General features: G+C 35.3%; 50 protein-coding genes and 1 tRNA gene (2 of these 51 running past the window's edge). 29 read left to right on the top strand and 22 right to left on the bottom strand.

Annotated elements, in window-relative coordinates; all coding sequences use genetic code 11:
• The 6 genes from ACMA47_RS01055 to ACMA47_RS01080 form a co-directional block, all read left to right on the top strand.
• Positions 1 to 734, top strand: the 3' portion of a protein-coding gene (locus ACMA47_RS01055) for a thiolase family protein (protein WP_121487666.1). The gene continues 445 nt to the left of window position 1, outside the view; 734 of the gene's 1,179 nt are visible here — the last part of the coding sequence; its start codon lies off the left edge, out of view; it ends in the stop codon at positions 732 to 734.
• 120 nt (positions 735 to 854) lie between these two features.
• Entirely contained in the window at positions 855 to 2,630 is a 1,776-nt protein-coding gene (locus ACMA47_RS01060) for an acyl-CoA dehydrogenase family protein (protein ID WP_034694302.1), read from the top strand.
• A 145-nt stretch (positions 2,631 to 2,775) separates the two neighbouring features.
• Entirely contained in the window at positions 2,776 to 3,090 is a 315-nt protein-coding gene (locus ACMA47_RS01065) for a hypothetical protein (protein ID WP_413928298.1), read from the top strand.
• 26 nt (positions 3,091 to 3,116) lie between these two features.
• Complete coding sequence (locus tag ACMA47_RS01070) at positions 3,117 to 3,452, top strand: YegP family protein (protein WP_413928299.1); 336 nt, start codon at positions 3,117 to 3,119, stop codon at positions 3,450 to 3,452.
• Between the two features lie 79 nt (positions 3,453 to 3,531).
• Positions 3,532 to 3,978, top strand: coding sequence for a phosphohydrolase (locus ACMA47_RS01075; protein WP_034694511.1), 447 nt, complete (start codon positions 3,532 to 3,534; stop codon positions 3,976 to 3,978).
• Between the two features lie 25 nt (positions 3,979 to 4,003).
• Complete coding sequence (locus ACMA47_RS01080) at positions 4,004 to 6,052, top strand: M48 family metallopeptidase (protein ID WP_413928300.1); 2,049 nt, start codon at positions 4,004 to 4,006, stop codon at positions 6,050 to 6,052.
• Here the strand turns inward: ACMA47_RS01080 and ACMA47_RS01085 are convergent.
• Positions 6,049 to 6,765: a DUF2490 domain-containing protein gene (locus ACMA47_RS01085; RefSeq protein WP_413928301.1), complete on the bottom strand. Its 717-nt coding sequence runs from the start codon at positions 6,763 to 6,765 to the stop codon at positions 6,049 to 6,051. The two genes, ACMA47_RS01080 and ACMA47_RS01085, sit on opposite strands and share 4 nt — an antisense overlap.
• Before the next feature lie 72 nt (positions 6,766 to 6,837).
• Positions 6,838 to 8,649: a TonB-dependent receptor plug domain-containing protein gene (locus tag ACMA47_RS01090; RefSeq protein WP_413928302.1), complete on the bottom strand. Its 1,812-nt coding sequence runs from the start codon at positions 8,647 to 8,649 to the stop codon at positions 6,838 to 6,840.
• Between the two features lie 640 nt (positions 8,650 to 9,289).
• Between ACMA47_RS01090 and uvrA the strand changes: the two genes are divergently transcribed.
• Complete coding sequence (gene uvrA / locus ACMA47_RS01095; RefSeq protein ID WP_034694509.1) at positions 9,290 to 12,082, top strand: excinuclease ABC subunit UvrA; 2,793 nt, start codon at positions 9,290 to 9,292, stop codon at positions 12,080 to 12,082.
• An 88-nt stretch (positions 12,083 to 12,170) separates the two neighbouring features.
• Positions 12,171 to 12,938 (top strand): methyltransferase domain-containing protein, encoded by a 768-nt coding sequence (locus ACMA47_RS01100; protein WP_413928303.1) that lies wholly within the window; start codon positions 12,171 to 12,173, stop codon positions 12,936 to 12,938.
• Between the two features lie 147 nt (positions 12,939 to 13,085).
• On the opposite strand, the gene ACMA47_RS01105 is transcribed toward ACMA47_RS01100, so the two are convergent.
• Complete coding sequence (locus ACMA47_RS01105; RefSeq protein ID WP_413928304.1) at positions 13,086 to 13,727, bottom strand: NAD(P)-dependent oxidoreductase; 642 nt, start codon at positions 13,725 to 13,727, stop codon at positions 13,086 to 13,088.
• A gap of 347 nt (positions 13,728 to 14,074) precedes the next feature.
• Here ACMA47_RS01105 and ACMA47_RS01110 point away from each other — a divergent pair, with 347 nt between their 5' ends.
• The 3 genes from ACMA47_RS01110 (at position 14,075) to ACMA47_RS01120 (ending at position 16,739) form a co-directional block, all read left to right on the top strand.
• A complete protein-coding gene (locus ACMA47_RS01110) occupies positions 14,075 to 15,184 on the top strand; it encodes an epoxide hydrolase family protein (protein WP_413928305.1) in 1,110 nt (369 codons plus the stop codon).
• 9 nt (positions 15,185 to 15,193) lie between these two features.
• The gene (locus tag ACMA47_RS01115) at positions 15,194 to 15,964 is read left to right on the top strand and encodes an alpha/beta fold hydrolase (RefSeq protein WP_413928306.1); all 771 of its coding nucleotides are present in this window, start codon (positions 15,194 to 15,196) and stop codon (positions 15,962 to 15,964) included.
• A gap of 487 nt (positions 15,965 to 16,451) precedes the next feature.
• Entirely contained in the window at positions 16,452 to 16,739 is a 288-nt protein-coding gene (locus tag ACMA47_RS01120; RefSeq protein ID WP_413928307.1) for a hypothetical protein, read from the top strand.
• 50 nt (positions 16,740 to 16,789) lie between these two features.
• Here the strand turns inward: ACMA47_RS01120 and ACMA47_RS01125 are convergent, their stop codons facing one another.
• Genes ACMA47_RS01125 through ACMA47_RS01150 form a run of 6 tightly spaced genes read right to left on the bottom strand, consistent with a single transcriptional unit; the run spans position 16,790 to position 24,062 of the window.
• Complete coding sequence (locus ACMA47_RS01125; protein WP_034694282.1) at positions 16,790 to 17,161, bottom strand: response regulator; 372 nt, start codon at positions 17,159 to 17,161, stop codon at positions 16,790 to 16,792.
• Between the two features lie 18 nt (positions 17,162 to 17,179).
• Positions 17,180 to 17,749 carry a chemotaxis protein CheB gene (locus tag ACMA47_RS01130; RefSeq protein ID WP_413928308.1) on the bottom strand — a complete coding sequence of 190 codons (570 nt, stop codon included), beginning with the start codon at positions 17,747 to 17,749 and terminating at the stop codon, positions 17,180 to 17,182.
• Between the two features lie 11 nt (positions 17,750 to 17,760).
• Positions 17,761 to 18,591 (bottom strand): CheR family methyltransferase, encoded by an 831-nt coding sequence (locus ACMA47_RS01135; protein WP_413928309.1) that lies wholly within the window; start codon positions 18,589 to 18,591, stop codon positions 17,761 to 17,763.
• Entirely contained in the window at positions 18,592 to 18,957 is a 366-nt protein-coding gene (locus ACMA47_RS01140) for a response regulator (RefSeq protein ID WP_413928310.1), read from the bottom strand.
• 15 nt (positions 18,958 to 18,972) lie between these two features.
• Positions 18,973 to 22,581, bottom strand: coding sequence for a response regulator (locus tag ACMA47_RS01145; protein ID WP_413928311.1), 3,609 nt, complete (start codon positions 22,579 to 22,581; stop codon positions 18,973 to 18,975).
• 5 nt (positions 22,582 to 22,586) lie between these two features.
• On the bottom strand, positions 22,587 to 24,062 hold the full coding sequence (locus ACMA47_RS01150) for a response regulator (protein WP_413928312.1): 1,476 nt from the start codon (positions 24,060 to 24,062) through the stop codon (positions 22,587 to 22,589).
• Between the two features lie 298 nt (positions 24,063 to 24,360).
• Between ACMA47_RS01150 and ACMA47_RS01155 the strand changes: the two genes are divergently transcribed.
• Positions 24,361 to 24,432: transfer RNA gene (locus ACMA47_RS01155), tRNA-Arg, on the top strand.
• 226 nt (positions 24,433 to 24,658) lie between these two features.
• Here the strand turns inward: ACMA47_RS01155 and ACMA47_RS01160 are convergent.
• Positions 24,659 to 27,622, bottom strand: a complete 2,964-nt coding sequence (locus ACMA47_RS01160) for a response regulator (protein ID WP_413928313.1) — start codon at positions 27,620 to 27,622, stop codon at positions 24,659 to 24,661.
• Positions 27,623 to 28,121: 499 nt separating this feature from the next.
• On the opposite strand from ACMA47_RS01160, the gene ACMA47_RS01165 reads away from it, so the two are divergent.
• Together ACMA47_RS01165 and ACMA47_RS01170 are read left to right on the top strand one after the other, a co-directional pair.
• A complete protein-coding gene (locus tag ACMA47_RS01165) occupies positions 28,122 to 29,147 on the top strand; it encodes an NAD(P)-dependent alcohol dehydrogenase (protein WP_413928314.1) in 1,026 nt (341 codons plus the stop codon).
• Between the two features lie 230 nt (positions 29,148 to 29,377).
• Entirely contained in the window at positions 29,378 to 30,406 is a 1,029-nt protein-coding gene (locus ACMA47_RS01170) for a LacI family DNA-binding transcriptional regulator (protein WP_413928315.1), read from the top strand.
• 211 nt (positions 30,407 to 30,617) lie between these two features.
• On the opposite strand, the gene ACMA47_RS01175 is transcribed toward ACMA47_RS01170, so the two are convergent.
• From ACMA47_RS01175 to ACMA47_RS01190, 4 genes are all read right to left on the bottom strand, one after another.
• Positions 30,618 to 31,349 (bottom strand): hypothetical protein, encoded by a 732-nt coding sequence (locus ACMA47_RS01175; protein ID WP_413928316.1) that lies wholly within the window; start codon positions 31,347 to 31,349, stop codon positions 30,618 to 30,620.
• A 134-nt stretch (positions 31,350 to 31,483) separates the two neighbouring features.
• On the bottom strand, positions 31,484 to 33,097 hold the full coding sequence (locus ACMA47_RS01180; protein ID WP_413928317.1) for a UxaA family hydrolase: 1,614 nt from the start codon (positions 33,095 to 33,097) through the stop codon (positions 31,484 to 31,486).
• A gap of 5 nt (positions 33,098 to 33,102) precedes the next feature.
• Positions 33,103 to 33,744 (bottom strand): hypothetical protein, encoded by a 642-nt coding sequence (locus tag ACMA47_RS01185; RefSeq protein WP_413928318.1) that lies wholly within the window; start codon positions 33,742 to 33,744, stop codon positions 33,103 to 33,105.
• Between the two features lie 790 nt (positions 33,745 to 34,534).
• Entirely contained in the window at positions 34,535 to 35,200 is a 666-nt protein-coding gene (locus ACMA47_RS01190) for a helix-turn-helix domain-containing protein (RefSeq protein ID WP_413928319.1), read from the bottom strand.
• Between the two features lie 80 nt (positions 35,201 to 35,280).
• On the opposite strand from ACMA47_RS01190, the gene ACMA47_RS01195 reads away from it, so the two are divergent.
• The 12 genes from ACMA47_RS01195 to ACMA47_RS01250 all read left to right on the top strand — a co-directional run bounded on the left by ACMA47_RS01195 (position 35,281) and on the right by ACMA47_RS01250 (position 43,696).
• Positions 35,281 to 35,502, top strand: a complete 222-nt coding sequence (locus ACMA47_RS01195; protein WP_413928320.1) for a hypothetical protein — start codon at positions 35,281 to 35,283, stop codon at positions 35,500 to 35,502.
• Between the two features lie 139 nt (positions 35,503 to 35,641).
• Positions 35,642 to 37,714, top strand: coding sequence for a hypothetical protein (locus ACMA47_RS01200; protein ID WP_413928321.1), 2,073 nt, complete (start codon positions 35,642 to 35,644; stop codon positions 37,712 to 37,714).
• Between the two features lie 6 nt (positions 37,715 to 37,720).
• Positions 37,721 to 38,044, top strand: a complete 324-nt coding sequence (locus ACMA47_RS01205) for a peptidase S24 (RefSeq protein WP_413928322.1) — start codon at positions 37,721 to 37,723, stop codon at positions 38,042 to 38,044.
• Positions 38,045 to 38,075: 31 nt separating this feature from the next.
• Positions 38,076 to 38,951 carry an AAA family ATPase gene (locus ACMA47_RS01210; RefSeq protein WP_413928323.1) on the top strand — a complete coding sequence of 292 codons (876 nt, stop codon included), beginning with the start codon at positions 38,076 to 38,078 and terminating at the stop codon, positions 38,949 to 38,951.
• Entirely contained in the window at positions 38,951 to 39,310 is a 360-nt protein-coding gene (locus ACMA47_RS01215) for a hypothetical protein (RefSeq protein ID WP_413928324.1), read from the top strand. Before ACMA47_RS01210 ends, ACMA47_RS01215 begins: the two co-directional genes overlap by 1 nt.
• Before the next feature lie 100 nt (positions 39,311 to 39,410).
• The gene (locus ACMA47_RS01220; RefSeq protein ID WP_413928325.1) at positions 39,411 to 39,731 is read left to right on the top strand and encodes a hypothetical protein; all 321 of its coding nucleotides are present in this window, start codon (positions 39,411 to 39,413) and stop codon (positions 39,729 to 39,731) included.
• A 31-nt stretch (positions 39,732 to 39,762) separates the two neighbouring features.
• Entirely contained in the window at positions 39,763 to 40,299 is a 537-nt protein-coding gene (locus ACMA47_RS01225) for a hypothetical protein (RefSeq protein WP_413928326.1), read from the top strand.
• Between the two features lie 87 nt (positions 40,300 to 40,386).
• Complete coding sequence (locus ACMA47_RS01230; RefSeq protein WP_413928327.1) at positions 40,387 to 41,022, top strand: hypothetical protein; 636 nt, start codon at positions 40,387 to 40,389, stop codon at positions 41,020 to 41,022.
• Positions 41,023 to 41,118: 96 nt separating this feature from the next.
• Complete coding sequence (locus tag ACMA47_RS01235; RefSeq protein ID WP_413928328.1) at positions 41,119 to 41,619, top strand: hypothetical protein; 501 nt, start codon at positions 41,119 to 41,121, stop codon at positions 41,617 to 41,619.
• Between the two features lie 22 nt (positions 41,620 to 41,641).
• Positions 41,642 to 41,929: a hypothetical protein gene (locus ACMA47_RS01240; RefSeq protein WP_413928329.1), complete on the top strand. Its 288-nt coding sequence runs from the start codon at positions 41,642 to 41,644 to the stop codon at positions 41,927 to 41,929.
• A 37-nt stretch (positions 41,930 to 41,966) separates the two neighbouring features.
• A complete protein-coding gene (locus tag ACMA47_RS01245; protein ID WP_413928330.1) occupies positions 41,967 to 43,124 on the top strand; it encodes a hypothetical protein in 1,158 nt (385 codons plus the stop codon).
• Positions 43,121 to 43,696 (top strand): hypothetical protein, encoded by a 576-nt coding sequence (locus ACMA47_RS01250; RefSeq protein ID WP_413928331.1) that lies wholly within the window; start codon positions 43,121 to 43,123, stop codon positions 43,694 to 43,696. The genes ACMA47_RS01245 and ACMA47_RS01250 overlap by 4 nt, the downstream gene beginning before the upstream one ends.
• A gap of 27 nt (positions 43,697 to 43,723) precedes the next feature.
• Here the strand turns inward: ACMA47_RS01250 and ACMA47_RS01255 are convergent, their stop codons facing one another.
• Positions 43,724 to 43,954, bottom strand: a complete 231-nt coding sequence (locus ACMA47_RS01255) for a hypothetical protein (RefSeq protein WP_413928332.1) — start codon at positions 43,952 to 43,954, stop codon at positions 43,724 to 43,726.
• A 1,478-nt stretch (positions 43,955 to 45,432) separates the two neighbouring features.
• Here ACMA47_RS01255 and ACMA47_RS01260 point away from each other — a divergent pair.
• Positions 45,433 to 46,263 carry a hypothetical protein gene (locus ACMA47_RS01260; protein WP_413928333.1) on the top strand — a complete coding sequence of 277 codons (831 nt, stop codon included), beginning with the start codon at positions 45,433 to 45,435 and terminating at the stop codon, positions 46,261 to 46,263.
• Between the two features lie 112 nt (positions 46,264 to 46,375).
• On the opposite strand, the gene ACMA47_RS01265 is transcribed toward ACMA47_RS01260, so the two are convergent.
• From ACMA47_RS01265 to kduI, 7 genes are all read right to left on the bottom strand, one after another.
• A complete protein-coding gene (locus tag ACMA47_RS01265; protein ID WP_413928334.1) occupies positions 46,376 to 47,149 on the bottom strand; it encodes a tagaturonate reductase in 774 nt (257 codons plus the stop codon).
• Positions 47,150 to 47,273: 124 nt separating this feature from the next.
• The gene (locus ACMA47_RS01270; RefSeq protein WP_413928335.1) at positions 47,274 to 48,800 is read right to left on the bottom strand and encodes an MFS transporter; all 1,527 of its coding nucleotides are present in this window, start codon (positions 48,798 to 48,800) and stop codon (positions 47,274 to 47,276) included.
• A gap of 217 nt (positions 48,801 to 49,017) precedes the next feature.
• Entirely contained in the window at positions 49,018 to 49,686 is a 669-nt protein-coding gene (locus tag ACMA47_RS01275) for a bifunctional 4-hydroxy-2-oxoglutarate aldolase/2-dehydro-3-deoxy-phosphogluconate aldolase (RefSeq protein ID WP_413928336.1), read from the bottom strand.
• 2 nt (positions 49,687 to 49,688) lie between these two features.
• Positions 49,689 to 50,693 carry a sugar kinase gene (locus tag ACMA47_RS01280; RefSeq protein WP_413928337.1) on the bottom strand — a complete coding sequence of 335 codons (1,005 nt, stop codon included), beginning with the start codon at positions 50,691 to 50,693 and terminating at the stop codon, positions 49,689 to 49,691.
• Between the two features lie 10 nt (positions 50,694 to 50,703).
• Entirely contained in the window at positions 50,704 to 52,101 is a 1,398-nt protein-coding gene (gene uxaC / locus ACMA47_RS01285) for a glucuronate isomerase (RefSeq protein ID WP_413928338.1), read from the bottom strand.
• Positions 52,102 to 52,119: 18 nt separating this feature from the next.
• Complete coding sequence (locus tag ACMA47_RS01290; protein WP_413928339.1) at positions 52,120 to 52,902, bottom strand: gluconate 5-dehydrogenase; 783 nt, start codon at positions 52,900 to 52,902, stop codon at positions 52,120 to 52,122.
• An 8-nt stretch (positions 52,903 to 52,910) separates the two neighbouring features.
• Positions 52,911 to 53,747: a 5-dehydro-4-deoxy-D-glucuronate isomerase gene (kduI, locus tag ACMA47_RS01295; protein WP_413928340.1), complete on the bottom strand. Its 837-nt coding sequence runs from the start codon at positions 53,745 to 53,747 to the stop codon at positions 52,911 to 52,913.
• 877 nt (positions 53,748 to 54,624) lie between these two features.
• Here kduI and ACMA47_RS01300 point away from each other — a divergent pair.
• Together ACMA47_RS01300 and ACMA47_RS01305 are read left to right on the top strand one after the other, a co-directional pair.
• A complete protein-coding gene (locus ACMA47_RS01300) occupies positions 54,625 to 57,642 on the top strand; it encodes a SusC/RagA family TonB-linked outer membrane protein (RefSeq protein WP_413928341.1) in 3,018 nt (1,005 codons plus the stop codon).
• 10 nt (positions 57,643 to 57,652) lie between these two features.
• A protein-coding gene (locus ACMA47_RS01305) for a RagB/SusD family nutrient uptake outer membrane protein (protein WP_413928342.1) crosses the window boundary here: on the top strand, positions 57,653 to 57,671 show its 5' end (the start). 1,817 nt of this gene lie beyond the right edge of the window; 19 of the gene's 1,836 nt are visible here — the first part of the coding sequence; its start codon is at positions 57,653 to 57,655; its stop codon lies beyond the right edge, outside the window.

Raw genomic sequence — 57,671 nt, forward strand, 5'->3', positions numbered from 1 at the left:
GTTACACTGCCGAAGAAGTTGCAAAACAATACAATATTACAAGAGAAGAACAGGATCAGTTTGCTTTTGAATCTCATATGAAGGCTTTAAAAGCTAATCAGGAAGGTAAATTTGCCAACCAGATTGTCTCGATTCCTGTAGAATATAATTTCCTGGATGAAAATCAGAAAATGCAGACTAAAAAATTTGATTTTTCAGTAGATGAAGGGCCTAGAGCTGATACTTCTTTAGCGGGATTAGCAAAATTAAGACCGGTATTTGCCAACGGAGGAAGCGTAACTGCCGGAAACTCTTCTCAGATGAGTGACGGAGCGGCTTTCGTGATGGTAATGAGTGAGGAAATGGTAAAAGAATTAGGATTGGAGCCTGAAGCTAGATTAGTGGCTTATGCTGCTGCCGGATTAGAACCAAGAATTATGGGAATGGGGCCTATCTATGCTATTCCAAAAGCATTGAAACAGGCAGGTTTAGAATTAAAAGATATTGATTTGATCGAGCTTAACGAAGCTTTCGCCTCTCAATCTGTTGCGATTAAAAAAGAATTAGGACTAAATCCTGATATCTTAAACGTAAACGGAGGAGCTATCGCCCTTGGACACCCGCTTGGATGTACAGGAACAAAACTAACAGTACAACTTCTTGACGAAATGAGAAGACGTGGCAACAAGTACGGAATGGTTTCTATGTGCGTGGGAACAGGTCAAGGAGCGGCTTCTATTTTTGAACTACTTTAAAAAAATGTACTGATGTATTTACGTAAAATGTATTTATGAAATCCAAATTAAAATCATCAATACATTTTACATGAATACGCCTATACAAAATGATTAATCGTTATAAAAACAAAATAATATATGGCTACATTAAAAGGCGGGGAATTCCTAATCAAACAGATTCCTGCAAACGAAATTTTCAGTATTGAAGAACTGAATGAAGAACAAAAGATGCTTCGTGATTCTGCGAAGGAATTTATAGATAGAGAAGTAGTTCCTCAAAGAGAACGTTTTGAGAAGAAAGATTATGCATTTACTGAAGAAACAATGCGTAAACTGGGCGAAATGGGAATGTTGGGAATCGCTGTTCCTGAAGAATACGGAGGTCTTGGAATGGGCTTTGTGACTACAATGCTTGCTTGTGATTATCTATCAGGAACTACAGGTTCATTAGCTACAGCGTATGGTGCACACACCGGAATCGGAACATTGCCAATCGTTCTTTACGGAACTGAAGAGCAAAAGAAAAAATACCTTCCTGATTTAGCAACGGGAACAAAATTCGGAGCTTACTGTTTGACTGAGCCGGATGCGGGTTCTGATGCCAATTCAGGAAAAACAAAAGCAAAACTTTCCGAAGACGGAAAACATTATATCATCAACGGACAGAAAATGTGGATTTCTAATGCAGGATTTGCAGATACATTTACATTATTCGCTAAAATTGATGATGATAAAAATATCACAGGATTTGTTATCAACAGATCTGAACTTGAAAATCCTGGAAGCTTAACTTTCGGTGAGGAAGAGCACAAATTAGGTATCCGTGCTTCTTCTACCCGTCAGGTTTTCTTCAACGACATGAAGATTCCTGTGGAAAATCTTTTAGGAGAAAGAAACAATGGTTTCAAGATCGCTTTAAATGCATTGAACGTAGGCCGTATCAAATTGGCTGCAGCATGTCTTGATGCACAGAGAAGAATCTTAAACCACTCTATCCAGTATTCTAACGAAAGAAAACAGTTTGGGGTTTCTATTGCAACTTTCGGAGCGATCAGAAAGAAAATTGCTGAAATGGCAACCGGAGTTTTCGTAAGTGAAGCAGGTTCTTACAGAGCAGCTAAAAACGTTCAGGATAAAATTGACGAATTGGTAGCAGGTGGATTAAGCCATCAGGAAGCAGAATTGAAAGGTGTAGAAGAATTCGCGGTAGAATGTTCAATCCTTAAAGTATTCGTTTCTGACCTTGCTCAACACACCGCAGACGAAGGAATCCAGGTGTATGGAGGGATGGGATTCTCTGAAGATACTCCTATGGAAGCTGCATGGAGAGATTCAAGAATTTCAAGAATCTATGAAGGTACCAACGAAATCAACAGATTATTAGCGGTAGGAATGCTTATTAAGAGAGCCATGAAAGGTGAATTAGATCTTTTATCTCCTGCCATGGCCATCAGCAAAGAATTGATGGGTATTCCTTCATTTGAAGTTCCTGATTATTCAGAATTCATGAGTGAAGAAAAAGCAATTATCGCAAATCTTAAGAAAGTATTCTTAATGGTTTCCGGAGCTGCCCTTCAGAAATACATGATGGATATTGAAAAACAACAGCATTTATTATTGAATGCTTCTGAAATCCTTAACCAGATCTACATGGCAGAATCTGCAGTATTAAGAGCAGAGAAACACTTCTCTCCTGAATCTGTAGAAGCAGCTATGGCTCAATTAAACCTTTACAAAGCGGTTGAGAAAATCATCACTGCCGCTAAAGAAGGAATCGTTTCTTTCGCTGAAGGAGATGAGCAGAGAATGATGCTTTCAGGATTAAGAAGATTCACTAAATATACCAACCATCCGAATGTAGTAGCGCTTACTGAAAAAGTAGCCGCTCACTATATCGAGAAAGGAGCTTATTAGTCTTTAATAACATAAATTTGATTCAGCGTCTCAATTTTTGAGGCGCTTTTTTGATCTTTATTAATTATGACATCCATTGAAATTAACGGCATTTAGTAATGTTATTCAAAAAAAATCATTATTTTTATTTTAAATAACATAACACATGAAAATTTTATTATTTCCAATACTCCTTATTTCCGTTACTTTTTCAGCACAAAAAAAAGACAATTTACTTCCTGTTCCCAAGGTGGATACCACAAAAATGGTTACTAAAGGGAAATTCCTGGGATATTTTGCTCTGAAACCAGATCAACCTCAAAAAGAACTTTACAAAATATTAACGGTTAAGCCCAATGATACCACTCTATATCTGGCTTTAAAAGAACCTTCAAAGGATTATTCACAATATAAAATTTTAAATACGATTACTCCTGATAGGCTTCAGGTCAATCGGAAAAAAATACTACCATCCAAATAACATAACACAAACTAAAAACTATTACCATGGGAAAATTTATTATCTCTAAAAGAACAAACGGAGACTTTCAGTTCAACCTCAAAGCTGGAAACGGGCAGGTTATTTTAACCAGCCAGGGATACAGCACCAAACCATCCTGCGAAAGTGGAATCGGATCTGTAAAGACCAATGCACAGGAAGATGCAAAATTTGAAAGAAATACGGCCAATGACGGCAGATGCTATTTTAATCTCAAGGCAGGAAACGGACAAATCATAGGAACCAGCCAGATGTATGAATCTGACAATGGCATGGAAAACGGAATAGAATCCGTAAAAAACAATGCTCCACATGCTCATATAGAGGATGAAACAAACTTGTAAAATCATTTAAAATATTCTTCATAAAATGTCTTATTTTTTTAAGGCATTTTTTATTTTTGTACTCTATTTTTCATTAGAAATGACAAAAGAAGAATTACTGAATAAAGCCATCAAAATCGCCGATAAGGCACATAAAGGACAAACCGATAAATACCATGCTCCATACATTGCCCATGTAATGCGGGTGATGAATTATGGTAAAACACTGGATGAAAAGATTGTAGGGGTTCTGCACGATGTTGTGGAGGATCACCCACTGGAATTCAGCCTGGATTATTTAAGATCGGAAGGATTTCCTGAATATATTATTTTTGCCATCAGCTGCCTTACAAAGCTTGATCCGGAAGAAGATTATGATGAATTCATCAAAAGGACTGAACGATCTCTCCTTTCTGTAGCAGTGAAGCTGAATGATCTTCGAGATAATATGGACCTTAGAAGAGTAAACAGAGAACTTACTCCTAAGGATATTAAGAGATTTAATAAATATCTGAAAGCCTATCGTTATCTGATAGAGAAATATTAATCAAGAAAAATTAATAAAAACACACATGACTAATAACCTACCCAAAATTTCATCGGCTTATCAATCTAAGCTGGTCTCTGCTATTGTATCCATCTCAGTTTTTTTTCTGATCTATCTGATACTCATACTCGCTTCTCTGCTCATGATATTCTTATTAGGATATGGAGCCATAAAAATGCTGAGTGTTTCTGTTAATTATTTTACAGTTTTAGGAGCAGCAGGAATCTTGAGTGTAGGCATTTTTGTATTTATCTTTCTTGTTAAATTTATTTTCAGAAAAAGCCATTACAGCACACGTCATTTGCTGGAAATCAACAGATCTCATCAACCTGAACTGTTTGCTATTATTGATGAAATCGTAGCTGAAACAAAAGTGAAAGCTCCTCAGAAAGTTTTTCTTTCTCCGGATGTAAATGCCAGTGTGAGCTATAATTCTGTTTTCTGGAGCATGTTTTTGCCGGTAAAGAAAAATCTGACAATTGGTGTCGGGCTTATCAACTCAACAAGTGTAGGGGAATTGAGAACAATTCTGGCTCACGAATTTGGGCACTTCTCTCAAAAAAGTATGAAAGTAGGTGGTTATGTAAACCAGGCTGAAAAAATAATTTTTGAAACGGTTTATAATAATAAAGACTACGAAAATTTTATCATGGAATTTTCCGGAGGGAATGCTATTTTTAAAATTTTTGGACTGATTTCCGTTAGTTTCATCAATGCATTTCAGTCTGTTCTTAAAAGTATGTCCAATTTTCTTTTCAAAAACCATGCTTCGCTGCAAAGAGAAATGGAATACCATGCCGATGCTATTTCAACCTATATTACCAATCCTGAAGAGCAGGCTTCATCTCTATTAAGACTGGAATTAAGTGATGTGGCCTTTACCCGTTCTTTTCATTTTTATGTTGAAAGCAATCAAAAATATCTTCCAAAAGACCTGTACAAGAACCAGTTTTCTTTGATGAAAATTTTATCCGAAAGAAATAACCACCCTTACGTCAACGGGCTTCCTAAAATAGATACTGAAGATCTTACCCGCTATAATAAATCCAGAATAGAAATTGAAGATCAATGGACTTCACATCCCGATATTTTAAAAAGAATTGAAAGGATTACAACCAACAATACCAGAAATACCGCTGCAGACCACAGACTTGCAAAAGAGATTATATGTGGATTTGATAAGATCTGCGAAATCATGACCTCGAAATACCTTACTTTACATACCGTGAAAAACGTAGGTGAAGTAATAGAGGATGAAACTTTTCTCAAACTTTATCTGGATAATAATATCTATCAGACCTTCAGTTTAAATTTCAATGGATATTACGAAACACATAATCCTGTCATAGAAAATATTGAATCTTTAATTTCTGATACGACCTCTCATCATAACGGAGATCTTTTCAGTGACAAAAAGGTATCTTTAATCTACGAAAAATCAGGAATAGAAGGTGATATTCAGACCCTTCAATATCTGGTTTCCTATCCAAAAGAAATAAAAACATTCAGATTTGACGGTACTTTATACAAAGCAAAAGATGCCGCAGGCCTTATTCCTCAACTGGAAAGCGAACTGAAAAGAGTAAAAGAAGAACTTCAGGAAAATGACAAAGTCATTTTTCAGCATTACTACCATATTTCCAACGAAGATATGAAGAAAGATCTCCTTAGCAAGTACAGGAAGTTGGCAGTATTAGACAGAGAATTCGATGTATTCCAGAAAAGCCTTAATGACTTTACAGGATACCTACAGTTTATGGCCGTTACTCTACCTTTTGAAGAAATTCGTAAACACAGAGCCAAACTCTTGAAAGCAGAAGAACCTTTTAAACAAAAGACTAAAGAACTGATCGAAAACTCAGCTTATAAAGATGCTTTAAAAGCTGAAGATAAAAACCTTTTACAGGAATTTGTAAACTCTGAATACATTTATTTCAACAAAGATAAATACCTTGAGCATGAAGTAAATGCCATATCATTAGTGATTGAAAAATATCAGATGGTACTGAATGATCATTATCTTAGTTCTAAACTGGAACTGTTAAATTTTCAGGCAGAGTTACATAAAAATTAATCCGCACCCGGGAAATCGTAAGTTTTCGTGTGATGGTCTGTTCCGTCGATATTGATGTTTAACGCAAGGTAAACGAAATGTAAATTTTTATTTCCTTTTGCTTCAAATTCGCGCTGCCACAGATATCCGCTCACAATACCGAAATACTCATCAATCTGATAGCCGAAACCACCATAAACTCTGTTTCTGGCGAAAGTAGGCTTCATCGGAGAGACAAAGAACACCTCGTCATAAGCATTGGCAAAAACAGTTCCTTTCTTGATGGTCTTGGCGTTCAAAGGAACACTTACGTTCAGACGGTATCTGTAACGCATTCTCTGGGAAGTCTGATCTGTCTTAGGTTCATAGAACCAACTCTTTTCAGCACGGAAACGGTTTTCAAACTTTACGATACCTTTCTTGATGTCGATAACATCCTGAAGCCATACCCTGAACTCTTCTCTGCTCAGGCTGTGCTCTTTATAGTTAACATATCTTCCAAGCCCCACGAAAGGTTTGTGGTTTTTGGTAAGATTATACCCTAATCCCCCTTTTATTTCGTAATAATCGGGGTAGGTATAATCTTCGTTACCACGCATCTGCCCTTCAGCATAAAGGAAAAATTTCGGATGAAACTTATAGGTCAGAGTCACTGCATTGAAGCTGGAAATGTGTTCCTGTGCTTTAAAAAAAGATATTCCAAGTAATAAACCTAAGCCTATAAGACGTTTCATAAAAAATTTTTGCAAATGTATATTTTTTAACAATTTGTTAATATTAACTTTTATTCATGTTCAAATTAACAATTACTTAATATTGATTGTATAAGAAAAACCAATATGGAACCATCTTTGCGGCATTCCCACCCCAAATGCTTCGGTATATTTTGTGTTGGTCAAATTGTTAATCAACACATACACTGAGTAATCTTTTTTAGCAAAGCTTAGTTTCTCATCTACAAGGTTATACGTTCCCAGATTTACTCTTTCATTATAGCGGTAAACAAGCTCATTGGTAAAGTTTTTCAGGAATTTCACCTCTAACTTGGAAACAAACTGATGTTTCAGATTGTCCAGAATATATCTTGAAACCACACCAGCTTTTTCTTCATATTTGCTGTCAATATATGTGTAGCCAACTGTATATTTTAACCAGTCTGTCGGTCTATGACTCCACTCTGCTTCGATTCCTTTGGTTTTGATATCTCCTACATTCTGAGCATACCATACTTTATCACTCAGGTCTTTTTTTACCCAATCAATAGAGTTGCTGGAATTTCTTAAAAACCCACTGATTTTTGCCAAAATTCTGTTATTTTGATATTGATAACCTACCTCTGATGACAAAGCATTTTCAGGCCGTAAATCCGGGTTTCCCTGTTCCGTTTTACTTACATAATAAAGTTCGGTAAAAGTGGGTACACGGTGTACTTTTGCGATGTTTCCGTAGATTTTAGAATTAGCATTAAAGTTATAGCCTACATCAAGCCCCGGATAGAAGAAATTTCCTTCCTTAGAATAATTGGCCCATGAAATTCCCGGACTGATGTTCAGTTTTTTATCCAGTAATGAAAAATGATGCTCAAAGAAAACCTGAGACACAAAACGATTTCGGTCACCCAAATTACTGCTTACTAAAAATTCTTTTCTCAATTCAACCCCAATTCCGGTTGTTCCCAATCCCCACTGATAGCTGGAATTCACTTCTCCACCCACATTATTTCCGATGTGCATATTTCGGTAAAAATCCGGATTCCATCTGTCATAAAGGTACATATCCTGTCCTCTTCTCCAGTATACATTAGAGTTAAGCTTTAGTTTTCCAAAAGTCTGCTGATGAGCCACACTTACGATAGAAGCCTGTGTTTCCTCATACTGTTTGGTAGCAGCACTGGAAGCATAAAAACCATTGGCACCGAATTTCTTTTCCGAAAACCCGGCCTGTACTCTTACATCTCCGTTTTTGATATTCAGCTTTCCCTGATAAAATACATTTCTGATTTCATAATCTGTATTGAACATATACCCTTCTGAAGAAGCAGAATTTGCCTGAAGAGAGTTCGTGAACTTTTCATTTCCAATCTGGGCATTCAATCCAAGACCATAAGAACCATAATCACCTCCTTCCGCACTGATTTTCACTTTCTTCCCTGGGGTAGTTTTGGTAACGATATTGATAACACCGGCATAAGCATTCTGTCCGAAACGTCTTGCTGCCGGGCCTTTAATAATCTCTATCTTTTCTACTTCATCCAGATCTACCGGAATATTCATATTATTATGTCCGGTCTGGGAATCATTCATCCTGATTCCGTTCAACAACAGAAGAACCTGCTCAAAAGAACTTCCACGAAAACCGATATCACTCTGCACGCCATTAGCTCCTCTCCTTCTGATATCCATTCCTGGTACCTGTTGAAGGATTTCGTCTATACTTTTAGCCGGAGAATTTACAATGTCTTCTCTGGTGATAACACTGATGTTCTGGTTGGCACTTTTATAAGGTGTAGAGATAAATTTTCCCTGAAATTCGATGCTTTCAATATCTGTTGTCTTTTCCTGTGCGTTTACCCAAAGTAAAGATCCCAGAAAAAAAGCACTTCCTATCTTTTTGATCATAATCGTTTCCGTAGTTTTTTTAACAGAGTCCAAAAGTAAGGGAGTTCACCAAGACAGGCAAATGATAGTTGTCATAAAAAAAGATGCAACGTAATGCTGCATCTGTGTGAGGGAGTAATTCTATCTTTTTCTCATTAAATGTGTAACTAGATCTCTGAATAATTTTCTCATTTCTATATTACATATTTACGGCTACAATTTTAAATAATTTTACAACATAAAACAATAGTTAAATAAAAAAACACAATATATTTTTAAAAATTATATAAAACACTGTAAAATAAACCGTAAAACAACATTAAGTCCACAAAAAATATTCATTTCTATCATTCGTCAACAGATCTATTTCCATTTTTGACTTCTTATTTCATGTAGATAATAACAATTTTTAACAATAAGATAAGCGTAAATTTTTCGCTAAAATTTCGTAATTTTGTGGGTCTTAATTTTACGATGAAAGCATTCTTTTTTCAACAGTAATTCTGTCGGCAAACTAAAAAAATATAGCTGCAGAATATCAGATGAATCTTGGAATACAGGTAAAAGTTCAATTGATGACAGCCTAGGAAAATTCTAAGGCAAAACACCATTATACTGAAAGTTTTAATGCTTTACAGTTACTTTTATGAATAAACAAAATATGGCTAACACAACAGAAATAGACATAAAAAAACAGATTTTCGTTAAGAATGCACATCTTAACAATCTGAAACATATAGACGTCCTGATTCCGAAAAATAAACTGATTGTTATTACAGGAGTTTCAGGAAGTGGAAAATCCTCTTTGGCCTTTGATACTATTTATGCAGAAGGACAGAGAAGATATGTAGAAAGTTTAAGTTCTTATGCCCGTCAGTTTTTGGGAAAATTAGAAAAACCAAAAGTGGATGATATCAAAGGACTTGCACCTTCGATTGCCATCCAGCAGAAAGTCATTTCTTCCAATCCGCGTTCTACAGTGGGAACTTCTACGGAGATCTACGATTATATGAAGCTTTTATTTGCAAGGATCGGAAAAACCTTTTCACCGGTTTCCGGAGAAGAAGTGAAAAAAGATTCGGTTTCTGATGTGGTAGACTTCATTAAAGCGTCTAAAAAGGATACTTCTTTTCTATTGACTGCTCCTTTGGAATATGATGTTGACAATTTCAAAGAAACCTTAAATATTTTAAAACTGGCAGGTTTCACAAGGCTTGAAATCAATGGAAATGTTGCCGGAATTGAAGACCTGGAAAGCTTTGGATTTGCTCCTGAGAAAGGAATGACCATCAATCTTGTAATCGACCGTTTCTCGTACGAAGAAGACGAAAGTTTTTTACAAAGACTTGCGGACTCTATTCAAATGGCGTTCTATGAAGGACGCGGCTATTGTTCACTAAAGAACACAGAAACAGAAAAAGTAAAAGAATTCTCCAACAAATTTGAGCTGGACGGCATGGAGTTCCTTGAACCCAATGTTCATTTTTTCAGCTTTAATAACCCATACGGAGCATGTCCGGCATGTGAAGGATATGGAAAAGTAATCGGAATTGATGAGGATCTTGTCGTTCCTAATAAAACATTATCCATCTACGAAGATGCCGTTGTCTGCTGGAGAGGAGAAACGATGAGCGAATGGAAAAAAGATTTCATCAAAAAAGCAGGTGACTTCCCTATCCACAAACCTTACCACCAATTAACAAAAGAACAGAAAAACTTCCTTTGGAAAGGTGACGGAAAGAGTAATTTCCCATGCATCAATAATTTCTTCAAAATGCTTGAAGAAAACCTATACAAAATCCAGTACAGAGTAATGCTTTCCCGTTACAGAGGAAAAACCCTTTGTCCTACGTGTGAAGGCTTGAGACTTCGTGAAGAAACGAGCTGGGTAAAAGTAGACGGCCACAATATTCAATCGATGATTGAGCTTCCTTTGGATGAGCTGGCTCCGGTCATTAATGGATTAAAACTTTCAGATCACGACAAAGAAGTCGCCAAAAGACTGATTTACGAAATTACAACCCGCCTTGAGTTTTTATTAAAGGTAGGATTAGGATATTTGACATTAAACAGAACATCCAATACGCTGTCAGGAGGAGAAAGTCAGAGAATCAACCTGGCAACCAGTTTGGGAAGTTCTTTGGTAGGTTCTATTTATATTCTGGATGAACCTTCTATCGGACTGCACTCTAAAGACACCGAAAACCTGATCGAAGTATTGAAAAACCTTCGTGATCTTGGAAATACGGTCATTGTAGTAGAACACGATGAAGATGTGATGAGAGCCGCAGACTATATTATTGATATTGGTCCGGAAGCAGGTTATCTTGGTGGTGAACTGGTATTTGCAGGTGATTATAAAGACCTGAAAAAAGCAAATACCCTTACTTCAGAATATCTTACCGGAAGGCTTGAAATTGAAGTTCCAAAGAAAAGAAGAAAAGGAAAAGAATGGATTCACATTAAAGGAGCCCGCCAGAATAACCTTAAAAATATAGATGTAGATGTTCCTTTGGAAAGTCTGGTCGTGATTTCCGGAGTTTCAGGAAGCGGAAAATCTACTTTGATGAAAGAAATCCTTACCAATGACATCCAGATCCAGCTTGGAATGGGTGGTAAAAAAGGAGATTATGATTCTGTAGAATTCCCTAAGAAACTGATCAAAAATATTGAATTGATTGACCAAAACCCGATTGGAAAATCATCCCGTTCAAACCCTGTAACGTACTTAAAAGCTTACGATGATATCCGTGATCTTTTTGCCAAGCAGAAAGTGGCCAAAATGATGGGCTATAAACCTAAACATTTCTCTTTCAATGTGGATGGCGGAAGATGTGATGAATGTAAAGGAGAAGGTGTGATCAATGTTTCCATGCAGTTTATGGCAGACATTGAGCTTGAATGTGAGGTTTGTAAAGGAACACGATTCAAAAATGAGATCCTTGAAGTAAGATTTGACGAGAAAAACATCTCTGATATCCTTCATATGACGGTAGATGAAGCATTGGCGTTCTTTAAAGATAATAATGAAGAAAAGATTGTAACGAAGCTGAGACCTTTGCAGGAAGTAGGTTTAGGTTACCTGCAGCTGGGGCAAAGCTCTTCTACCCTTTCCGGTGGTGAGGCACAGCGTGTGAAACTGGCTTCATTCCTTGTAAAAGGCGTAACCACGGATAAAACATTATTCATCTTTGATGAACCTTCCACAGGGCTTCACTTCCATGATATTCAGAAATTACTGAAATCACTGCAGGCATTGATTGATCTTGGACATTCGGTAATTGTTATTGAACACCAGCCTGATATTATCAAATGTGCCGATTATATTATCGATATCGGTCCGGAAGCCGGAAAACATGGTGGCGAAGTTGTATTTGCAGGAACACCAGAAGATCTGACTAAAAATAAAAAGTCCTATACGGCAAAATACATCAAAGAAAAATTGGAACAATAAATACAATCGGCTGTTTTAAAACAGCCGATTTTTTATTTAGATTCTCTATCTTTATTCAACTTATTAACCCATTACAAAATTATTTTTTATGCCTTGGAATCCCGAATTATATGATCAATACAAAGATGTACGCTACAAGCCCTTTTATGATTTAGCGGCATTAATCAAGCCCGAAAATAATATAAAAGCTATTGATTTAGGCTGTGGAACCGGAGAACAAACCTCTATTCTTACGGAAAAACTCACAGGTTCTACATTCTTAGGAATAGATTCATCGGCAGAAATGCTTGAAAAATCTAAAAAATTTGAAAATCACAATCTTCATTTTAAGCTTCAGACTATTGAAGAGGTAGCACAATCTGACCAGAAATGGGATCTTGTCTTCAGTAATGCCGCTTTACAGTGGGCTGATGATCATGAAACTTTATTTCCTAAAATCATTGGACTGCTTTCGCAAAATGGACAATTAGACATACAAATGCCCGTTCAGAAAGAAAATATTCTGAACCAGATTCTAACGGAAATGGCAAATGAGGAGCCTTATTCATCCCAATTAAATCATTTTAATCGTGATTCTCCGGTACTTTCAATGGATGATTATGCCCAGATATTATTTGATAACGGAATTCAGGATATTGAAATATTTCAGAAGGTCTATCCTATCATTGCAGATGATCACGAAGCCCTATATGAGTTTATTTCAGGAACTGCATTATTACCTTATTTAGAGCGTCTTGAAGGAGAACAGAAAGAAAAATTCATCTCTGAATTTAAATCTCGTATTGCAAAAAGGTTTACAAAATATCCGGCTATCTATGCATTCAAGCGTATTCTGATGTATGGACGTAAGAAATAGAAAATCTTAATACTCAATAAAAAAATTGCCACAATTGTCATTCTGACGAAGGAAGAATCCCATTAATCACCAATGATATGAGATTCTTCATTACACTCGTTTCATTCAGAATGACAAAATTGTAGCAGCTTCTTCTTTATAGGTTCTTTACTCTTTCAGATTATACAGGAACGGACTTTCCTTGATATACTCTGAATCTTCAATCTGAGACACCAAAAACTCAGCCAGATCAGCAGCACTGATTCCTTTTCCTTTACAGTCTGTAAGGTTTGTTTCCGTTGGAAAATTGTCCTGTGTAAGATGAATCAGAGGTAGTCTTACCAATGTCCAATCCAGGTTGCTATCCAGAAGAAATTCATATTCTCTCTGTTTATCTGTTGTAGTCTCAGGATAGTTTTTATACATCCAGTCTGTAGCCATTTTTACCTTTTCATTTTTATAATCGAACGGTGTATTTACACTCAAACCTGTAGTTACAATATACCGCCTGATCCCATGATGATTCATTGCAGAGATGATATTTTTTGCAGCATCACTGAATATAGATTTCTCCCCTTTTGGCTGCCCTAAAGTACTCATAACAAGGTCAGTTCCTTTAATCAATTTATCGATCGCTGTTATATCCCTTGCCTCTCCTTTTATCAATTCAATTAATGGATTTTGAAGGGTAAAATTCTCGGGATGTCTTAGTAAAAGTTTAAGATGATATCCTTTTTCAAGAAGATTTTGTACCAGATATTGTCCGGATTTTCCTGTTCCGCCAATGATGGCAATTTTATAGGTTTTCATAATGATTTTTTTAATTATTAAACATCAATAATCAGAAGCAGATTAACCGCTAATGACCGTTGATACTACAAATGACGTATTGTCTTTGCTTTTAGATATGATATAATAAAGATATTGGGTTCAGAAAATTGAACCTAAGATGTTCAGGTTTAAAAGTATACCTGACTCATTGCAATATGTATTACGAGATTTTAATGAATTAAAGTTACTTATTTTCCCTCATTAAAAAATCAAAAAATTTATGATTTTGACAACATATATTAAAAGAGAAAGTTTTTAACTTTGATAACAGACTTACTATCAACACATTCCACCCAATCCACTTTACACCAATAAAATATAATAATATGGAACCCTTTACAGTAAACATCCCCGAATCAGTTATCACTGATCTTAAAAATCGTCTCCAAAATGCCCGCTGGCCGGGAGAACCCGAAGGCTCTGGCTGGAATTATGGCACTAGCGAAACTTACCTTAAAGAGCTTACCCACTATTGGATCAATAATTATGACTGGAGAATGCATGAACAGCAATTGAATCAGCATCCTCAGTATATCGCCCTGATCGATGGAATTCTGATCCATTTTCAATACATAAGAGGAAAAGGGCCTAACCCAAAACCATTAATTCTGACCCATGGCTGGCCGGACAGCTATTATCGTTTTCATAAAATTATTCCATTGCTTACAGAAGGTGAACAGAGCTTTGATCTGGTTATCCCTTCCATTCCTGGATTTGGCTTTTCTGATAAAACAGCAGTCAGCAGCGAAAAAGTGGCAGATCTCTGGAAAAAGCTAATGACTGAAGTACTTGGCTATGAAAAATTCTGTGCTGCCGGAGGAGATATAGGAATGAGCATCGTAAAAGCATTGACTTCAAAATATCCTGAAGTATTGGAAGCTGTTCACCTTACCGATGTAGGTTATCCTACCGGTCAGGAAGATTTCACAACAATGAGTAAAGAGGAGCAGGAATTCGCGCAGTTTGTTCAGCAATGGTGGTACAGAGAAGGAGCTTATGCTATGGTACAGTCTACCAAGCCTCAATCGCTGGCCTATGGTCTCAATGACTCTCCTGTCGGGCTGGCAGCCTGGATCATTAGCTTTACCAATGCAGGCGCTTCTCCGGAACTGATTGAAGCAGCATTCGGAGGAAAAGATGAACTGCTTACTAATATTATGATCTATTGGGTAACACAAACCATCGGTTCTTCTGCCAGAATGTACAAAGAAGATGCAGCGGCTTTATGGAGCGGTGGACAGGTTCATCAAAAAAGCAATGTTCCTGCAGGAATACTTGTATTTCCCCGTGAGGCTCAGTTTCCGAAAGAATGGGCTGAACGTTTTGTGAACGTAACCAGCTTTAAAAAGATGAATGAAGGAGGACACTTTGCCGCATTGGAATTACCTCATCTATTTGCAGATAAGCTTAGGTCATTCTTTTATTCTGTCCCATAAAAACAATGCATGAAATATAATCTATCTGCCTTTCTTACAGTTTCTCTTTTGATGATAAGCTGTACTATACAAAAGAAAAATACTGAAAGTAATGACTATGAAGTAAAACTGGATACTTTAACCTTCTTTGACCAGAACAGAAACCGAAAGATTCCTGTAGCCATTTATCACCCTAAAACAGATAAAAAGATTCCCCATCAACAGGTTATTATCTTTAATCATGGATATGGTTTTAATAAGGGCGGCGATTATTTTGTATACTCTTATTTAACAGAAAAACTGGCGTCAAAAGGTTACTTTACCGTAAGTATTCAGCATGAACTTAAAACAGACAGCCTTTTGCCGACAGAAGGAAATTTACAGATCGTCCGAAGACCTTTCTGGCAGAATGGTTCGGATAATATAATGCTTGTTCTGAATGAACTTAAAAAGATAAAACCAGAACTTGATTATCAACATCTGACCCTCCTAGGACACTCTAATGGAGGTGATATGAGTGCATTATTCACTCTTCAGCATCCTAATCTGGTGTATAAACTGATCACTATGGATAACCGGAGAATGTTTCTGCCAAGAACATCTATTCCAAAAGTGTATACTTTACGTTCCAATGATTATCCGGCTGACGAAGGAGTATTACTCAATGAAGAAGAGCAGAAGAAGTATCATATGAAGGTACAGCCAACTCTCATCAATCATGGACACATGGATAATAAAGGGACGGAAGAGGAGAAAAAAACTTTGAATGGTTTTGTTTTACAATACCTTTCTGAGCAGTAATTTCAGAGAACCTCACAAGTTATCCACAAAAAAATGTGGACAACTTGTGAATTTTAACATTAAATTCATATTTCGTATTAAAATTATTACTACATTTACTATGTAATAAACATCGAAGTGGAAACTTTATTTGCTTTTCTTACTACTCTTGAAATTGCAATTAAATTTGAAATAAAAATTTAAGCACAGCATTGTCGGCTGTGCTTTTTATTGTTGTCTAATTAAAAAAATGAGATGTATTTATCTACTGGATCTACCCCTAAAGGGTAGATTCTTTTATCCATACATCTCTTCAAATAAAGATTTTTAGCCTTTTTGAATCCCTGAACATCTATTCATTCTAACCTGTATTAATGAGCCGGTCAGAAAACCTTTCATCAATGCAAAATTCATTTTAATCAGTTTGTTCTTTATGATGTTATAATCTCCTCTGTTTTTTCCCCTGTACGGTATAACATTTGTATTTTACAGTTTAATTATCAACATTATGGACGAAACGAAAATAGAATCTTTAGACCTGATTAATGATAAGTATTTAATAGATGAATATTTTAAACTTAAGGTGAATAAGGAATTAAATATTGACATTGATCTTAGCTCTGAATATATCACTGCACACAATATAGTTTCAAAAAAATTAATTCTTGTGCAGACATTTTCTCATGTCATTATGGAAAATCCCCAGCTCTATCTTTTATTACGTTCTTTACTTCATAACATCAACAGTTATCACGTAACAAAAAGTCAAATGATTTCTGATCTGAATAATAAATAAAAAAATCTCTCAAACTTTGAGAGATTTTTTTATTTGGAAAATCGAAAGATTTACACCTGCTCTTTTATATGCTTTGCCACCATTTCTTCAAGATCATCCAGATTAAAAGGTTTTGAAACATAATCATCTGCCTGTGCTTCGGAAGCTAAAGCAGCAATATCATTGTTTGCCGTAACATAAATGACAGGAATGTGATTAAATTCTTCACTGTTTTTCAGAAGTTTTGTGGCTTCCACTCCACCAATTTTCGGAATCCAGTTATCCATCAGAATAACATCGGGATGATATTCGGCCACTTTCTCCAGAATATCATGTGAAGTTTCTGAGATTCTGACCTCGTAGCCATTCTCTTCAAATATGATGGTAATCACTTCCAAAATAGCAGCGTCATCATCAAAAATTAAAATTTTCTTTTTGTTCATATTATTTAGGTTATTCTATTACAACTGATTGATATAATCTGCCAGATTATCCGGTTTGATAATTTGGTCATAATCTATCTCTTCTACGGCATGTTTGGGCATATATTCCACTTCTGCCGTTTCAGGATCCTGAATCCATACCTGTCCGTTATTTTTTTTAATATAAGACAGCCCTTCTACTCCATCTGCATTAGCTCCGGATAGAAGAATTCCAACCATATTCTCTCCATAAATTTCCGCTGCAGACCTGAAGGTAACATCTATTGAAGGACGGGAATAATTCATTTTTTCTGAGCTGTCCAATGACATATTTTTCTTATTCTCAAACAGCAAATGATAATCTGCCGGAACAATATAAATGGCATTATTGTCCATTTCAGTTTTATCTTCTACTTCTATCACCGGTATTTTCGTAAACTGCTGCAATAAAGTTCTCAGAATATCTCCTGATTGGGCTTTACGGTGAACCACTACTACAATTGGGATTTTCAGGACATCATTCAGGTTTTTAATCATTTCAATAATGACCTGTAAACTGCCTGCCGATCCTCCTATAACAATTAATTCAATGTTTTTCTGTGATTCCATAGCATTGGTTATTAATGATGATCAAGCTTTTTCCAGATTTTCTGATCTTCAATCTGATGATAATTCTTTTCAATAGTGGAAAACCTGAGTGTTTCTTTTGCTCCCAAAGCCAGAAAACCTAAATTTTCCAGACTGTTATCGAAAAGTTTAAATACTTTTTCCTGCAGTTCTCTATCAAAATAAATCAGAACATTTCTGCATATAATCAGCTGAAAACTATTGAAAGAACTGTCTGAAACCAGGTTGTGGGTAGATAAAATAAGTTTTTCCTGTAAGCTTTTATCAAACTTTACACTATCATAATTGGCCGTATAGTAATCTGAAAAATCACGTTTCCCTCCTGAAAGCATATAGTTTTCAGAATATAATTTCATTTGGTATAACGGGAAAACACCAGCTCTGGCTGTCTCAAGAACTGCAGGATTCAAATCTGTACCATAAATCAGGGATTTATCATACAGCCCTGCTTCTTTCAATAAAATAGCGATAGAATAGGCTTCTTCTCCCGTAGAGCAACCAGCAATCCAGATCCTGATCAGCGGATAAGTGCCTAATTGGGGCAGAACTTTCTCCCGTAATGCTTTGAAAAAAGAAGGATCCCGAAACATTTCCGTGACGTTTACCGTAACTTCCTCTACAAAACGTTTTAGATATTCTGCATCATTCATGAGGGTATATCTAAGTTCCGCAAAGCTGGTAAATCTGTCCAAAAGGCATATCCTATTTACCCTTCTTTTAAACGAAGCCCTGCTATAACCAGAAAAGTCATAGCCATACATTTCATAGACATCGTTGATCAGATATTCTATTTCTTCATCTTTTACGATACTTGGTTCCAGCATCTATGAAAGTTTTTCTATTGCCATTAGTAAAAGGTCTACATCAATAGGCTTTGAAACATAATCATCAGCGCCTACCTCAATGCATTTCTGACGGTCTTCAGGCATCGCCTGTGCAGTTACTGCAATAACTGGAATATCTTTGATTTCAGATGTATTTCTTATGATTCTTACTGCTTCATAGCCGTCTATTCCCGGCATCATCATATCCATAAGCACCATTGAAAAATCAGGATCAGCTTTTAGCATATCCAGAGCTTCCTGAGCCATCGTACAGGTTTCTACTGCATATCCACGAGCCTTAAGGGTCAGTTTCAATGCGAATATATTGCGTGGATCATCATCCACAATTAAAATTTTCTTTTTCATCAGAATTTTATCTGTTTAACTTTCATACAACCAAACGCGAAGCAGCGACAACAACTGATCAATATCCACAGGTTTTGAGATATAATCCGAAGCACCTGCTGTAATGCATTTCTCACGGTCTCCAATCATTGATTTTGCGGTTACCGCTATAATAGGCAGCCTTTTAAATGCCGGCATTTTTCTGATCTGCTTTATGGTTTCATAGCCATCCATTTCCGGCATCATCATATCCATTAAGATCACGTCTATATCAGGATTGTGGTGAATTTGTTCCAGGGCATGCTTTCCGTCCATGGCTACAATAACCTCAACTTTATATTTTTCCAGTGCTTTGGTTAAAGAAAAAATATTGCGTACATCATCATCGGTAATCAGTACTTTTTTGCCACTCAGAACCTCAGTTAAAGATCCCAGCATTCTGCCTGCAGTACTTTCTGCGGAATTGTTTTTTTCTTCCACCAGATGCAGGAACAGTCCTACTTCATCCAAAATCCTTTGGTACGAATGTGCTGTTTTTACAACAATTGAATCTGCGTATTGCTTTATTTTAAGTTCTTCTTCTTTAGATAAATGGTGTTCTGTAAAGATAATGATGGGAAGGTTTTCCAGTCCTTCATGGCTTTTGATGGATTCTATGACGTGATAATCATTTCCTTTTGCGCTTCCAATATCCAGAATAACGCAATCCACAAGATCAGAAGTTAATGCTTTTACACTATCTTCCACCGTATGTTCTACGGATAAAGAGATATTAAAATTGCTCAGGAAATAAGACAATGCACTGGCATGTTTGGCATTTTCTTCTACTATAAGCACTTTTTGAGATCCTTTTTTCAAAGCTTCTTCAATTGTCTTGAATACGTCGGTCATTTTATCCAACGCTACCGGCTTGTTAATAAAATCAACGGCACCCTTCATCAGACTTTCTTTTTTAAGATGAAGAACAGACATCATATGAACCGGAATATGTTTGATATAAGGATCAGATTTCAGTTCATCCATCACTTCCCAGCCATCTTTTACAGGAAGCTGAACGTCCAGTAAAATGGCATGCGGATGATATTTCTGAGCCGCTGAAAGCCCATGATCTCCCCTTACTACAACCACTCCTTTATAACTCTGCAGGTGGGCATATTTTAATAAAGCTTTTGCAAAATTGATGTCATCTTCAATAATCAGAATTACTTTATCTCCTTCCTGAATATTTTCTCTATCGTCTGCAACATCTTCAGGAATTTCAAGGGTATTTACGGGAATTACTTTTGTTTCTCCTTCATCAAGAATATTCTGAATTTCTTCCACATCTTCACGGATCACCTCTACAAGATCCTGATCTGTTTCTGAATGGATAATCTCTGTTGCTACATGTACAGGAATGATAAAGCTGAATTCACTTCCTTTGTCTATCTCACTTTTCAGAACCAGTTCACCTCCAAGAAGTCTTGCAATTTCACGGCTTATGGACAGACCTAAACCTGTTCCTCCGAACTTTCTTTTGGTAGATCCGTCAGCCTGCTGGAATGCTTCAAAGATAATTTTTTGCTTATCTTCGGCTATTCCAACGCCTGTATCTTTCACTGAGAATATGATGAAATCAGGTTTTTCAGAATGTTTTTTGATGTGTAAACCGATGCTTCCTTTTGTGGTAAATTTTAAGGCATTCGACAATAAATTTCTCAATACCTGGTCAATTCTTAGACGGTCACTTTCGATCACTTTCTGCACATTTGCATCAATTTCGATATTAAACGGAAGCGCTTTCTCCTGAAATACCGGATTAAAAAGACTTTTCAGATCTTTTACCACTTCTTCAAGGTTTACGTCCTGATATTCAAGCGTCATTTTACCGGATTCTATTTTGGCAAGATCCAGAATTTCATCAATAAGGGTTAATAAGCTTGTACCTGAACTATGAATTACTTTGGCAGATTCCATCTGATCTTCGTTAAGATTTTCATCAGGATTTTCCGTCATTAATCGGGATAAAAGAAGAATTGAATTCAGCGGAGTCCGCAATTCGTGAGACATATTGGCTAAAAACTCAGATTTGTATTTGGTGCTTAATGCCAGTTCCTCTACTTTTTTCTGAATTTCATTATTACGTTCAGCAATCAAATGATTTTTTTCTTCCAGCAATCGGGAGCGCTCTTCCAGTTCTGCATTAGCCTGCATCAGCTCTTCCTGCTGTACTTTAAGCTCTTCTTCAGATGCCTGAAGCTTCTGGGTTTGTGCTTCCAGCTCTGTATTCAGATTTTCAAGCTCAGAGTGCTGAACCTGCAATTCTTCAGACTGTGCCTGAGTTTCTTCTAATAACTGCTGTTCTTTTTCTCTGCTTTTTGCAGCACTCAGGGCGATTCCTATATTGGTACAGCATTCTTCAAAATAGTGTATTCTGTCTTCCTCAAAATTAGAAGTGGAACCAAGCTCCAACACCCCTATTATATGGCCATCTGCAAAAAGCGGAAGCAAAATAATTCCGTAAATTTTAATCGTACTGCTGGCAAAAGTGACTACAAAGTCTTCTTCATGAAGGTTATTATAAACCTGTGTCTTAGTATTAACAAAAGCCTGTCCTACCATTCCTTCTCCAGGCTCAAAAGCTTTTTTCATATTGGATTCCAGTCCAAATGCTTTATTAAGTTTTAAAATGCCCTCATCATATAAATACAGGGAACCATTAATGCAGTTTCCATATTCAATCAGCTGCATTAAAGATTTATTGGAAACTTCCTGTACAGTCTTATTCCCTACCAGGGATTCATTCAATAAAGCAAGCCCTTTCTGGCGCCAGTCGCTCTTATTAATGGTATCAAAAGAGATTTTGAGAGATTCCGTCATGTGATTAAGAGATTCTACCAAATCTCCAAGATCATCCTGAGCATTATCCACAGCTTTCTCACTGTAATCCCCATTAGCAACTCTGTTGGCAATCTTTTGAATAGCACTTACACGGCGCGTCATTTCTTCATCTTTTGCCTTAAGCATTTTCTCAAGCTTATCTCTTCGGATAAGATCTGCACGCATTTTTATATAGAAAAATACAGTAACAACCACTGCGGCAATGGCAGAAAAAAGGATAAAAAGAACAGTTGTACCGGAGGAACGGTTGAGATCGTTATTTTTAATTTCAACCTGACTTTCTTCATATTGTACAAAATCATTGACAATTTTCCGACACTGATCCATATAGGTTTTACCCTCCGTAATCTCCTGTTGCGTCATGATAATACCTCTTCGTCTGTTCTCAACCAAATGTTTCAGGTTCTGCATTACCTGATCAACTGCTGCTTTTAAGCCTGCCAGTCTTTGAATTTGATTCTGATCATTGATATCCAGAGATTCAGCACGTACCAAAGCTTTAGGATATTCTCTTAAACCCCGTTTATAAGGTTCAAGAAAATCTTCCCTTCCGGTAAGCTGATACCCTCTGTTTCCTGTTTCTGCATCCAGTAAAGCAACCAGCACATCTTTCACCGCTGTTACGGAACGTCTGCTTTTGGAAAGACTCTCACGATGGTTCATTTGATTTTGGATACTCCAATAAGAGGCCAGTGAGCTGGCTATTAAAATCAAAAGGGAAAGACCTACTCCAAACTGAAGATTTCTTATTATTTTTTTCGGCATTAAAATTAGTTTAGTGGTAATGTGAAATAAAAAGTAGAGCCTTCATCTACTATACTGGAAACTCCAACGTGTCCATGGTGCTGTTTGATGATCTCGGAGCAGATAAACAATCCGATTCCCATTCCCTGAAACTGCAGTGAAGATTCTTCTACACGGTAGAATTTTTTGAATACAGCATCCTGTTTAAAATCAGGGATACCAATTCCAAAGTCGGTTACGTTCACTCTTACTTCTTCAGCTTCTTCATCTACAAAAGTGGTAACAATAACCTGATTATTATCTGGTGAATATTTTATAGCATTGGTCAGAAAGTTGATGAGCACCTGTTCTATACGGATTTCGTCTAAAGGAATTAAAATATCCGGTTTTGTTCCGTGACGCTCAATTTTCACTTCACGCTGATCATGAGTTTGTATGATTGTTTCAATGGCATTACTGATCAAATTTTCCAGATTCACCGGCTTTTTATTAATTTTTAGCTTACCATTTTCTATTTTAGAAACATCCAGCAGATCAGTGATCAATGTATTCAGCTTTTCAATCTGTCCCTGAACTTTCGTTACAAATCCTGCTTCAGAGCTTTCTTTGTCGAGTTTCAATTTTCTTTCTAACAACTGAACATAGGCTTTAATACTCGTTAAAGGAGTCTTCAGCTCATGGCTTGCAATGCTTAAAAATTCATCTTTTTCTTTTTCAACTTTCTTCTGATCATCAATATCGGTAAAAGTTCCCACCCAGTTTTTAATACGGCCTTCATCATATACCGGCGTTACTCTAAGCAAATGATAACGGTAATTACCTGAAACCACATTTTTAATTCTGACTTCCAGCTCAAGAGCTTTTCCTTTTTTTCTGCATCTCTCAAACTCCTCTGTGATATCAGGGTCATCGGGATATATTTCAGGAAAATTCTGCTCTGACGTTGAATATTCATACCATTTACCATTCACGAAATCTACCGTTCCGGCTTCATTAAGGGTAAATGCAATTTGTGGAAGTGACTCCAGCATTAAGTGAAAATGGTCAATCTGGGACTTCATTGTCACTTGTGATTCACGTCTTCCTTTAACCTCCAGCTCAAGATTCTGCTGGGTCTTCTTCATCGCTATATTCTGCTCCTGAAGATTATAGAATGTTTTTACTTTCAGTAAAAGAATTTCAGGATCTACAGGTTTGGTGACATAGTCTTTAGCACCAGAAGCATAGCCTTTCGTTATAAATTTCTTGTCTGTATTAACAGCAGATAAAAATATAATGGGAACTTCTTTTGTTTTACTGTAATCTGCCAGTGTTTCTGCTACTTCAAAGCCGTCCATATCAGGCATCTGAACATCCAGAATAATGAGGGCATAGTCATTTTTTAGGGCTTTCGCCAGAGCCTCTTCACCGGAATTGGCTGTTTCCACCTGAAAATCTTTGGACTCTAGTAATTTTTGCAGTGAATAAAGATTACTTTGATTGTCATCAACAATTAAAATCATAGAAGTTAAAATCAATAATTAGTTACAGATATTTAAACCTCAAAAATACTTACAATATTTCAAAACATAGCAATTTTTAAAGTATTATGAATAACTAATTCATACCACATTTTATGCTTTAAATAGGAATAAAATGAGGATTAAGGGAGCCCATCCCTTTCTATCATTTCAGAGAAAGCCGGATTATAAAAGTCCTAAAACCTACTTGAGCATTTGTTGTTAAAGTTTTCCTCTTGAATCAACATTCTGATCATTACGCTACTCCGGCAAATAATTTGTAATTTTATGATCTTAGCCAGACCTCATAGTTCAATGGATAGAATAAAAGTTTCCTAAACTTTAGATCCAGGTTCGATCCCTGGTGAGGTCACAAAACCTGAACTCTTTGCTGAAGAATCTAAGAAAACTAAATGCTCTTGATGATAAATTATCTAATTGGACAATTAAATTTTGAACCATTACAAGATAATATAAAAAGAGGCTATCTCTTTAAGATAGCCTCTTTTTTATAGATTGTGTAAAATCTTTTTTGTAAAAGTAATTCTAAGTAAAAAGGAACTCAGTAGAAGAAATCGAGCTCCATTTTTTTGTAAATTCTAAACACTGATATATTTTTTGAGCACTTCAAGAAGATCTGCCTTTCTTACAGGTTTGGGAAGGAAATCATTCATTCCGGCTTCAAGGCACTTTTCTTTTTCGCCCAGCACATTTCCCGCTGTAACGCCTATGATAGGTACATGTTCATATCCAGGCAGCATTCTAATATTTTGTGTTGCCTCAATACCGCTCATTATCGGCATCTGAACATCCATCAGGATAATGGAAAACTGCTTTTTCCTGCATTCCTCCACAGCCTGCAGCCCATTGACTGCTTCCGTTAGATGTATACCGGGAGCAAGAGACTTCATCATTCTATTATTCAGGACCATATTCACAACGTTATCATCCACCAAGAGCACTTCTAATTCCGGGGCAATTAAATGCAAAACATTTTCAGAATGATCCTTACTTATTTCTACTGTATAACTTTGATCTACCTTTTTTAAGGTTTTGTATAGTTCATGTGATTTGATAGGCTTCAACAGTAAATGTGCATTTTGTATTTTCCTAACCGAAGCAAATATGCCCAGTTCTTCAGAAGAGGAAGAAAGTATTATAAATGGAGAAGTCTCATTTCGTTGCTTGAACAACCCTGTCATTTTATCTATCGTTTCCAATCCGGACATAAGAGGCATATGATAATCCATCAGGATCACATCGAACCGCTCACCTTTCAACAGGATCTCTAATGCTTCCATCCCATTAGAAGCCAAGGTGGATTTTATATTTTTATAGCTAAGCATGTGCTCAAGAATGATCCTGTTGGTTCTATTATCATCAACCACCAGGGCTGTTTTAATAGTTATCTCCTCCTCTTCTCTCATTTGAGAGATTTCGTAAGGAATCTCAATGTCAAAGAAAAATACAGAACCTTTCTCCTTTGTACTGCTCAGTGACAAATGGCTTCCCATATATCCCAGGATATTGTTCGAAATAGTAAGCCCTAGACCCGTGCCACCATATTGTTTACTGATGGAACTGTTTTCCTGAGTAAAGGCATCAAAAATGTACTTCTGTTTTTCAACAGGGATGCCGATCCCCGTATCTCTAACCGAGAAACGCAAAGCAATAGTATGATCATCCATGCGTAATTTCTCTACTTTTAGCTCGATCTCTCCTTTTTCTGTGAATTTCACAGCATTCCCAAGAAGATTGATCAAGATTTGTTTTAACCTTGCTTCATCCATAAAAAGTATTTTTGGAAGACCCGGTTCAATATTGAGAAGAAGTTCGATGTTTTTTTTCTGGGATTGATAAATAATAACATTGATAACCTGGCTCAACATATCATAAACATCACATTTTTCAATCAAAAGCTCCATTTTTCCGGATTCTATTTTAGAAAAATCCAATATATCATTGATAATGCTAAGCAGGTTTTCTCCTGACTCATTGATGTAATTCAGATATTGCATCTGTGTTTCATTCAGTGGTGTCGTGAGGAGAAGGTCCGAAAAACCAATAACTCCGTTTAAAGGAGTCCTGATTTCATGACTCATATTGGCAAGAAATTCGGATTTTGCTTTGCTGGCTATGTCTGCTGTTTCCTTGGCATTTTTTAGTTCTTCATTTATCTTTGCAGCATTTGTAATATTCTGTATGGAAATAATTACCCCTCCTACTTCATCCTTTGTAAGATACCAAGGTCCGACTTTAAGGTCGTAATGCTGAATTTCTTCTTTTCCTTCTACCTTTAACGTATAGTCACTGTTGATATAAGTTTTTCCCAACAGCGCATTGTCATAAATCTCTTTTCTTTCTTTGGGAATATCAGGTGATATAGTGAAAAGATTATGACCAATAAGATCTACATTATTCATACTAAATTCCTCTTTCCACCTGTTACTTACAGCAACATAGTTAAGGTCCTTATCAAACATGGCCAAAGGAACAGGAACATCAGTGGCAAAAGACTGCATGATAGCCTCCTTCCGTGTAACCTCCAGAAACATCTTTTTGAAGGCATCAATGTCCTGAATGATTCCGAAAACCCTTTTACAGCTATCACCTTCAAATTCGGGAATCCCTTTTACTCTTACCCAGATCGTAACTCCATCACTACGCAAAAGCTGAAACTCCTCATCAAAAGTAATTCCTTGTTGTATTGCCCTGTTAAAAAGGTATTTTATTCTCTCCTTGCTTTTTCCTTTGTAAAATTCAAAAGCAGTTTCAAAAGTAGGCTGGAGATCATCTTTCAGTTTGTGAATTTCTCTTGTACTTTGAGACCAGAAGAGCTTTCCGGTCTTCATATTGGCTTCCCAACCTCCCACTTGGGCTACTAAGCTTGTTTCCTCAAGCATCTCCTTAGTGTTAAACAGATCTTTTTCCAACTTCCCGCGTCGGATAAGGTCAGATTTTAGTTGTATATAAACAAAAATTGTTACCCCAATAGCGGCCATAGCAGAAAAGACGATGAATAAAACAGTCAACTCGGAAGACTTGTTCAGTTCTTCATTTTTTATGGCAAGTTGAACTTCCTCCTTTTTTACAAATTTCTGAGCGAGCATGCGGCATCTGTCCATAGCCTCCTTGTTTTGTACAAGTTCTTCCGGGCTCATTAATATCCCTTTTTTACGATTCTCAATAAGCAATACATATTCTTTCATCATCATCTCTGAAGTATGCAGCAATTCATTTAGGATATTAATCTGATCTTTATCTTTAAGATGAAGTCTACCTTTGTTAGAAACAAGCAAAGGATATTCACTCCTGCTTTTATTGAAAGGTTCAAGAAAATCTTCTCTTCCGGTAAGCTGGTATCCCCGATTTCCTGTTTCAGCATTTAAAAGAGTATTTAAGATATCTTTTGCTAAGCTTATAGATTCCTTATTTTTTAATAAGTCTTTCCTATTCTCCATCTGCTTATGTATGCTTATATAAGATGCTACAGAACTAGTAATCAGAAGTATCAAAGAAATCACTACTCCAATTTGAAGATTTCTTATAATTTTTTTTGGCATTAAATAGTATTTTGGTAATAAAATACTAAAATTAGATCATTTTATAATATTAACAAATTAATTTAGAAATTTGTCAGCAGATATTGGAATATGAGTACAATCTAAGTCGTTTAAAGATAGAGTTGCCTAATTTGGATGTTTATTTTAAATCATCCGTTGGGGCTACATGTATCCTGTAAATCAGTATTTTTAATTTTATATTGAAATTTTCCCACAAAAAAACCTCCCGAATCAACGAAAGGTTATACTGTAATTTGTCAGAAATATGAAATTTTCAATGCTCAAATATAATTAACTGCTTACTCCCTCGAATATGATCTGAATCATACCGTTTCAAAAAACCTTTTGACACCTATTTTAATATAATAATTTACAAGCAGACTACCAGGGAATTCTTCCCCTAATTTACTGACATATATTAGTTTAACATCAATTAAATCACTCGTTATTAAAGATCAATTTTCGTACATTTAAGGTATAAGTTTTAAAATATTAAGTTATGAAAGCAGTACGTTTTTTCGGGCACAAAGATGTCCGTGTTGTAAATGATATGGAAAAACCTACTCCTAAAGGAGATGAAGTCTTGTTAAAAATTGGAGGAGCAGGTGTATGCCACTCTGATCTTCATATTATTGACGAGGGAACTGTAGGAGGTTCAGTATTCACATTAGGTCATGAAAATGCAGGTTGGATCGAAGAAATAGGCCCTGATGTGAAAGGCTATAAAAAAGGAGATGCCGTTCTGGTCTATGGTCCTTGGGGATGTGGCCATTGTAAACCCTGTCAGCAATCTAAAGAAAATTATTGTGACCATCAATCTGAAATGGCTTATGGAGGTGGTTTGGGACTAGATGGAGGGATGGCTGAGTATATGCTTGTGCCTTCTTCAAGATTATTGGTTCCTATTTATGATCTGGATCCTGTGATTGCCGCTCCACTTACGGATGCAGCTTTGACTCCTTATTCCGCCATTAAAAGATCATTATCTAAACTAACACCCGATGAGTATGTTGTAGTGATTGGTGTGGGAGGACTTGGACACGTTGCTCTGCAGATCCTTAGAGAAGTGAGTGGCAGTACCATCATTGCCTGTGATGTAACAGATGAAAAGTTGGCCTTCGCCAAAGAACTGGGCGCAACATTCACTGTGAACTCAAAAGATGCAGATGCTGCGGAACAGATTCAGAAAATTACAGGAATCAAAAAAGCTAAAGTGGTTATTGATTTTGTAGGGGCAACATCAACCATTGAACTTGGAACTAAAATTGTGAGTCTGGATGGAGATCTTACCATTGTCGGATTAGGAGGCGGTCATTATCAGTACAGCATGTCTGGGCTTCCATTTGGAGTGAGCATGACGAATCCTTATTGGGGATCAAGAGTTGAGCTTATGGAAGTGGTAGGATTGGCAAGACAGAAAAAAATTCATATTGAAATTGAAAAATATAAACTGGATGAGGCCAATGAGGTTTATGACCGAATGAGAAACGGAAAGATCAAAGGCAGAGCTGTTCTGATACCATAATAAAATGAAAATAGAATATACAGCCGGAAGTAGTTTTGCTTTCGGCTTTTTTATTACCTATCCGCCATAAAATCAGCCATTTAAACTTGACAAAAATATAATCTCTCCAAAATCTGCATGAAACCCACTTAAAATGCATCTTTTTCCTTTCAAATAGCCATAATTTGATTAAATTTACGTCAATAACGTCTGCTGTTCAGACCTCATAAAAACGCTCAGAAAAAATCAGTATGAATAAGAAAAGTGCCACCATCTATGATATTTCCAATAAGCTCAACGTCAGTGTGGCAACTGTTTCAAGAGCATTGAATGACCACCCGAGAATAAGCGAGGCTACCAAAGAGCTGGTCCGTAAAACGGCCAAGGAAATGAACTACAAGCAAAATAACCTTGCCAAAGCTTTAAAAAGCGGTGAAACCAAAAACGTAGGGATCATTGTTCCGTATATCAATACCAATTTCTTTTCATCGGTGATCAGAGGAATTGAGGAAGAACTTTCTCCTCTAGGCTATCATGTTATTATCTGCCAGAGCCACGAAGATGTCAATATTGAAAAAAGACAGCTTAATACGTTGCTGAATGCGCAGGTAGATGGTATTTTTATGTCCGTTTCTAAAACGACAACAGATATCAGTCACATCCAAAGCATTATAGATACTTCCAATACGCCGGTTATCTTTTTTGACCGTAAAAAAGATATTTCAGGGATCAGCACGGTAACTATTGATGATTATCGCGGCGGCTATATGGCTACAGAACATCTTATCAAGGAAGGTTATAAGAATATATCTCATTTTGCAGGAGATCTTAACCTTGAAATTTATCAGAACCGTCTTAACGGATATAAACAGGCTTTAGCAGATCATCATCTTCCTGTAAAAGAGGATAATATTATTTTTACAGGCAGTTCTATTGAAGAAGGTACAGAAGCCATCAAAAAACTTTGGAGTAAAAAGTCTGTTCCCGATGCTATATTTTCGTCCAGTGATTTTGCCGCGTTAGGCGCCTGCCAGGAGTTGAAGAAACGAAATATCAAAATCCCTCAGGAAGTGGCTATCATCGGATTTTCCAATGAGCCTTTTACCCAATTTATGGAACTTCCGATCAGTTCTGTTGACCAGACGCCTGTATTGATGGGAAAAATGGCGGGACAGGTATTTTTAGAAAGTGTCAAAGAAAATGGTTCCGGAGTTTCTATTGAGAAAAAGGTAGTGCTTACGCCACAGCTTTATATCAGGAAGTCGTCTAAGAGAAAATAGTATTTCTCTCGAGATTAATATGTTACACAAGCCATCAACAGCCTGTTTGTCATTCTGACGAAGGAAGAATCTAAAATATATTCTATTTATAAGTTTTGGCTAAAGCCAATGATCATATTTCTTTTATTAAACGGGCTTCCTTCTACTACGCTCAGGATAGTGACTCATTCCTATTGAATTAATTTGTTGCAACTTTTTGTTGATAATTTTGCTAGTGAGAAATGTTCACTTCTCTAAATATTCCTCGTTCTGATAGTTCATTATTAAAAATCTTGTTTTTAGGAGTCAGGAAAATATCTCTAATCTCTTCTATTGATTCTGTTTTTGAGTGGAGCTTTACTTCATTAACAATTATTTTTTTTACTTCATTATTCTTTTTAAATACAATATAAATCTCACCTTTTTTTACCTTTAATTGATCAAGATGCTTGCCGTTCATACTCTCTACATCGTTTAAATTGTAGAAAAACAGACTATCCTTTGTTTCTCTGAATCTTTCAAAAACATACCTTTCTAGCCCTCTTGTATGTTCAGAATAACCTTTGTATTGATATATTCTGTTGGTTAGTTTAATATCATTAACCTTTGTCTGTTCAGTTTTCATTGGTTTAAAAATGGGAACACTATTATAATAAGGATCTCCACAAGTCCCATAGCAGTCATGTGCTATTCCTTCAATACCATTCCGATCAGGAATTTCTGATAGTTGATAGAATGGAAGAATATGTTGGTAATCCACTTCAAATGCTTCTACAGAATCTAAAATCATAAATCCACGTGCATTTGAATCTCTTCCTCCCCAAGCACTAAACTTATAAATCACTTTAGAAGTTCCTTCAATTTTTTGCATATACAATTCATCAATTTGCCATTCTGCTTTTCCAAAACTACATCCATAAAATATTAGAAAAATAGAGAATATGATGAATAATTTGAGTTTCATTTTTTAAGCAGTTTTAAGCGTTGTATAGAATGATCAAATATACAATGCTTTTCAGTTAAGATAAAAGAAAATGCCTCCTACCATGTAGAAAGCATTTTCAATCCTAATTAATATTTATAATTAAAAAAACATATTTACAAACTAACCCCTCTTCTCCAGGGAATAAAGTCGTTTTGATTTAAAATGGCAGCCTTTGTTTTTACTTCTCCACTGGCTACTTTGATGATATATTCCAGCAGCTCTTCTGCTTTTTCGTCAATTGTTTTTTCACCTGTAATCACATCTCCGGTGTTGAAGTCAATAATATCAGGCATTCTCTCAGAAAGTGAAGTATTGGATGATATTTTCACTACAGGAACAACAGGATTTCCAGTGGGAGTTCCAAGACCTGTTGTAAATAATACAATATTAGAGCCTGAGCCAACCAAAGCTGTTGTACATTCTACGTCGTTTCCAGGAGTGCACAATAAATTCAATCCCGGTTTCTTAATATATTCCGTGAAATCAAGAACATCATTGATAGGCGATGAACCTCCTTTTTTAGCCGCTCCTGCAGATTTCATGGCATCAGTGATCAATCCGTCTTTAATATTCCCCGGTGACGGATTCATATCAAAACCAGATCCTGCAGCAACGACTGATTCTTCAAAGTCTTTCATCAACTGTAAAAATCTTTCCGCATCTTTTTCGTTCACACAACGGTTCACCAGCTCCTGCTCTACTCCGCACAATTCCGGGAATTCTGAAAGAATGGTTGCACCACCAATTCCGGCCATTAAATCTGACAGCTGTCCTAAAACCGGATTGGCAGAAATTCCTGAAAAACCATCCGAACCACCACATTCCAACCCTAAGACCAGTTTTGAAATGGATGCCGGTTTTCTTTGAATCTCATTCGCTTTCTTAATCGCTTCATAAGAATCTTTGATGATCCCGCTCAGCATTTCATCTACTGTTCCGGATTTTTGCTGTTCGTAAACGATAATCGGTTTTTTATTTTCAGGACTGATTTTTTCCAAAGCATCTTTGAAAATCTGAACCTGAAGATTCTGACATCCCAGACTCAAAACGGTTGCTCCAGCTACATTCGGGTTATTGACATATCCAGCCAATAAACGTCCCAAAGCTTCTGCATCCTGACGAATTCCGCCACAGCCGCCCTGATGGGTGATGAATTTAACTTCAATATTTTTAAATATACGTTCATCCTGATCTTCTTCAGCAATGATTTCCGTATCTGAATTATTAACCAGAGATCTCAGCAAAAGCTGATGTTTTGTCACTTTTTCGAATAAGAGTTCTTTTTCAAAAACATCTTTTAAAATCTCCACATTTCTGTTTTCACAAAAAACCAAAGGAAAAAACAGCCACACATTTTCTGTTCCTACCTGCCCGTCTTCTCTGTGATATCCCATGAATGTTTTGTCTTTCCACTCCTCTACATCCGGCGCTGTCCAGACAGTTGTTTCTGTTTTACCTTGTACTTTTGCACTTTGATGTTTTACATTTTCAGTCGTGATAACTTCACCTTTGTGAATGGGCTGGCTGGCTTTTCCCACCAAAACACCGTACATGATAATGGCATCACCTTCTGAAAGATCTTCCGTGACAAACTTATGCTTGGCCTTCGTGTCTTTTATAATTTCATAGGTCAAATGATCCAAAGTAACCGTTTCGCCCTGATGAAGATCAACCAGAGCTACGGCAACATTATCTTTGGGATTTACCTTCAATACTTTCTTCTGCATGATTTTTAAGAATAGAATTGAACAAAATGGTGATACGCTGCTTCTACATCGTGATGATCAATTTCCGACAAAGCTTTTGCTACAGCGTCTTTCAAGCCTTCAACTTCTGTCAGATCTGTATCCCAGAAAGAAATTTCACTTAATGCAAGTTCTGCTACTTTTTCATACTCATTGTTTAACCAGATTTCTTTGAAACGATCAATAATCGTCTGTTCATCATTCAATGGAAGTGCTTTGTCTTCAAAATTTCCCTGATAGAATCTGATGAGAGCCGCTAAAGAGAAAGTTAAATTAAGCGGTAATTTTTGGTTAGTTTCCACATATTTCAATAAACTCGGCAGGACTCTCACTTTAAATTTAGATACGAAATATAAAGCGATACTTGCCAGATGATGTTTAATAAAAGGATTTCTAAATCTGTCGAAAACTTCTTCTGCAAAATCTTTCAACTCATTCTCATCCAATCCTAAAGTTGGATTAACTTCATTGAAAATGCTATCTTTTAAAAACTTCCCGATGAACGGATTATCAATGGATTCTTTTACCGTTTCTTTTCCTGATAAAATGGCTGGAGCCAGCATCAAAGTATGCCCACCATTCAGAATTCTTACTTTTCTGAGGCGATAAGGCTGAATATCATCTACCACCAGAATCTGCTCATTAATTTGATCAAAAGGAATTCTTTCTTTTAAATTTTTAACATCCTGAATATATGAGGGGTAAAGGAAAATGTAAAAGTATATAGTAAGATAAAAAAGCTTAAAAAAGCCCTAAAATAAAGGTGTTTCAGGGATCCAAGGCTGTTTTATTGGATGTACTTGAATGTAAAAAAAATAAGATTTACTACCATTAGCTACAGTATTGCTACCATTTTAAAAGCCCTTTTTAAACAATTTAAAACTATACAGGTAATAAGATACTACTAATACGCCTGAATCTACCAATTAAAGCCCTTAAACGCTGTTTTTGGGCTCTACTTTTATATAAATTTTTTATATTTTTCTTTGAAGTTTTTCACCGTTTTTTATATCCAGAAACCCAACCGTAAAAACATTTTTTTTGTTTGGATTACCAAATGGATTACCAAATGGATTACCAATTTACAGTAAAATAACACACGGAAAAGGTATATAATTATCAATAAAACCAATGAAACGACATAAAAACACGCTCAAACGCTCCTTAATTACATTCAATCAATTAAATATAAATGTCATAAATTATTGATTTTCATTTATTTAAATGTTGTATTGTTTAAATCATGAAATAAAAACCCATGTTTAAGTGTATTTTATGCCTGTACAAGTATTACAAAACACTTACATTACGCCTGCCTCATTATACCTTCTCAAGCTGTGTAATAAAAATAAAAAAAAACGGAACACTTAAGGTTACGGAAATACTTAATAAAACAATTTATGTACACTTAAATGTATACTAATTTTTAAAATTATTATACCAATCTTCCATGTATTTATTATAGAACTTCTGGAAGTTATCAAAAAATAGATATTCGAAAAAATCTTTATCGTGATACATCTTAATTAGATACTCTTTTCTTTCCTTATTATCTAAAACTCTTATATCTATGGAGTTCAAAGAGCTGTAGGCGGCTCCTAACCCCTTACTTTTTACGATATCATTAAAATATTGATTTTTTTTATCACTGAGCTTTTCAGTGAATTCGGTCAGATTATCTTCAATTTCTTTATCACTTAACTTATTAGTCATAAGTTTAATATCTATCAAACGCTGATAATACTTATTAATTTGTGCATGTGTACGGCTCATTTCATCTATCATGCTTTGCGAATTATTAATTATAAGGTCATAATTTACAAATTCATTTACTACATTATCGGATTTTAAACTTCCTTGCATTAATTCTATATTGTTTTCTTGAGAATCATCATTATAGAAAAAGTGTTTATTTAGATCAAATTCTTTGATTATTCTATTAATAAATGAATTTGTTACCGTTTTGTTACCAAGTTCCAACTGTGCTATATAACTTCTGCTAACCCCTGTCTTTTGGGCAAATTCAGCTTGTGATAACTTTTTTGATTTTCTAAATTCCTTTATTTTTTCCTTGTAAGTGTACATTTTTTGTCTTTTTTTATTTGTTTATATAAATATTAAGTGTACATTTGCTGAACATTAATACAACAAAAAGTAACAACATTATGCAAATTAACGAGAAAATTGCGGAATTGAAAAACAAATTACCCCTAGGTAGTAAAGATGAATTAGTAAAAAGGACAGAATTAGCTCCTGCTACTATAAAAAGAATTTTAGATGGAAAGAAAGCAAGGCTGAAAAATATTAAGCTAATCATTGAAGAGGGCGAAAAGATATTGAAAGAAGTTGCGGGTGATAATATTAATAATGAAAAAAAAGAAGCATGAAAACAATTTTTAAAAATATCACAGAAACATACTTCGATTTGTACAGTGACAAAATAGAAGAAAGATCAAAATGTTTATTGTTTTGGGGCTTATTTTCTTTTACTACAAAAAGAATATTCACAAATAAAACAGTATAGCAATGCCGAAATTTTGGAACAATACAAATAATGTTGCCGTATCGGTGGAGGAACTTGTTCCGGAATTTTGGAGCAGTCAAAATGTACTATCAAAGAATATTAGCAGAAACAGAAATTCGCAGTATGGTGTAAAAGCTTTACAACGAGGATGTAGAAACAGAAAACTGATAATTGATTTTGATTCTTTGCCTTTACATATTCAGGAATTTTTAGGAGATCCCCGTAAAATAGACCACATATTACAGAACTATTATAGAACGGATTCTGTAGCTGTAGATTTTTATAGCATGTTCAGGCGTTTTGATGGCAATTCATTACTTGCAACAGAACAACAAAGATATATTACTAATGCCAGTGTTTTAATTGCATTAATTCAATTGCGTGAATTCTACGTTTCGGAAAGGCTACAACAGGGAAAATCACTAAAAGGGATTACAAATATATTATGTGAGGATAGCAATAGTTTTAATGGTTATTTGCAAAGAAAAAAACTTCCAGTACATAATCTGCCAACACATCCGATACGTTTTAAAGAAGCTTTAAACGGATTTGAAACGGAATTTAATTACAACGGAAAAATATTCGATTACAATTATCTATCCATTATCAAAGATGTAGACGGGAAAAGAAAAATAAATTCCTTAAAAGTTGACGAAAGTGTTTTGAATATCTTAAGCGGTCTTTTTGCCAACCAATCGCATAAACCAACCGCTACAGAAATTTACAGGTATTATGATGCTTTTCTAAATGGTGATGTAGAAGTGTACAACGAAACCACAGGCGAAATATATCAGCCAAAGGATTTTCCGAGACTTTCGGAAAGTACTGTAAAAATATATATGGCAAAATGGGAAATAAAAGCAGCTACGTACAAACAGAGATCAGGAGACAGACAAAAATATATGGCACTTTTCAAACCACACCATCAATTAGACAGACCGAAATTTGCAGGTTCCATCATTTCTGTAGATGATAGAAACCCACCTTTTAAAGATCTTACAGGAAAAAGAGCATGGTTTTACAACGGAATCGATTTGGCAAGTGAGTGTTTTACGGTTTTTGTCTATGGAAAATCCAAAGAGGGAATCATTTTAGAGTTTTATCGTCAATTGGTAAGAAACTACACCGAATGGGGACTGAATCTGCCTTATGAACTGGAAGCCGAAAGTGCATTAAACAGCAGTTATGTAAGCAGTTTTTTACAGGACGGATATTTGTTTAAAAATGTAAGAATTGAAGCAAATAACGCTAGAGGAAAACGAATTGAAAGGTATTTTGGAGATCTACGATATGGAGCCGAAAAAAAACGTCCGGGATGGTTGGCAAGACCTACAGCAAAGGCTGAATCTAATCAGGCAGGCGCAAACGATGTTCCGGCGATTCCATACGATGAAATTATAGAAAACGGGATTGATGATCTTTTTGCATGGAACAACTCGCCACACTCGCAAGATCCTACGAAAACCCGTTGGGAATATTTCTTAGAAATGCAGAACCCCGAACTGAAAGAAACTAATTGGCAGATAATACTTCCATATTTAGGCTACAAAACAGAAACGTCCTGTAATGTTGGATATATTGCCTTACAAGGTAAAAAAAGGGCATTGGCGATTGATGGCGAAATATGTTTAGGTGAAAAGCTTATCAATCTAATGAAAGCAATTGAGGGTAAAAATATTGATGTTTTTTGGCTCGATGATAATCAGGGGAATGTTTTGAAAGCGTTGGCGTTTTATCAGGGGCGTTTTATCTGCGAGGTTCAGGAACTTCCAAAATACAACAGAGCAACTATTGAACGTACAGCAGAATGTGAAAAAGCAAGGGAACTGCAAAGTTCTTATGTTGCCAGTGTAGAAGCTTTCATACGAAAACAGGAACGATCACTGCAAAAAATAAATATTATACACCAACCAAAACCACATCCGCAAAACGGCTTTTATATTCCAGGAATGAACCGCAAAACATTTGTTCCGTCTAATACTGAAACTGTAGAAATTATAGACATTACAGATAATGAAGTTTATCCTATTATACCGCAAACGTCTACAAGCTGGAAAAACTCATTTTTTAAATAAAATTCTATGAAAAATAAAAATGTTAAAGAAAGGATATTGGTTTTTATAAAATATAAAGGTTTGAATAAAAGCCAATTCTATAAAAATACGGGTTTGTCTAACGGTTTTTTAGATAAAGTAAATGATATAGGAATATCAAAGGGAGCTAAAATATTACAAGCATATCCAAATATCAATCCAGAATGGCTATTTACCGGAAATGGCGAAATGCTTATTAATAAACAAGAAAGTAAGCAGGAATACGAAATATTAACAGATCAATACTGCATAGATTTTCTAAAGAAAACAGGCAAATACAAAATTCTAAAAATCGACTACACTGAAATATAATTTTCATTAACCCCCATTAAAAACCGCAATTATGATAACAGCAGAATACAGAGACAATGTAAGAACAGCACTTTTAGATCGTCGCCCAAACTTTGGCGGAACAAATGCACAGTTTGCAAAGATTTACGGGATTTCAGGTGCTATCTACAGCCGATTATCCAATGGAGAAACTGAAAAAATTCTTTCAGATAGTCAATGGATACAAATAGGGCGTGAATTAGAAATTAATACAAGGCATTCAAACTGGAAAGTAGTGAGAACGAAAGTTTACACTGAGATTGAAGACAGTATTAATTTTTGTAAGCGTTTAAGCAAATCTATGATATTGGTTGATGATTGCGGTATAGGTAAAACATTCAGCGCAAAGCACATTGTAAAAACGATTAAAAATGCCTTTTATGTGGATTGTTCACAAGCGAAAAGCAAACAACAGTTTGTAAAGCTTTTAGCCAAAACAATCGGTTTGGATGGAGCCGGAAAATATGTTGATCTCAAAGCTAATGTAAAATACTACCTGAATCAATTAGAATCACCTATTGTTATTTTGGATGAAGCCGGAGATTTGGAATATACTGCCTTTTTGGAATTAAAGGAGTTCTGTAACGCTACTACAGGTTTTTGCGGATGGTTTATGATGGGCGATGATAGTTTACAGGCTAAGATTGAAAAAGGAATCAATTCCAAAAAAGTAGGATTTGCCGGTATTTTTAGCCGTTTTTCTGATGAATATATAAAATTGACCCCTATAGGAATTGCAGATAAAAGAGCCTTTCGACACGAATTATTACTACAGGTTGCCCAGGCGAACCACTCCGGAAGTACTCCTGTAGAAACATTGGTGAAAATGTGTTTAGACAAAGGAACTACATTAAGATATTTAGACACCTTAATAAAGATCAGTGCTTAATGATAATCGAAAAATTAATTAATCAGGGATTTTGTTTTAGTGTGATGAAAAGTTACAGCTATTTCACGAAAGCAAAATTTTATAAGAATCCCGAATATGAAATACTTGCACTAACAGAAGACTTTGAGAGCCTACAGGATGATAATTTCCAATTAAATGATGATTGGGATTCTACACCAAAAGAATGGTTAAATCCATCCGGTATGATTAGCAGAATTATGAGAATGCAGGATATAAAAGAATTTAAAAAACTGAAAGATGAATACTTCACAGAGGTTTACAATAGTGAATTCGGTATTGTCTACGAATTAAAATCACAGTCTTTTAAAAGACTATTCGAAAATATAAATAATAATTAAAAAATTTTTAATACTTCCCAAATATGAAAAGTACAAACCCACGAACCAATGAACTAAAACAAAGTATCTAAAATTAACCGCTAAAGAATTTACTAGTTATATGAGAAATACAAAAAATAATAGTAATTCCGGATTTATGATGAATCCGGATACTACAGAAAAAAAAGAACAGGATTTAATGTTCTTATTAACACCGGAAGCGGTTGAGGAAATTAGAGAAATGCAGGAATTAGACAGTAACGGTTACCATGCCTACAGCAAAGCTATTGATAAAATTTTCTTCAATTATATAGGTATCTGTATGGCTGAACCAAACAGAATAGGAATAGACAATACAGATGTTTTCTGCATTAGTCAGGTAAAAAGAATCCTGGAACTATTGGAGCAAGGAAGACAGTTAAACAACAACTTAACAACATAAATCAATAATTAACATTTTAAAATTCATTACAATGAACAAAGCAACCGAAAAATTACAAAACGCTCAGGACATATTCCAGAGCTTAACAACAGAACAGCAACATCAAATTAAAACACAGGAACCAGAAACTTATCATGCATTATTTGGAGGTGATACTATTCCGAATACGTATTATTTGGATCTTTTTATTGAGAAGTATTCAGAAACACCGTTAGAGGATAAGGAAAAAATAGATCTATCAGTAGAAACAGAAGGAAATGACTTTAAAAACGCAAAATTTAATAATGTCCCTTCTGATATTGTAAAAGCAAGGGATATTTTTCATAATCTTTCTATACCAACACAAAAGATGATTAAAGATGAAAAACCAGAAATTTATCAGATGCTTTTTGATGTTAATGTATTTGTTGATAAATCATCATTATCTGCTTTTATTGATGTTTATAAACCTGTCTTCCTTAAAATAAAAACATTTTCAGATTTTGATAATATGCCATTAGATGATCAATTGGATTTTAAAAATAATCTTCCTGGAGAATATTATGAAATAATGGGAATTAATGATTAATAAACAGAACATAGTAAATAATATTAAGTACAAATAATACGCGAACCTGTAAAACTTGGTTCTTTAAAAAAGAAAAAATTTCATAAAATGGATAAAATACTAGCATATAAAAACACTGCAACAATTAACCAATGGATTGGACAGATTAAAGAAACTGCAAATCATTTCGGTCAGAAATTTATAGACCAATACAAAACAATTCCTGGATTACCTGAATTGGAAACAGCGGATATTGAAAATTTATTTATGAATCCCCGATCATTTTTTGTTTTAAAACTCACAAAAGGTGAAGTTTTAAAAGTTGGTGATTTAACATTGAGTTCTGAAAAAGTATTTGATTTACTTGATAGACCTGTAGGACTTGACGATTTAGTATCATCATTAGAAGCCTTAAAACATGACAGAGATTTTCGGGGAACTTACGCAGCAAATCTTAAATATCTTGATTTAATTGATAGTCAATTGGTTGTTAAGCAAAGCAGGGTTGATGAAATTACAGAAATGTTTTCATATTACATTGAGTCAGAAAACCAGCATAATGCTTTAGCATTGATAAATGATATGTTACCAAAAATAAATCAGCTTATGGCATTATGTAATACCTCAAACCTTCAAAGTATAGAAGGTATTTCCATACCGTTAGAAAGAATTTTTAAAGGTTCAGGCGGTGGAACTGCAAGAACTTACGAAAAAGATTTAAAAAGCATTGTTGACGCTTTTTAAATTTTATATGTGTTTTTTTTCATTGTAGTAACTCCGTTATGCGGAGTTACTTTTATTAGAAACCATAATGAATTATCACCTACCAAAAAAAATAGAATGGATAAATTACAACAATTAAAACGCAATTTAAAACAAATAGTAGATTCAGATCCTAATTATCCAATATTCGGGATTATAAAGTCAATAGAAAATGATACCTGTACAGTTGAATTATCAGAAGAATTTGAAATTTCTGATGTACGGTTGAAGAGTACTGCAAACGGTGAAGATAATTTGCTTATAGTTCCAAAGATGGGAAGTAAAGTAATAATGCTGAGCAGTGACGGAACTATAGATAATTTAACGGTTATTAAAATCGATGTAGCATCAAAGATAATTTTTAATGAAAATGGCTTAAAAGTCGAAATTGACAGCATAGAGGGAAAGGTTATTATTAAAAATAATACTTCCAGTCTTTTTGATCTGTTTAAAGATTTGACAACTATTTTAAAACAGTTTAAAGTATATACAAATACCGGCCCTTCTGGTCTTCCTTTACCGGATTCTATAGCTGCAATTGAAAAACTTGAAACTGACTTTAAAAGCCTTTTAAAATAAGTTTAAATCATAAAAATCGATCATGGATAGAATAAAAAAAAATGTAAAAAGGCATTATAGTACAATCGACAAAGAAAAATCCCGAAAATACTATTTATTAGGGCTAAGCCTTAATGAAGTTTCAAAATTAATGGACATACCCGAAAGAACACTGCAAAAATGGCAACAAAAGGAAGGCTGGGTAAAATATAAGGAAACTTACATTCTTAAGGCTAAAGCTATTGATTTAAAGCAATCGGGATTTTCCAATAAACAAATAGCCGGAATCTTAAAAATAAGCTGTACAACAGTGTGGAGATATTGCAAATAATTATTAAAAAAATAAATCAACAATCATGTTATTCCAAATGAACCATTTTGTAGAGATCACAGACTCTAAAGGACAATATATTGCTAATCCTCCGATAACGGAAATAAGCATTGAAAAAAGCATTAAAAATCTAGCAGATACATCAATCATTAAATGTGTTATATTTAATTTCAATAAGCATATTGAATTTTCAGACAGTTTTGATGATGAAGGAAGTTCTGAAAATAGTATCTATAAACTATATAAACGAGGTCAGAAAATTAAAATACACCTTGGATATAATAATAATCTATTATTGGAATTTGTCGGGTATATAAAAGAGGTTAAAACAGATGAAGGTCAAATGATACTAGAATGTGAAGACGAATTATTTCAATTTAGAAAAAAAGTGAAAAATAAAACGTTCAGCCCTGGAACTGTAAAAAACATTTTACAATATATTGTAAATGAGATTAATCCGAAAATTACCATTGTTTGCGATTATGATATGAGTTATGAAAAATTCACGATATATAAAGCTGATGGCATAGATGTACTAAAACAATTACAGGAAGATACCGGGGCTGACATATATTTTAAATCTTTTGATTCAGGTAAAATAGGTGAAAGAACAAATTTTACTGATTTATACGGGGGGGCATTGGTTGATACTATAAATTCTGCAACCGGATTACCGTCTTTGTATGCAGACCTGTACCAGAAAAAAACAGATTCCACTAAAACAGAACTTCATTTTAGAATGCCTTACATAAAAAAGAACACTGATAATTCTGATTGTGATTATTCAATGCAACATAATATAGAAGCCTCCCAATTGAGCTACAGGAACACAACAGATCTTAAAGTAAAAGTAAGAATCGTTACACACTCAAAAAATGGTGAAAGGCTTGAGGTAGAGTACGGACAGCCGGGGGGAGAAGAATTTGAATATAAAATAAATAGGATCAGTAAAAAAGAAATGGAAAAAAGGGCAAAATTAGAATTTGACAGAAAAATGGCACCCGGATATGATGGTTCTTTCGATGCATGGTTAATTCCTTATGTAGAGCCAAATTATAGTATTGGTATTTATGATTCTGATTTTCCGGAAAAAGATGGCATCTACAATGTTGATGGCGTTACTACAATTTTTAGTGAAGAGGGTGGGAAAAGAACAGTTACACCAGGTATAAAATTAAGTGATAATAAAAAATGATCTACCATGAAACAACAATAAAGGGAATCAGCATTAGTCGATCAGGTTCTGTTAAAAATACAGTCACAGATAAGGTTCTTAAAGTTACCAAAAGAGGATATTTTATCCATTATGGAAAAACGGTAAACCTGCCCAAATTAATGCTTGAAACATTCAGGGGATTTAATATTAAAACCGGGCAACTATATTTTATTGACGGAAATCGTCAAAATTTTAACATTGATAATTTAGAGTATAAAACAAAACTTGGAAAAATACAACCACCTGAAGAACCTAAAATTATTTCAATTATAAAATTTTATTTTGGAAAAAGCGAAATGATTAACGTAAAAGACGTTTTCAAATATAGGATGCAGTTAAAAATAATTTTAGAGCAAAGGAATTTTTTTGACAAAAATAAAAATATTTTAAATATTAATGTATTTAGAGATTATTTTTCGATTGATACCCCTGGGTATAAAAATTTATCAAAACGCAATAGTATAACAATAAATGACGCCAGAAGAACCGTTTATTTTTTTCTGGGTAAACTAATTGAAGATTGTGAAAATGATAAGATAGTAAAGCAGTGATTTAATCACTGCTTTTTTTGATAGTACTCAGAATAAATCCGAATAAATATCTTTATAAATATCTCTCAACTTATTTTGCAGCTCTTTTATTTTATAGTGTCCTGCAAATGTAACCAGTTCTAGTACTCTTAATTTTTCTTCTTCATATGCTTCTAAAGGTGATATTAATAGTGGTGCAAAGTCTGGATACTTTTTCTGTAGATCATATTGGGTAATTATTGAAAGATCTAATCCGTTAAAATAGACATCTTTTTTCATATTAATAAATATACTAAATTTAATAATACATAAATTTTTATAATTGCAATGGCAGGTACTTTTCAAAAAAACACTCTTATACGTTATAAAAACATTAGAGATATTTACCTAAAATATAAGACCGAAGACATCCCCGATAGTGTTATATTAAGGAAATACATATATCCTTCATATCCAATAAGCAGAACGACATTAAACACTATTTTAGGTACTCAAATTGATAAAGAATTACAAAAAATAACTCTACATGAAGGGTGAAGATTGTATATTGAATTGAATGAAATAGATCATATCAGAAGTGAATTTGATCTATGTAACCAATTGCAACCAAGTATATTTTTAAATTAATCGGGTAATAATGAAATAGAATTTTACGAATTATTCATTAAGGTGAAAATGAATAAATATTTTTCAACAGATTTATAGTATGAATAAAACAGCTATTAAATCAATGGATTTTATTTTTAATAAAGGCAGGAACCGTTTTGGGTTCCTGCCTTTGTAATTTTACATAATACTGATATGGGATTTTTTCAGATATTCCCGGCTAAACATGCTCTTATTTGATTTTCAATGTCAGTAAGATCGTTTTCGTTGATTTCAATAGACAATTCCGTAAGATCATTTTTGATGATTACATGCATAATGATAAATAATTTTAGATTGCCAATATATTAAAAACTATCTTTTTTTAGATCCGTATTTCTACGGAAATAAAAAATGTTCCAGCTTTTTAAAGTTTTGAATTCCTGTAACTGAACATTTTTTTGGTGATGTTTTAGTTTTCACCAAAAAAGTTGGTTATCACGTTGGAATGTATGATGGTGAAGATAAAATCTGCCATCATGTTGTAGGTTTTGTTTTTTCTGTTTTATCATCGAAATAACCTTCATTATATAATAGACAAGCAAGTTGAAACATACTTTTAGCATTGTAGATTTCTCTAATTGCTTTTAGCCGTTTTTCAATTATGCTTATTGAGTTAGGTGAAATGTTTAAATATTTTAGCTTATCAGATACTTCCTGTTGTGAATATCCTTCTTTAAGCCATGTTAATATTTTTCTTTCGTAATTCTCATACTTTAAAATTATTTTCCAAAGTAATTCTATAGAATAAAAAGTCCTACGGGTTTTCCTTAATTATATTTAAAACAATTTTTTATATTTATCTGGGATTGATCCTAATTCATAAAAATAAAATGGCTTTTATACGATGTAAATGTTTGAAATATGATTATATTCTGTTTTTGATTCTATAAATATTTCAACAGCCTATTTTATCTTAAAAACTCAAATATCTCATTTTATCATCTTTTAATTATATGGTTTAAAATTGGTAATTTGTAAAGAATAAAGTATGTTGTTTAAATAGAGTTTAAAAGCGTTTTAAATACACTTAAAATATGTTTTTAAAAATAAGCAAAACAGGAATGAAAACACATAATCTGTATCTTTGCCAGATAAAATTTAATAACTACATGAAAAAATATTTTAAGGATTACACGGAACATTTATCCGCTATTATTTTATTATTTTACATACTTGGTTTTAGTTATCAATTTTGGTATTACCAATACTTTGAAATAGAAATACAATACTATGTGACACTTACAGATATAATATTTGAATCTATTGGAAGTGTTCTTATGTCTGCTTTGATTTTTTGTGGTATCGAGCTGGGATTAGCAACGATTTCGGATTTTTTGTTTGCATTTTTCACCAATTGGAAAACGAAAGGAAAATATGATACATTGCCTGCAAAAGTGCGGGAACGGGCGGATAGATATATGGAATATTTAGCAAGTTCAAATAGAAAATATTACTCATTTACATTGATAATAATATCCGTTTTTGCAGGGCTTTTCATCTTTAATTCAAAGCTTTATTTTTTAGGTATAATAGTTCCTAATTTAACGTATCGTATGTATAGGATCATTCCTAAAATAGACAAGGAAACAAATAGTATTCTAAAAATATCTGCTATGGTTATGATATTTTTTATCTTGGTTTTTTCATACAGTTATTTTGGCTTTCATGATGCTTCACAGATTCATTATGACTACAGCTCTAAAATTATAAAAACTGAAAAAATATATACAGGTGATAATAATTATAAATATATTGGTGAAACGTCTTTATATATTTTTGTACTTAATGGAAAAACGAATACTGCAACAATTATCAATAAGAATAGTATTAACGAAATGAACGTAGAACCCAATAGATACAGAATTGAAGATATGAAAAAAACTGATAAACAGATCACTGATTTTATTGATCGAATAAGAATTAAAACTGAAAATAAATGACCTGTTTAAAGGGGATTTAAAAGCTAATAAAAAAGGCTTTCCATGGAAAGCCTTTTTTTAAGTATATGTTTTTTTTCTTTACAATTCGTTATAGCTATTTTTACGTTTAGTTCTACCGATTATAAATAACAAACAGTAAAAACACTTCAGAAACAACCATCATCCGGTCTTCATAATCCAACTGCTCTTCATATGTTTCTGCATCATCTTTTGGATAACCGGGAACAATCCTGTCTACCAATGTATTATGAAAACAGTTAGATTGTTCAATCCATTGCACAAAACCCTCTTCTAAATTCCAGAGTTGGGCATATTGAAGGATGATATTTTTTAAAGCCAAAGCATTGTCTTCAATCAGTTCACAAGGAATGATTCTCAAACCTTTTTCCTTTGCACCACTGAAATATTTAAACCTTTCATACAATAAAACCGTCAGTTTTGCGGGAAAGTTTTTATGTGGTCCGACATGATATTCTTCGGTTTCATCATAAGCAATCCCGGTTTCTGTGGTATTGGAAAAGATAAATTCAAGCTCTTCTTCTTTTGCTAAAGTGAGGAATTCGTCATATTGTGTATAAGGATTGATGGACTTCTGAATGGAAGAAATCACCTGTTTTTCATCAATAATTTCACCTCTCTTTATTCCTCTTGTAAAAAGAGTGTACAGATTATCCTGCTCTTCAAGCTTGTGAACAGAACCTCCCGGTGTAGGTTGAACATTTACAATTCCTGCATTGAAATCTGCCTTTTTATTTAACTGATCTATAATATAATCTGTAAATCCTCTCATGAAATTCCCGCCTCCAAACTGTACTATCTTAATGGGAAGTTTTTCCGGGGAATTATAGAATTCACGATTGAGTTTTTGTTTTATCTGATTTTCCATTTTTTCTAATCTTACTATATTTTTGAGTTGTAACGCAGTGTCTGCAAAGACCTGTAAAATTGCGCTTACTTTCGTTCTCAAAGGCGTTTACACAGCAAAGAAGCTTTTTGCCTTTTGTTCATCTTTATTGTATCACTTTATATTTCGGAACCAGTGTTTTCATCACACTCCATGCAATAAGATAAGCAACTGCGCACACTGAGAAAATGATCATATATCCTTTATCAATTCCATCAGAAATTATAGCTCCGGATTTTTCCAGATCGTGAAGAAAATTCTCCGGTAAACGTTCATTGATGTATTGTGGATATTTCTCCAGCAAAGGGGTACCGTCAATAGTAGTCCATGCTTTATGTGCATAATCGAAGAGCACTCCTGATGATTTATTGATTAAAAAGGAGCCGATTCCTCCTGCCATTCCACCAATTCCAGTGATGGTTGCAATAGCTTTTTTGGGAAACATATCGCCTACCGTTGAGAAGATATTCGCTGACCAAGCCTGATGAGCTGCTCCTGCCACTCCAATAATCAATACAGGAATCCAATATGAAACAGAACCCAATGGCTGCGCCAATAATGCCAGCAAAGGGAAAAAAGCAAAGATCAGCATCGCTTTCATCCTTCCGGAATACGCATCCATTCCTTTTTTCTCTACAAAATACTTAGGAAGCCATCCTCCAATAATGGAAAATAACGTAATCATATAGAGAACAAATAATGGTAAAGCACTTTGTGTAGAATCCATTTTATAAACAGAACTCAGATAAGCGGGTGTCCAGAACAGGAAAAACCACCAGATTCCGTCTGTCATAAACTTTCCAAAAGCAAAAGCCCAGGTCTGCCTGTAACTGAAACATTCTTTGAAGGAAAATTTCTTTTCTGATGCTGTTGAACCTTCTCCAATCCAATCATCCTGATCCTGCTGAATATAAGTAAGCTCATGTTCATTGACTTTATGATGCTCATGAGGTTTTTTGTAATAGAATACCCAAAGCCCCATCCACACAAAACCTAAAGCTCCGATAATGATAAACGCCCACTCCCAGCCCATCGATTTTGCAATAAAAGGAATCGTAACCGGTGCTGCCAAAGCTCCAACCGTTGCTCCGGCATTAAAAATACTGGTTGCCAGCGCTCTGTCTTTCTTTGGAAAATATTCTGCAGTAGTTTTTATCGCAGCAGGAAAGTTTCCAGCTTCCCCAACGGCCAGCACGAAACGGGCGAAAATAAACAAGGTAACACTGGTGCTGATAATAGCGCCCACATTATCTACTCTTCCGATAATGTCTTTAGATTCCTGAAAACCTACCAGCCAGTTTCCCGTAAGAACTCCTGAAGTGGCAATTCCGCAAAAAGCATGAATAACAGCTCCTACAGACCAGATTCCGATAGCCCAGAGAAAGCCTTTTTTAGTATCCATCCAGTCTACAAACTTTCCGGCAAAAAGCATACTTACGGCATAGAAAATAGAAAATAATGCAGTGATGTTCCCGTAATCATTATTGTTCCAGTGAAACTCCGGAGCGATAAAATCTTTCCAGGTGAGTGACAGCACCTGTCGATCCATATAATTGATGGTCGTTGCAATAAAAAGAAGCACGCAGATCGTCCATCTGAACTGAGTCGGTTTCGGGGATATTTCTTTATTCATATCAATCGTTAATAGTATTGATTTTTATTGATTTTAGCAACAAAATGGAGTAAAAAACTCCTTATCCGTACTATTTTAGCACAGAAATTATTAAATTTTTAAACCATTTGAATTTAATTAAGGGATTAAGAATAATTAGATTGAATACTATGATCCTGTTAGGTCTAATTAATCTGTCTGATTTCCCTTTATGGCTTCATTAAAATGATAAGAACAATTATCTTAGTTCTTTAATGATCTGTATTGAATGGGCTACAGCTTCTGTGATTTTTGCATAGTCATATTCCCCGGCTTCATTTTTCACAAACAGCTGAGATCCTAGTCCTACACAATAAGCGCCTGCAGAAATCCATTCACTGATGTTTTCTTTCGTGGGCACGACTCCGCCTGTAGGCATTATATTTGACCATGGCATCGGGCCTTTCACTGCTTTGATGAATTCCGGTCCACCTACTTGTGTTGCCGGGAAAATCTTTACAATCTCTGCTCCCAGTTCTTCAGCATAAGAAATATCGGAAACAGAGCCACAGCCTGGCATCCACGCAATTTTTCTTCGGTTGCAAACCTTTGCCACTTCAGGATTTAAAATGGGAGCTACGATAAAGTTCGTTCCATTCTGAATGTATAAAGAAGCGGTTGCCGGATCAAGAACAGATCCAATTCCCAGGATCATATCAGGTGTTTCTTTGGCTGCATATTTTACCAGTTCAGCAAAAACCTCATGGGCAAAATCTCCTCTGTTGGTAAACTCGAAGACACGGGCTCCTCCATCGAAACAGGCTTTTACAATTTTCTTACAAACATCAATATCTGCATGATAAAACACAGGAACAATCCCTGTCTGCTTTGCCATTAAGGCTACTTCTATTCTATTAAATCTGGCCATAGTTATCTTTTTATTCTTCCTCCTGAATTTCCGTTCATTACTTCCAGAATATCTTCTACACTTGCGTAGTTGATATCTCCGGGAATGGTATGTTTAACCGCGCAGGCTGCATTGGCGAAACTTAGCGCTTTTTTATGATCAAAATGCTTTAAACCATAGATTAGTCCTGCAGCAAAAGCATCTCCCGTTCCAATTCTGTCAACAACAGGATTAATTTCCAGAAGTTCCGTTTCAAAATAGGTTTCATCTACCCAAGCTCTTCCTTGTGTTTGCTGTGTACTTGCTGTAATTCCAATTCTTATTTTATCAAAAATTTTTTGAACAGAAGGAATTTGTTGTTTTAATTCTTTACAGGCTTCCATGAAACCTTCTTGGTCTGAGGAAAACTGAGTGCCGAGAATTTCATTGATCTCATTTACTCCTCCAATAAAAATGGTGGAATAAGAAACCAGTTCTTTCAGTACTTCATGTCCTTTTTTTCCATATTTCCAGAGATTGGAACGGTAAGCCGGATCTGTGGAAATTTCAATTCCTTTATTCTGAGCTGTTTTCAGACCTTCCTTCAATGCTTCGTAGGCAGATTCTGAAATACCGGGACTGATGCCTGTCCAGTGAAAATATTCACAATCTTCAAGCGCCTGTTCCCAGTTGATCTGTTCAGGATTGATATTGGCAAAAGAACCGTTCAGTCTGTTGTAAGCAATTCTGCTGGCACGAACAGATGAACCGACTTCAAGAAAATACAGCCCCAAAGGATGTTCATTTTTATGAATGAAAGTGGTATCAATCCCAAAGCTTTGAATGAAAGAAACTGCAGATTCTCCTACAAAATCATCCGAAACGCAGCTGATATGTCTTACATCACCACCCATTGCTGCCAATGAAGACGCGACGTTCAGCTCTGTCCCTCCAAAAAAGAACTCCATTTCGTGGCTCTGCTTCATCATTCTGTTTCCAGGTGGGGAAAGTCTCATGATCACTTCACCGAATGTAATTATTTTGCCCATAGCTTTTCAATTAAAAATCAAAATAATTTTTTGCGTTATGATAGCAGATATCTGAAATGGTTTTGCCGATCAGTTCCATATCATCCGGCAACTCACCGTTTTTCATTTCTTCTCCGAAAAGATTACACAATACTCTTCTGAAATATTCATGTCTCGGGTAAGAAAGGAAACTTCTGGAGTCTGTAAGCATTCCCACAAAACAGCTTATTAATCCCATATTGGAAAGGGCATTCATCTGTTTGATCATTCCGTCTTTCTGATCAAGAAACCACCATCCGGAGCCAAACTGTACTTTTCCTTTGATGCTTCCATCATTGAAATTCCCGATCATTGTTGCGAAAATTTCGTTATCCGCGGGGTTTAAATTGTATAAAATCGTTTTTGTGAGTTTATCTTTTCCGTCCAAAGTGTTTAAAAATCTGGACAGCGTTTCAGCCTGCACAAAGTCTCCGATAGAATCCCAGCCTGTATCCGGACCCAAGATTCTGTGCATTCTTTCATTATTATTTCTCAAAGCTCCCAAATGGAACTGCTGAACCCATCCGTATTGATGATAAGCTTCCCCTAAGAATAATAAAATGGCTGTTTTGAATTGGTTCACCTGCTTTTCGGCAATCACTTTTCCTGCTAATTTATCATTGAAAATAGCATTCACTTCCGCTTCTGTAGCCTCTTCAAAAGAAATATTGTTTAAGCCGTGATCACACAGTCTGCATCCGTTTTCGTGGAAATATTCGATCCTTTTAAGCAAAGCATCACATAAAGTCTGATAAGAATTAATTTCAATACCTGCTGATGTTCCCAGTTTTGCAATATAATCTGCAAAGTTGTGGTTTTCAATCAGAATCGCTTTATCCGGACGGAATGCGGTGCTTACTTTGATACTGAAATCACTTTTCGCCAGATCCTGATGGTAATTCAAAGTGTCTGTAGGATCTTCTGTAGTACATAGAGACTCCACATTCATCATTTTCAAAAGACCTCTGGTAGATTTTTCAGGGGTTTGAAGCTGAGTGGTGATGTTTTCATAGATTTCTGAGGCATTGTCTCCATTCAACAGCTCATCAATTCCGAAATATCTTTTCAATTCCAGATGAGTCCAGTGATACAGAGGGTTTCTCAAAGTATACGGAACTGTTTTTGCCCAGGCTTCAAACTTTTCTTTGTCTGAGGCATCTCCCGTGATGAATTTTTCATTAACTCCCATCGTTCTCATGGCTCTCCATTTGTAGTGGTCGCCAGCAATCCAGACTTTAGAGATATTATCAAAAACAGTGTCTTCTGCGATATCTTTAGGAATCAAATGATTATGATAATCAATGATGGGTTGCTTTTCTGCGAATCTGAAGTAAAGTTCTTCAGCATATTTATTCTGTAATAAAAATTGATCTGTTATAAAAGGTTTCATTTTTTGTCTAATCTGTTGTTATTCATTAGCAGGTTTTCCAATGGTCGCCAGGATTCCTCCATCTACGTAAATAATCTGTCCGTTGATGAATCTGCTTGCATCAGAAGCAAGGAAAATAGCCGTTCCGGCCAAGTCTTCCGGATTTCCCCATCTTCCTTCCGGTGTTCTGCTGATGATAAAATCATTGAAAGGGTTTCCATCCACACGGATGGGTTCTGTCTGGGAGGTTGCAAAATATCCGGGACCGATTCCGTTCACCTGAATATTGTGTTTTGCCCATTCTGTTGCCAGATTTTTGGTAAGCATTTTAAGGCCGCCTTTGGCTGAAGCATAGGCTACTACATTGTCACGTCCCAGCTCACTCATCATCGAGCAGATGTTGATAATTTTCCCCGATTTCCTTTTAATCATATATTTTCCGATTAACTTCGACATGATAAAAGGTCCGGTAAGATCTACATCAATTACTTTTCTAAAGTCTTCTACTTCCATATCAAGAGCCGGAATACGTTTGATGATTCCTGCATTATTGACAAGGATGTCTATTTTTCCATGAGTGGCTTCCATTAAAGCTACTTTTTGGGCTGCTTCCAGTTCATCCGTCACATCAAAAATATAGCCCGTTGCTTTATACCCTTTTTCGAGGTAATAATTCAAAGCTTCTTCCAGCTTTGATGGCGTTGTACTGGTAATGGCCAGCTCAGCACCAGCTGCGGCAAGTCCTTCTGCCATTGCCATTCCTAATCCGTGAGTACCTCCGGTAACCACAGCTACCTTACCGGATAAATCAAATAAATTCATGGGAAAAATTACTTTAGTTCGTTTGTTTTAATACCGTCCATATCGCCGTAGTCCATATTTTCTCCGGCCATACCCCAGATAAAAGTATAATTGGCAGTTCCTACCCCAGAGTGAATAGACCATTCCGGAGACAATACTGCCTGTCTGTTCTTCATAAACAGATGACGGGTTTCGTGAGGCTGTCCCATAAAATGGCTTACCGTCTGCCCTTCCTCCAGGTCAAAATAGAAATACGCTTCCATTCTTCTGGTGTGGGTATGTGCTGGCATCGTGTTCCAGACACTTCCGGGGTGAAGCTCCGTCATACCCATTTGAAGCTGGCAGGTTTCTACCACAGAATTGACAATCAGTTTGTTGATGGTCCGTTTATTTGCATATTTTTCTTCACCCAGTTCCACAATTTCGGCTTCGTTTCTGGTGATTTTCTTTATAGGATATGCATGATGTGCCGGAGCTGAATTGATGTAGAAATAAGGCTGTTCTTCACCTGTTTTTTCAAAGATCACTTCCTGAGCTCCTTTTCCAATGTATAGAGCTTCTTTATTTCCCAGCTCATATACATTTCCATCTACGGTTACTTTTCCTGTTCCTCCTACATTGATGATTCCCAGCTCTCTTCTGTCCAGAAAGTTTTCTGCTTTCAGATCATCGGTAGGCTCCAGTTTCAAAGCTTTGGAAGAAGGCATTATGCCTCCTACAATAAGCCTGTCATACATAGAATAGACCAGTTTTATCTTATCCTCATTGAATAAATCATCGATTAGAAACTCCCTCCTGAGATCTTCTGTGGTATATTTTTTCACATCTTCAGGATGATGGGCGTAACGAAATTCTGATTGTGCCATACTACTATTTTTACTTTTTCTTTTTACGGTTTTCGCAAACCTGTTAAACTCAATGTAATCGATTGCATAAAATTACACTAAAATTGCAGAAATACTTGTGGGGTTAAATATATAATTATTCTTTAAGTAGTTAACAAAAAATTAATTTTATTTTAAAATAAACTGATTTTCAGATAAATAAAATTTAAAACAGATTTAAAAACAGATAAAAAAGGAAAGAAAAATCTAGAATAAATTTCCCAAAACAAGAAACCAACTGGACTTGAAATATAAAATCATGCCAAAATAACACAGAAAACAGTCAATGAAATATTGATTAAAATATAATCAAATTAATACACATATGATATAAAATAGCAAATATTAATAAAAAGTACAAAATATTAGAGTGCTAATAATTTCAAAAAGATGACAAAAATCAGAAATCGATGAAAATTTTTCTTCCTTGAGATGAATTTTGGGATTTTTCACCCTCAAAAAAAGACATCATTTTAAGCAAATTTTAAGTTTTATAATCATTAAACACTTAAGAATTTGATTTTTTTCGTTGTCTATTAAAGCTGTTCACAAATTAAAACATTCATTTGATAATCAATTATTTAAATACAAACAATCACTATTTATTTTGCAAGGATAACATTATTAAACAGATAAATTCATGAAAAAATAATATTTTTTTCTTTGCGTATTGAAAAATAATATTAGTTTAGGAGCCAGAATAATGTTTTATAAAAAATTACGCAATCGATTGCACTAAAGCGTAAGAAAATGATCAAAAAAACGTCATGGCCACTAAAATCCGCAGAATACTTCATAATCCTAATCAAAAACGATTGAAAAAACTTTCAACCAAGAATTAAAACTATAAGGATACATAATGGATAAAAGAGTACAATCAATAAAGTGGTTATATTTAACTGTTTTTCTGCTTCCTGTCCTTTCCATGGCTCAGGAAAAAGAAACGAAAAAAGATAAAGAAACCAAACTGGATGATGTGGTTTTGGTAGGCTATACAAAAGTTTCCAAAAAAGACGTTACCAACGCTGTTTCTTCCGTGAAAGGCGAAGCTCTTAAAGATATGCCTTCTACGAATGCTGCTGAAGCCATCCAGGGAAGACTGGCAGGTGTACAGGTTTCCCTGAGCGAAGGATCTCCCGGTGCAGATGTAGACATTGTAGTGCGCGGAGGGAACTCCATTACCCAGAGTAATGCCCCACTCTATATTGTAGATGGGATACAAATGGATAATGCCCTGACCATCTTATCTCCCAAAGAAATAGAATCTATTGAAGTATTAAAAGATGCCTCTTCCACTTCTATTTTCGGATCAAGAGGAGCCAACGGTGTAGTTCTGATTACCACAAAAGGTGGTCGAAAAAAAGGAAAAACAACAATCAACTATAATGGTTTTGTAGGGGTAAGAAGCATTCAGAATAAGATCAGTGTGCTTGATCCTTACCAGTATGTGCTTTATCAGTATGAACAATATTATAAGAATGGAGATGCAAAAGATATTGAAACTTTTAACACACGCTACGGAACTTTTGATCAGCTTGACAAATATAAGTCTGTCAAAAATGTAAACTGGCAGGATAAACTTTTCGGAAGAGAAGCATTCAATTTTACCCATAATGTGTCATTGTCCGGAGGATCTGAAAACTCTGCATTTTCATTGACCCTTAATAATGTGGAGGAAGACGGAGTGATGATTGGATCCGGATTCAAACGTAATATGGCCAACTTCAGGTATGATTATGATATTTCAAAAAAACTGAGTATCGGTCTGAACGCCCGTTACAGCCGTCAGATGATCTACGGAGCAGGAACTTCTGCCTCAGGTTCGCAAACCACCAACCGATTGAGAAATGCCATCAGGTATCAGCCTTTTGAAGGAGGTTCTACAGTAGATGTTGATGATTTTGATCCATTATTTGCAGATCAGACGAATCTTGTCAATCCAGTTTTACTGGCCAATGATGAAGTAAAAGAAAGCGGAAGAAATGATTTACTACTGAACGGAACCATTGAATATAAAATCAGTAAAGATTTTACCTTCCGAAGTGTCATTGGCTATGTACAGAGGGATCAGATCGTGAATCAGTTTTCCGGTCCGGTTACCAGCCTTGCCAGACAGAACAACGATCAGCCAGTGGTATTTATGAGTAATTCTCAAACCAGAAGAATTACCAATACCAACACATTGAATTATAGAAGAACATTTGGTAATCATAAATTTGATCTTTTAGCAGGTCAGGAAACCGTAAGAACAGATGGCGAATCTACCTCCATCAATATCAAATGGTTCCCGAAATCTTCTTCAGCACAGGAAGCTTTTGCCAATTCACAGCTGGCATCACCGCCTTCAGGAATGGTTCAGGATGCTCCTAAAACAGCAAGAGAGGTAGACCGTCTGGCGTCTTTCTTTGGAAGAGTAAATTATATCTACAACAACAAATATATTGCAACGGTTTCCATGAGAGCTGATGGTTCGAGTGTTTTCAAACCTGGCCCCAATCAGTGGGGATACTTTCCTGCAGCTTCTTTAGCCTGGAAAATCAAGGAAGAAAACTTCTTGAAGCAGAGTAACTTTGTGAATGAGCTGAAACTTCGTTTAGGATATGGAAAATCAGGGAATAACAGAATCGGAGCATTTTTATATGATACCTTCTTTACGTCTTCTTCAGATTACGGCTATGCTTTCGGAACCAGTGTTACCCCAGGGGCTACCACCGGAAATATTATGGCCAACCCTAATGTAAAATGGGAAACAGCTACTTCATACAATGCGGGAATTGATTTCGGATTGTTTAATGGAAGGCTTTATGGAACTCTGGATGTTTATAAAACAGATACCAAAGACCTTTTATTATTAGCCAAAATACCACAGACTTCCGGATACGAGTATCAATACCAAAACTCAGGAAGCAGCGAGAATAAAGGGATAGAACTATCAATGGGAAGTACCATCATCAGCAAAGAAAACTTTTCATGGAAAATTGATGCCAATATCTCCTCCAACAGAAATACCATCAAAAGTTTAGGAAATAATGCGTCTGCAAGTTCCAATTCCTATTACTACCCTTCCGGATGGCAGAATAACCTGTTTGATTTCCTTGTTCAGGTAGGAAAACCGGTAGGAACTTATTGGGGATATGTAACAGCCGGAAGGTATGAAGTGAGTGACTTTAATTATGATGCAGCGACTCAGATCTATACTTTAAAAAACGGAATAGCAAGCTCTGCCGCTGTAGCTAACGGAGCAAAAGCTGTACAGCCGGGAGATCTTAAACTTCAGGATTTAAATGGTGATGGTGTGATTGATAATAAAGACATGACCGATCTTGGAAGTGCACAGCCTAAATTCTACGGAGGTTTTACCCAAACATTCCGCTATAAAAACTGGGACATGAGCTTACTTTTCAATTTCTCCATAGGAAATAAAGTATACAATGCCAACAAAATAGAATACACGACTCAGTATCTGTATAAGGATAATAACATGCTTGCTGAAGTGGCAGACCGCTGGAGATGGTTTGACAATGCCGGAAATAAGGTGACAGATCCTACTGCTCTTGCGGCTCTTAATGCCAATACAACGATGTGGACTCCTCCTGCTGGAGCTTATTTCCTACATTCTTATGCTATTGAAGATGGTTCTTTCTTAAGACTGAATAACCTTACGATTGGATACAGCCTTCCAAAAGGATCTCTTGAAGCCATTGGAGTGAAGAATCTGAGACTGTATGCTACCGTGAATAATTTATTTACGATTACCGGCTACTCAGGATTTGATCCGGAAGCCAATACAAGAAGAAATCCATTAACTCCGGGAGTAGATTATTCTGCCTACCCAAGAAGCCGATTTATTTTATCAGGAGTAGATATTACTTTCTAAAACGAACGCTATGAACAAAAATAAATTTT

It is taken from the genome of Chryseobacterium sp. T20, assembly GCF_047345655.1.
GTDB lineage: Bacteria > Bacteroidota > Bacteroidia > Flavobacteriales > Weeksellaceae > Chryseobacterium.

What these genes read in the sequence shown, in the direction of transcription:
- ACMA47_RS01175 (WP_413928316.1), bottom strand. Translation starts at nt 31,349, where the DNA reads ATGAAACTCAAATTATTCATCATATTCTCTATTTTTCTAATATTTTAT.
- ACMA47_RS01265 (WP_413928334.1), bottom strand. Translation starts at nt 47,149, where the DNA reads ATGGAAAATCAGATAAAACAAAAACTCAATCGTGAATTCTATAATTCC.
- ACMA47_RS01240 (WP_413928329.1), top strand. Translation starts at nt 41,642, where the DNA reads ATGGATAGAATAAAAAAAAATGTAAAAAGGCATTATAGTACAATCGAC.
- ACMA47_RS01110 (WP_413928305.1), top strand. Translation starts at nt 14,075, where the DNA reads ATGGAACCCTTTACAGTAAACATCCCCGAATCAGTTATCACTGATCTT.
- ACMA47_RS01130 (WP_413928308.1), bottom strand. Translation starts at nt 17,749, where the DNA reads ATGGAATCACAGAAAAACATTGAATTAATTGTTATAGGAGGATCGGCA.
- ACMA47_RS01160 (WP_413928313.1), bottom strand. Translation starts at nt 27,622, where the DNA reads ATGCCAAAAAAAATTATAAGAAATCTTCAAATTGGAGTAGTGATTTCT.
- ACMA47_RS01300 (WP_413928341.1), top strand. Translation starts at nt 54,625, where the DNA reads ATGGATAAAAGAGTACAATCAATAAAGTGGTTATATTTAACTGTTTTT.
- ACMA47_RS01135 (WP_413928309.1), bottom strand. Translation starts at nt 18,591, where the DNA reads ATGCTGGAACCAAGTATCGTAAAAGATGAAGAAATAGAATATCTGATC.
- ACMA47_RS01060 (WP_034694302.1), top strand. Translation starts at nt 855, where the DNA reads ATGGCTACATTAAAAGGCGGGGAATTCCTAATCAAACAGATTCCTGCA.
- ACMA47_RS01235 (WP_413928328.1), top strand. Translation starts at nt 41,119, where the DNA reads ATGGATAAATTACAACAATTAAAACGCAATTTAAAACAAATAGTAGAT.
- ACMA47_RS01205 (WP_413928322.1), top strand. Translation starts at nt 37,721, where the DNA reads ATGAAAAATAAAAATGTTAAAGAAAGGATATTGGTTTTTATAAAATAT.
- ACMA47_RS01200 (WP_413928321.1), top strand. Translation starts at nt 35,642, where the DNA reads ATGCCGAAATTTTGGAACAATACAAATAATGTTGCCGTATCGGTGGAG.
- ACMA47_RS01100 (WP_413928303.1), top strand. Translation starts at nt 12,171, where the DNA reads ATGCCTTGGAATCCCGAATTATATGATCAATACAAAGATGTACGCTAC.
- ACMA47_RS01180 (WP_413928317.1), bottom strand. Translation starts at nt 33,097, where the DNA reads ATGCAGAAGAAAGTATTGAAGGTAAATCCCAAAGATAATGTTGCCGTA.
- ACMA47_RS01245 (WP_413928330.1), top strand. Translation starts at nt 41,967, where the DNA reads ATGAACCATTTTGTAGAGATCACAGACTCTAAAGGACAATATATTGCT.
- ACMA47_RS01125 (WP_034694282.1), bottom strand. Translation starts at nt 17,161, where the DNA reads ATGAACAAAAAGAAAATTTTAATTTTTGATGATGACGCTGCTATTTTG.
- ACMA47_RS01290 (WP_413928339.1), bottom strand. Translation starts at nt 52,902, where the DNA reads ATGAATTTATTTGATTTATCCGGTAAGGTAGCTGTGGTTACCGGAGGT.
- kduI (WP_413928340.1), bottom strand. Translation starts at nt 53,747, where the DNA reads ATGGCACAATCAGAATTTCGTTACGCCCATCATCCTGAAGATGTGAAA.
- ACMA47_RS01220 (WP_413928325.1), top strand. Translation starts at nt 39,411, where the DNA reads ATGAGAAATACAAAAAATAATAGTAATTCCGGATTTATGATGAATCCG.
- ACMA47_RS01190 (WP_413928319.1), bottom strand. Translation starts at nt 35,200, where the DNA reads ATGTACACTTACAAGGAAAAAATAAAGGAATTTAGAAAATCAAAAAAG.
- ACMA47_RS01150 (WP_413928312.1), bottom strand. Translation starts at nt 24,062, where the DNA reads ATGATTTTAATTGTTGATGACAATCAAAGTAATCTTTATTCACTGCAA.
- ACMA47_RS01210 (WP_413928323.1), top strand. Translation starts at nt 38,076, where the DNA reads ATGATAACAGCAGAATACAGAGACAATGTAAGAACAGCACTTTTAGAT.
- ACMA47_RS01275 (WP_413928336.1), bottom strand. Translation starts at nt 49,686, where the DNA reads ATGGCCAGATTTAATAGAATAGAAGTAGCCTTAATGGCAAAGCAGACA.
- uxaC (WP_413928338.1), bottom strand. Translation starts at nt 52,101, where the DNA reads ATGAAACCTTTTATAACAGATCAATTTTTATTACAGAATAAATATGCT.
- ACMA47_RS01255 (WP_413928332.1), bottom strand. Translation starts at nt 43,954, where the DNA reads ATGAAAAAAGATGTCTATTTTAACGGATTAGATCTTTCAATAATTACC.
- ACMA47_RS01215 (WP_413928324.1), top strand. Translation starts at nt 38,951, where the DNA reads ATGATAATCGAAAAATTAATTAATCAGGGATTTTGTTTTAGTGTGATG.
- ACMA47_RS01075 (WP_034694511.1), top strand. Translation starts at nt 3,532, where the DNA reads ATGACAAAAGAAGAATTACTGAATAAAGCCATCAAAATCGCCGATAAG.
- ACMA47_RS01270 (WP_413928335.1), bottom strand. Translation starts at nt 48,800, where the DNA reads ATGAATAAAGAAATATCCCCGAAACCGACTCAGTTCAGATGGACGATC.
- ACMA47_RS01280 (WP_413928337.1), bottom strand. Translation starts at nt 50,693, where the DNA reads ATGGGCAAAATAATTACATTCGGTGAAGTGATCATGAGACTTTCCCCA.
- ACMA47_RS01145 (WP_413928311.1), bottom strand. Translation starts at nt 22,581, where the DNA reads ATGCCGAAAAAAATAATAAGAAATCTTCAGTTTGGAGTAGGTCTTTCC.
- uvrA (WP_034694509.1), top strand. Translation starts at nt 9,290, where the DNA reads ATGGCTAACACAACAGAAATAGACATAAAAAAACAGATTTTCGTTAAG.
- ACMA47_RS01085 (WP_413928301.1), bottom strand. Translation starts at nt 6,765, where the DNA reads ATGAAACGTCTTATAGGCTTAGGTTTATTACTTGGAATATCTTTTTTT.
- ACMA47_RS01225 (WP_413928326.1), top strand. Translation starts at nt 39,763, where the DNA reads ATGAACAAAGCAACCGAAAAATTACAAAACGCTCAGGACATATTCCAG.
- ACMA47_RS01105 (WP_413928304.1), bottom strand. Translation starts at nt 13,727, where the DNA reads ATGAAAACCTATAAAATTGCCATCATTGGCGGAACAGGAAAATCCGGA.
- ACMA47_RS01170 (WP_413928315.1), top strand. Translation starts at nt 29,378, where the DNA reads ATGAATAAGAAAAGTGCCACCATCTATGATATTTCCAATAAGCTCAAC.
- ACMA47_RS01260 (WP_413928333.1), top strand. Translation starts at nt 45,433, where the DNA reads ATGAAAAAATATTTTAAGGATTACACGGAACATTTATCCGCTATTATT.
- ACMA47_RS01165 (WP_413928314.1), top strand. Translation starts at nt 28,122, where the DNA reads ATGAAAGCAGTACGTTTTTTCGGGCACAAAGATGTCCGTGTTGTAAAT.
- ACMA47_RS01250 (WP_413928331.1), top strand. Translation starts at nt 43,121, where the DNA reads ATGATCTACCATGAAACAACAATAAAGGGAATCAGCATTAGTCGATCA.
- ACMA47_RS01090 (WP_413928302.1), bottom strand. Translation starts at nt 8,649, where the DNA reads ATGATCAAAAAGATAGGAAGTGCTTTTTTTCTGGGATCTTTACTTTGG.
- ACMA47_RS01230 (WP_413928327.1), top strand. Translation starts at nt 40,387, where the DNA reads ATGGATAAAATACTAGCATATAAAAACACTGCAACAATTAACCAATGG.
- ACMA47_RS01140 (WP_413928310.1), bottom strand. Translation starts at nt 18,957, where the DNA reads ATGAAAAAGAAAATTTTAATTGTGGATGATGATCCACGCAATATATTC.
- ACMA47_RS01065 (WP_413928298.1), top strand. Translation starts at nt 2,776, where the DNA reads ATGAAAATTTTATTATTTCCAATACTCCTTATTTCCGTTACTTTTTCA.
- ACMA47_RS01195 (WP_413928320.1), top strand. Translation starts at nt 35,281, where the DNA reads ATGCAAATTAACGAGAAAATTGCGGAATTGAAAAACAAATTACCCCTA.
- ACMA47_RS01080 (WP_413928300.1), top strand. Translation starts at nt 4,004, where the DNA reads ATGACTAATAACCTACCCAAAATTTCATCGGCTTATCAATCTAAGCTG.
- ACMA47_RS01070 (WP_413928299.1), top strand. Translation starts at nt 3,117, where the DNA reads ATGGGAAAATTTATTATCTCTAAAAGAACAAACGGAGACTTTCAGTTC.
- ACMA47_RS01120 (WP_413928307.1), top strand. Translation starts at nt 16,452, where the DNA reads ATGGACGAAACGAAAATAGAATCTTTAGACCTGATTAATGATAAGTAT.
- ACMA47_RS01115 (WP_413928306.1), top strand. Translation starts at nt 15,194, where the DNA reads ATGAAATATAATCTATCTGCCTTTCTTACAGTTTCTCTTTTGATGATA.